Source organism: Chloracidobacterium sp. (assembly GCA_025057975.1).
GTDB lineage: Bacteria > Acidobacteriota > Blastocatellia > Chloracidobacteriales > Chloracidobacteriaceae > Chloracidobacterium.
Genome location: JANWUV010000004.1, coordinates 1 through 57204 on the forward strand (window position 1 = coordinate 1; position 57204 = coordinate 57204).

Here is a 57204-nt window from a genome sequence, read left to right on the forward strand (position 1 = left end):
AGGATCAAGCTTACCCGCCCGACGCCTGCTACCGCATCGGGCAGGGAACAGGCAGGATAGACAGACAGCACACACCTCTCGCGTGGAGCTATGGTTCAGTTTGTCCGTTCGTGATGTGTCTTGAGACGAAGCGCAGCGTCGAGCGTCCGCAGGTTGTCTTTGATCGCTACGCCGGAAAAACCTGCGCTACACACAGGCTGGAAAAGGAAAGTGGGAAGCGGCGACGCTCTTCTGTTCTTTTTACTGTAGGGCGGAGTTTGTTCGGTACTCGGTTGCACAACACCCCGTGTAGCGCTTGAACGCCCGCGAAAAATAATCGCTGTCCGCAAAACCCACCCGCAACGCTATCTCCTTGACCGTACTCGTGTTGGATGCCATCAACAACTGCTTCGCCGCCTCCAGCCGCGTCTGCTGCAACAACTGCCGAAACCGTACCCCCGCATGCCGATTCAACAACCGCGACAACTGCCCCGCCGACAAGTTCAGCCGCGCCGCCACCGCCCGCAAGTTCAGCTTCGGATCGGCATAGTGCGCCGCCACCACCTTCATCACCCGATCCATCAAAAACGCCTCCGCCGGCGGCTCTAACTCCGCCGTCAGCGGCAACGGAAACAGCTTCCGCAATCCCTGCGCCGCCACCCACACCTCATCAGGCGACGATGCGCTCAGCATAAAGTCCGCCGACACGGTATTTCGCACTTCCAACGGCGCTCCGCCGCCCCCAAACTCGTGCGCCCGCCGCAGGAACACCAGACACGCCGCCGGTGCCACCCGCCGCAACTCGTTCACAATCCGCCGCCGAATCGGGAACAGCGACACGCCGACAATGATGATCTGATACTTGCCCAACTCGGAAAGTCGCATGCCGGCTTCCTCAAGCGTATACGTCGCCGTCACCGGCAGCCCATACTTCTCCACCGCTTTCGCCGCGTGGTTGAGTTCATCAATGACGGCGACACGGTATGCCGGCATTTGCCCATTCGTATAGGTCGTCATAACCCCCCTAAGGTGCTGCGCCTACTTCTGAGATCCCGATCCTTTCCTCAGCGGGAAGCCGGTTCACCGGTAAGCTGGAAAAACCCAACGACACTGGTGATGGTACTCGATTCCAGTCGCCGGAGCAAGAAATTTCTGTGCCAAAGAACGAAATCAATTTTCGGGTGTCGTCTTCCGGTTGAACGACTCGCCCACGCGCTCACCGCGCAAAAGCCCGGTAGCGTCCCAGCGCCATCAACGGGAAATAGTGCCGGTAGAAGTGGTAGTTCATGTAGAAGTGATTTGGAAAACCCGTCCCGGTAAACTGCGGTTCCGTCCAGCCACCGTCATCATTCTGGTGGGTGACAAGGTACTCGACGCCGCGTCGGACACAGTCGGATTTACCTTCGCCGCCGGCCATGAGCCCCATTAGCGCCCAAGCGGTCTGCGACGGCGTACTCTCACCGACGCCCATCAGCTTCCGGTCACCGTAGCTGGCGCAGGTCTCGCCCCACCCGCCGTCTTCATTCTGGCAAGAGTTGAGCCACTGCGTGCCGCGCATGATGAACGCTTCGCGCGGGTTCAAACCTAGCGCCGTTAGGCCGCAGATGACCATGTGCGTGCCGTAGATGTAATTGACGCCCCACCGTCCCCACCAGCAGCCTTCCGGCTCTTGCTTGCTCTTGATGAAGGCGACCGCACGCTCAATCTTCTCACGCGGTGCGGCGTAGCCAGTCACGCCAAGCATCTCCAGGATGTGTCCCGTCAAATCCGCCGTCGGCGGGTCAATCATGGCCTTGAGGTCGCCGTAAGGGATTTCGTTGAGAATCTCCAGATCATTGTCCACATCGAACGCGCCCCACCCGCCGTTTTTGCTCTGCATGGAGAGCGTCCACTCAATCGCTAGCTCGATGCGCCGCCGCTTTTCAGCTTCGTCCGGCAGCTTCAGCCGATGAAGCGCCATCGTCACCACAGCCGTGTCGTCTACATCGGGAAAGAAATCGTTCCAGAACTCAAACGCCCAACCGCCGGCTGGGCCGGTCTTGTTTTTGAAGCGCCAGTCACCGTCGCGCAGGATTTGCTTGGAAAGCAGCCATTCCCCGGCTTTGACCAACGCCGGGTGGTCGTTCGGGAGGCCCGAATCCAGCAACGCCAAAATGGTCAGGCCCGTATCCCAGACGGGCGATACGCAGGGCTGTGTGTGAAATTCGTCCTCGGTCTCAATACAGAACCGTTCGACTGCCTCAATACCCTTCCGCATCACTGGGTGGTCGGGCGCGTAGCCACGACAGTACAGCCCCAGCAGTGAGTTGAGCATCGCTGGGATAATGCCGCCCCAGTCGCCGCTTTCGTCCTGATGCTCAAGCGTCCAGCGTTCAGCCAGCGCCAGCGCTTCGGCTTTGCGCGGTGAAAAATCCAAGCGCTCCATCAGCTTGAGAACTTTGTCCAGACCGATGAACACACCACCGAGCGACCACATCCCGTCGGGATTAGGTAGCGCAAGGTCAGCGGCAGCGCGACCTTCGACGTACAACTCGTCCACGTCCCCGCCGGGAACCGTCGTGACCGGCTTTTTGTCGTAGACCAGTAGGAGCGGCACGGTAGAGCTGCGCGCCCAGCTGGCCAGTTCATAGATGGTGAACGGAAACCAGTCCGGCAGCAGCATGATCCATGGCGGGAGCGCCGGGCAGCCCTCCCACGGAAACGCGCCAAACAGCGCCAAATGAATCTTGGTGAAGACGCGCGCTTTTGTAACGCCGCCGCGCGCCAGAATAAACGCCCGCGCCCGCACCATATGCGGCGCGTCAGGCGGGTCGCCCAGCAATTTGAGCGCGAAATAGGCTTCAATGCTGGTGGAAAGCTCGCCGCCGTCGCCGTAGTAGAGTTCCCAGCCGCCGTGGTCGCGCTGCTGACGACGCAAATACGTTCGGATTTTCGCCAACTGCCGCGTGCGGGTCTTGTCCGTGCCGAGGATTTTGTGAAGAAAGACGTATTCCGCTGTCAGCGTCACATTCGCTTCAAGCTCCGCCCACCAGTAACCTTCAGGGTACTGTTTCGAGAGCAAGTAGTCTTGGGCGCGGGCGATGGCAGCGTTGACGGCGGCGGCTGAGGCCGGAGCCGCTGGACGAACGGTGCGCAGCGCAGGCGCGATGGGCGATTCGACAACGGGTTGAACAAAGCGAGGCGCAAATCCGGTCATGTGGACGTTTTCCTTTAGGTTTTAGGCAAAGCTGATGGATTTTTGAGCGACGGTGAACCGTCGTTGCGAAGCCGCGAACTCTACACGAAAAACGGCGACTGCGCCTACCACACAAGGCTTGGCGAGGCCGTCCCAAGGAACGCATGGGCTTGGCGCGAAACAACGGCGCAGTGTAAGCTCGCGGTAAGGTCGTTGGTTTCACTTTTCCCGGATTAGGTGCTTCTCAATGGCGACGGCAAATGACGCAGCGACGGGGACCGCGCTCCGACAACATCCTTCCCGCAGTGGTTTTGGTTTGCGCGCCGAAGTTCACGACAACATCAAAAACGACTTCGACAGCCCGCTGGTGCAACGCATCAAGGCCGCCGGCGGGACACATCGCGTTGGACGGCTGACCTTTCGGCTCGCTCAGGAGTTTGGTTTTTGCTACGGCGTGGATCACGCGCTGGACTTGGCTTATGAAACGCACGTTCGGTTTCCCAACCGGCGCATCTATCTGACGGGCGAAATTATTCACAACCCGACGGTCAACGAGCAGTTGGCCAAGATGGGCTATTGTTTCCTGCAGCCGGGCGATGAAGTCACCGCCGACGACATTGTGTTGATTCCGGCTTTCGGCGCGCCGACCCACGAACTGGAACGCCTCAAAAACATCGGCTGTTTACTGGTGGATACGACGTGTGGCTCAGTCGTCCACGTCTGGAAACGGGTGGAAAAATACGCCCGCGAAGGTTTTACGGCGATCATTCACGGCAAGTACGATCACGAGGAAACCAAGGCGACGCGCTCCCGAACGACGCTGTACGAAGGCGGGAAGTTTTTGGTCATCCGTGATCGTGCTCAGGCGCAGGATGTGTGTGACTACATTGAAGGGCGCGGCGATCGCGCGGCGTTTTTGGCGAAGTACGCGCCGGTGGCGACGCCGGGGTTTGACCCCGACCGCGACTTGGAGCGCGTCGGTCTGGCCAATCAGACGACGATGCTTTCGAGCGAGTCGCTGGAAATCGCCGAGATGATTCGGCAGGCGATGCTGCGGCGTTACGGAGCCGAAGAACTCAAAGCCCGCTTCCGGTCGTTCGACACGATATGCAGCGCCACACAGGAGCGTCAGGACGCCATTCTCAAGCTGATTGAGGAGCCGCTGGATTTGGTCATCGTCGTCGGCGGCTACAACAGCAGCAATACGGAGCACCTGTGCGAAATCGCCTCGGAACGCTGGCCGACCTATCACATCAACGCGCCGGAGTGTTTGGTTTCATCCCGTGAGATTCGGCACAAGCCCGCTTTCAGCAAGCACGAGACGACTTCGTGGGATTGGCTGCCGGCCGGCGAAGTCACCATCGGCATTACCGCCGGTGCGTCAACGCCGAACAAAGTGGTCGGCGACTGCATCGAGCGCATTGCCCGTTTGGCGGGCGCGGCGTAGTGAGGGACGGTGCTATGCTCGGCGGCGTCGGACAACAGGGCGAGGAATTTCGGCAGACGGTTAAGCATCCGCTGCTGTCGCCGGCGGTCGTCAAGCGGCTCTCTGTACTGTCGCCGTGGCGGGCGACAGCTTCGTTGGCGCTGGATTGGGGCGTCATTCTCGGTCTGGTCACGACGACGCTGTGGGTCAATCATCCCGCTCTGTGGTGCCTCGCGCCCTTTGGGATCGCCGCCGCGCAGCATGGTTTGGCGATTCTGGCGCACCAAGCGGCGCACTACCGCATGTTCCAGACGCGGTGGCTCAACGACGCGGTTGGGATGCTCTGCGCCGCGCCGCTGGGCGTTTCGATGCACACCTACCGCATCCTGCACCGCATCCACCACAACCACCTCTACACGCCGGCCGACCCGGACATGGCGCTGATGGCCGGTTATCCGCGTGGACGGTGGAAACTGGCGAAAAAGTTCATCAAAGACCTGTTGGGTGTCACGGCTGTCAAGAACTACCTGTACTTCTTCGGCAAGCCGCTGCGGAAAGCGACGCCGGACGGACCAGCTGTGCATATGTCCATGGTGGACGATACTTCGGAGGCGCTGCGGCGGGCGGCGCGCGCCGACCAGCGCCTTGTTGTCATTCTGCACATAGTTCTGCTTGGCGCGGCGGTCGCCACTGGTTGGTGGCCGACGTACTTCGTCCTGTGGCTACTACCGCTGGTGACGTTGCTTCAGTTTGTGCTGCGGCTGCGGGCGCTATGCGAGCATGGAGCGGTGACGGACACCTCGACGCCGCTGCGCGCGGCGCGGACGAATCTCGTGCCGTGGTACGTTCGCGTCTGGCTCTTCCCACACCAAATGCACTACCACATTGAGCATCACCTGTATCCGAGCATCCCGCACTATCGGCTGCCGGAATGCCATGCGGCGCTGCGTGACATCGGCGCGCTTGACGACGCTGAAGTATCGGCGTCGCTGCGCGCAACGTGGCGCAAGTTTTTTGCCCCTGCTGCGCCGACGGCGACCAAGACGATGGCATAGTCATAACTCACGGCTTTGCCCCCTAGCGCGCAGCGGTATCCGGTCGGAAACGGCGTCAAGTGTTTAGCGTGCGGCGGCGTTCCCTTCGGAGACATCACGCCCACGCCATCGTCCGACGTTTTCACCAGTCTTCAGAGAGACCGCCCAAGTTCACTTCCTGCCTCCGGTTGACTTTCGAAAACCGCCGGCGAGAAACGCGGCGGCGACCTCGCGCGGCGTCCGCTTTTCGCCGTCCACGGCGTCGTTCAAACGCCGCATCGTGTCCGTGTCAATCACGCCGTCCAGCGCGCGAACGGCCTCCGCCAATTCCGGCGTCGCCTCCCACGCCGCCCGCCGAACAACGTACACCGCTTGGTAGGGCGGGAAATACCGACGGTCGTCTTCCAACGCGACCAAATCGAGCGCAGCGATCAAACCGTCGGTGGCGTTGCCGGCGATGATGTCGAGTTCACCCGCCGCCAGCGCCCGGTACGTCAGCGACAACTCCATTTCACGCGGCGTCTCGAAACGAAAACCATAGGCCGCACAAAATCCGGCGTAGCCGTCCGCCCGCGACATGAAATCCTGTCCAAAACCGGCTCGCCACCGGAGCGGCGCACGCGCCGCGTCGGAAATCGTCCGCAGGCTGTACTGCATCGCCGTTTGCCGCCGAACCAGAATGGCGAAGTCGTTCCGAAAACCAAGCGGCGGCCCGACGACCAAACCAAAGCGCGCTGCGTAGTCGCGCCGCACGCCTGCGTACACCGCCTGCGGATCGGTCAGCGGGCGTTCCCCCAGAATGGCCGTCCACGCCGTTCCAGTGTATTCGGGATACACGTCAATCGCGCCGGCCAACAACGACTCATGCGCCAAGTGGCCGCCCAACTCGAAGCGCCGCTCAACGGCGACGCCCTGCGCTTCAAGCCGCTGCGCCAAAATCTCCGCCAGAATGACCGACTCGGTGAAATCCTTCGACCCAACCACAACTGGGCGACGACTAACTTTGGCGACCGGTGAAGCGGCGCGGTAGCTCCACGCGACCGGTAAAAAAATCAACGCCAGTCCCGCTGCGGCTGCCAAACGTCTTGACGTTTGCGGCGCCGCCGGTGGCGGCGGTCGCCGCTCGAACGCGGCAAAGACGGCGTCCGCCAAAAGCGCCAGCAGCGCCGCCAAAACGCCGCCGGTGACAAGCAGCCGATTGTCGTTCTGTCGCAACCCGCGAAAGATGAACGCGCCGAGACCGCCCGCACCGACGGCGGCCGCAATCGTCGCCGTTCCGACGGCGAGCGTGACGGCTGTTCGTACGCCGGCCAAGATGACGTTCGCCGCCAACGGCAACTCAACGTAGCGCAACCGTTGCCAACCGGTCAGTCCCAGCGCCTCGGCCGCCTCCCGCACGCTCGGCTCCACACCCAAGATACCGGTCGCCGTGTTGCGTACGATGGGCAGCAGCGCGTAGAGCGTCAGCGCCACGATCGCCGTTCGCGCGCCGATGCCGCCCAGCCACGGCAGCGGCAACAGCAGTCCGAACAGCGCCAGACTCGGCACGGTCTGCACAATGTTGACGACCATGAACACCGCGTTGCGCAGCTGCGGCCGCCGCGCCGCCGCAATCCCCAGCGGGACGCCGATCATGACCGCCAACACCGTCGCCGCAACGACCAACCACACGTGCTCACGCCACGCGACAAGCAGGCCTGTTCGGTTGTCAACGATGAAATCCCACCACGTCATCACCGGCCGGCCGCCCGTACGTACGCCTGCACTTCCGGTACGTCAAGCTGCGGGAAATCGCCCGGCGTCGCGTCGGCGACAAGTTTTCCTTCCGCCAACAGGCAAATCCGCGTTCCGATCCGCAAGGCTTCCTGGAGGTCATGCGTCACAAACAGGACGGTTTTGTTCAACGTGCGCGCTAAGTCCGCAAACTCCTGTTGCAACCGCGCCCGCACGACCGGATCAAGCGCGCCGAACGGTTCATCCAGCAGCAATAGCTCCGGATCAAGCGCCAACGCCCGCGCCACACCGACGCGCTGCCGTTCACCGCCTGATAGTTCCGCCGGGAAACGCTGCGCGTAGGCCGCCGGGTCAAGTCCGACCAATTCCAGCAACGCCGCCACCCGCGCTTGGCGCTCCGCCGCCGGACGCCCTTCCAATTCGAGCAGCAGGCCGACGTTGCGCGCGACGGTGCAATGCGGAAACAAGCCGGCGTCCTGCATTACGTAGCCAATGCGTCGCCGCAGCTGAATCAGATCCCATGCGGCCGTTGGCCGACCTGCAACCCACACTTCCCCAGCCGTTGGTTCAAGGAGGCGGTTGACAAGCTTGAGCAGTGAAGTTTTCCCACTCCCCGACGCGCCTAGCAACATGACGATTTCACCCCGGCTAATCGTGAGACTCACGCCTCTAAGAACGCTGGTTTGTCCGCGCGTTAGGTGAACCTGGCGCATTTCGACCGGGGCTGGTTCAATCTCCGGCATCGCGGCGCGCGTGTTCTTGTTGGTGCTTGGCGCTTGGTGCGCCACCGGTCCGTCATCTCACGGCGGCTTCGAAAGGCGCTATTCAGTCGAAGCGACGCCCTTGTTTTCCAGCGCGTTGCGCAGCGCGTGCCACGGCAGGCTAGCGCACTTGACGCGCACCGGGTAGTGACTGACGTTCTCAAACATTGTCAGCTTGCCAAGATGGTGTTCCTCGCGCGCTGGGTCGAGTTCACCCTTGACCAGCCGGTGAAACTCGTCGAAGAGCTGCTCTGCCTCAGCGCGTTTCTTGCCCTTCACGCTGGTGGTCATCATCGAGGCCGACGCCATGCAAATCGCGCACCCGCTCCCCTGAAACGCCACATCCTCCAACGTTTCGTCGTCGCCGACCTTCACGTACACCGTCACCCGGTCGCCGCAGAGCGGGTTCGCGCCCTCACACTTGTAGTCGGCGTTTTCAATCGGCCGAAAGTTCTTCGGGTGCTTGCTGAGGTAAATAATCTGTTCGCCGTAAAGACTCTTGTTGCTCATGGCTGGTTGACGCCTACACGGCAAAGACGGCGATGGCTTTCTCAATCGCCGCACCGAGGGCTTCAATCTCCGACGGCAGGTTGTAGAACGCAAACGACGCGCGCGCCGTCGCCGGCACGCCGTAGCGCGCCATCACCGGCTGGGCGCAGTGATGGCCGGCGCGGATGGCGACGCCCTCCTGATCGAGCAGCGTTCCAATGTCGTGCGGATGAATCCCGTCAACCACAAACGACACAATCGCCGCCTTCCGCCGCGCCGTTCCAATAATCCTAACGCCGGGGATGGCGGACAGTCGCGCCGTCGCTTGCTCCAGCAGTTCGTGCTCGTAGGCGGCGATAGCTTCCAACCCGATGTTGCGCAGATACTCAAGCGCCGTCCCAAGCCCAATGACTTCGGCGATGGGCGGCGTCCCGGCTTCAAACTTGTGTGGAATCGGCGCGTACGTCGTCTTCTCGAACGTGACGCTTTCGATCATGTCGCCGCCGCCGAGAAAAGGATTCATCCGCTCAAGCCATGCCGCCTTGCCGTAGAGGACGCCGACGCCCGTCGGGCCGCAGGCCTTATGGCCGGAAAACACGTAGAAATCACAGTCCAGCGCCTGTACGTCCACCGGCATGTGCGGGGCCGCCTGTGCGCCATCCACCAGCACCGGTACGCCGTGGGCGTGCGCCAGTCGGATGATCTCCTCGACCGGGTGAATCGTCCCCAGCGCGTTGGAAACATGCCCGACCGCCACCAGTTTCGTCCGGTCGGTGAGCAGCTTTTCGTAGGCTTCCAGAATCAACTCGCCCCGGTCGTCCACGGGGATGACGCGCAGCCGTGCGCCCTTTTCTTCGCACAACATCTGCCACGGCACGATGTTGGCATGGTGTTCGGTCGCCGAGATGATGATCTCGTCGCCTTCGCCGACAAATTTCCGCCCATAGCCGTGCGCCACCAAGTTGATGCCCTCGGTTGTGCCCTTTGTGAAAATGATTTGGCGCGTCTCCGGCGCGTTGAGGAGTTGCGCCGCCGTCCGCCGCGTCGCCTCGTACGCCCGCGTCGCCTCGGCGGACAGCAGGTGAATGCTGCGCCGAACGGTCGAGTACTCCTCCGTATAGAACCGATGCATCCGGTCAATGACGACCTGCGGCTTCTGGCTAGTCGCCGCGTTGTCGAGATACACCAGCGGACGACCGTTGATCGTGCGCCGAAGCGTTGGAAAATCCGCCCGCAGCGCCACGGCGTCGAGAGTCGCAGCCGTCGCCGGTACCGCCTGAGCCGTCATATCGCAGTTTCTCCGTGAGACGATGAGGATGATTCGACGCGGGCCGCCAACGCGCCGTCGAGTCGAACCCGAAGTGAGGGGACAGGGAGTTTTTCGCTGACTTCCCGCGCAAAGCCGAATGTCAGCAGCCGCCGCGCCTCGGCGGCCGGCAAACCACGGCTGCGCAGGTAGAAAATCTCGTCTTGGTCAAGTTGCCCGACCGTCGCGCCGTGGCCGCATTTGACATCGTCGGCGAAAATCTCCAGTTGCGGTTTCGTGTCGGCACGCGCCGTCCTTGAAAGCAACAAATTTTTGTTGGTTGTGATGGCATTGGTGCGCTGTGCGCCGTGTCGGACAAGTACGCGCCCGTCGAAGACGCCATGCGCCTGACCGTCAAACACGCCCTTGTAGAGAACCTCACTCGTGCAGTCCGGTACGGCGTGATCCACCACGACATGCGTATCGGCCAGTTGACGGCCGGCAATGGCCTGCAACCCGTACAGTCGGCACTCGCCACCTTCGTCTGTAAACCGGGCATGGATCTCCTGTCGTGAAAGCAGCCCGCCCAAAGCATGGGCGTGGTTTGTGAAGGATGCGCCGCGTCCGACAACCGCCCGCAAGTCGGCGATGTGATAGGCGTGCGCGCCCTCGGTCTGAATCTTGATGTGCGTCAGATGCGCGCCCTGTCCAAGCTGAACGTCCGTTACGGCGTTGGTCAAATACGGGTGCGCGCCAAAACGTCCCTCTTCGTCGCACAGCACGGTGTGAATTTCAGCCACCGTCGCAATCGCGGCCGCATCCAGTTCAATCACGACGCGCGGATGCGTCATCGTGAAGTCGAGCGTCGGCGCAGTGACAAAAAACACGCCGATGGGCGGCGCAACGGCCTTGCCGCGCGGGACACGAATCACCAGTGCCTCCTGCACAAACGCCGTGTTGAGCGCCCGAAACGGCGTGTCCCCCACCGTCGCCGGTTGGAAATCGTCGTTCAACCGTCCGACTTCAACACCCGCCGGTAAGCCGCTCAGGTCGGAAAGCGACGCCTGAAACACGCCGTTGACAAACACTAGGCGCGTCGTCGCAGACTCGTCGAAGAACGGAATGCCCTGCCGTAGCAGGGCGGGGTCTAGACCATCCGCCGTCGCCAGCTGGAAGGGCTGCTTGGTCAGTGGGGCTAGGTTGGTATAGCGCCACGCCTCTTCCTTAACCGTGGGAATGCCCATCCGCTCAAAAGCAGCGAAAGCCGCACTACGCCAATCCGCCGCCGGCGTGCCGGCAAGCGACGTGGTGGACAACGCCGCGAAAGCGGCGGCGAATGGATTGAACGCTCTAGCGGTTTCCGCTTTCATCGCCGTCATGCCCCCACGCCCGCCGCCTTGGATTCAACTTCCTCTCGAACCCAGTCATAGCCGCGTCGCTCAAGTTCAAGCGCCAGCTCCTTGCCGCCTGACTTGACAATGCGCCCGTTGAGCAGCACGTGGACAAAATCCGGCTGGATGTACTCCAACAGCCGCTGGTAGTGGGTGACGAGGATGATGGCATTGTCGTCAGTATGCAGCCGGTTGACCCCGTTGGCTACAATCCGCAGCGCGTCAATGTCCAAGCCCGAGTCGGTTTCGTCCAACACCGCCAGCTTCGGCTCCAAAATTGCCATCTGCAAAATCTCGTTGCGCTTCTTCTCGCCGCCCGAAAAGCCTTCGTTGACGGAACGCTCAATGAACGACTTGTCCATCTCAACGATCTTGATTTTCTCCTGAAGCAGATCGTCGAATTCCAACGGGTCAAGCTCTTCCTCGCCACGATGCTTACGTAGCTGGTTGTAGGCGGCACGCAGGAACGTCGCGTTGCTAACACCGGGAATCTCAACCGGGTACTGAAAAGCAAGAAAAACACCTTCGCGGGCGCGCTCGTCAGGTTCAAGTTCGAGCAGATTTTTGCCGAAATAGAGAACTTCACCTGCCGTCACTGTGTAGTCAGGATGGCCTGCCAAAACCTTGGACAGCGTGCTTTTGCCCGACCCGTTCGGACCCATAATGGCGTGAATTTCGCCAGCTTTAACCGTCAGGTTCACGCCGCGCAGAATAGGGCGACCTTCGATGGACACGTGGAGATTTTTGATTTCAAGCATGGCATACCCCTTAGTCTTTCGTCTCTTGCCGAGCTGTTGAGCCTCACACTGAGCGACGCTGCTACCCGACTGAGTTTTCTAACTTCAGGCCAAGCAACCGCTGCGCCTCGACGGCGAACTCCATCGGCAGCTCGCGGATGACTTCCTTGCAGAAGCCGCTGATGATCATCGAGATGGCGTCTTCCTGTGGAATGCCGCGCTGCATGAAGTAGAAAATCTGCTCCTCGCTGATTTTTGAGGTCGTGGCTTCGTGCTCGACCTTGGCGGTGTTGTTCTGAACCTCGATATATGGGAAAGTGTTTGCCCCGCAGTCATGACCGATGAGCATTGAGTCGCACTGCGTGTAGTTCCGGGCGTTGTCAGCGCTAGGCAGAATCTTGACCAGCCCACGGTAGCTGTTGTTCGACTTGCCGGCCGAGATGCCCTTCGACACGATCCGCGACCGCGTGTTTTTGCCGATGTGGATCATCTTCGTGCCGGTGTCAGCCTGCTGCCGGTGGTTGGTCAGCGCCACCGAGTAGAACTCGCCCACTGAGTTGTCACCGATCAGGATGCAGCTTGGGTACTTCCACGTAATCGCCGAGCCGGTTTCAACCTGCGTCCACGAAATCTTCGAGTTGCGCCCCAAGCATTTGCCGCGCTTGGTGACGAAGTTGTAGATGCCGCCGCGCCCTTCCGCGTCACCGGCATACCAGTTTTGAACCGTCGAGTACTTGATTTCGGCGTCATCGAGCGCAATCAGCTCAACCACGGCGGCATGGAGCTGGTTCTTGTCGTACTTCGGCGCAGTGCAGCCTTCCAGATACGACACCGACGCGCCTTCCTCGCAGATGATGAGCGTCCGCTCGAACTGTCCCGACTCTGCGTTGTTGATGCGGAAATAGCTCGACAACTCCATCGGGCACTGCACGCCCTTCGGCACAAAGACAAACGACCCGTCGCTAAACACGGCCGAGTTAAGCGCCGCAAAGTAGTTGTCGTTGATGGGCACAACCGTCCCAAGGTACTTCCGGACAAGCTCCGGGTGCTCCTTCACCGCTTCGGAGAACGAGCAAAAAATGACCCCGTGTTCGCGGAGCTTTTCTTTGTAAGTGGTCGCTACTGAAACACTGTCGAAGATGGCGTCCACGGCGACGTTCGCCAGCAGCTTTTGCTCATGGAGCGGAATGCCGAGCTTTTCAAAGGTTTCGAGCAGTTCCGGATCCACCTCGTCGAGGCTGTTGAGCTTCTTCTTCGGCTTCGGCGCGGAATAGTAAATGATGTCCTGATAGTCAATCGGCGGGTAGGTGACGTTCTGCCAGGTTGGCTCCGTCATCTTTAGCCACTGCCGATAGGCCTTGAGCCGGAACTCCAGCATAAAGGCCGGCTCTTCCTTCTTGGCGGAAATGAGCCGAATGATGTCTTCGTTGAGGCCGCGCGGGACGACATCTGACTCGATGTCAGTTGTAAAGCCGTACTTGTATTCCTGCGCAGCCAAAGTCGCAGCAAGGGCGCTCATTGTTAGGTTCCTTCCTCAGTCCTTCCCAAAAGAATCTTCAGCGAACGTCACAGGTTTCGCCAGCCCACCGTCGGCGTCACACCGAGATTGCCCCGGTCGGCATCGCCCCACTCGGCGCGGCGCGCTGCAACTGAAACAACCGCCGACTCACTTCGCCTTCGTGATGGACGAGCTGGGCGAGAGTGATTTGGCTGAGCACCTGCTTGACAGTTTCGTTTAGAATTTGCAGCACAGGACGAATACCGCAATCGGCGTTGTGGACGCACACTTCCTGAATACCGGAAAAGTTCTTGCAATGCTCTTCCAGGTCGGCGTGTTCAAACACGCTGATAATCTCACTGACGGTAATCTGGGTGGCCGGGCGCGCCAGCATGTAGCCGCCCTTGATCCCGCGCGCGGACTTCACGATGCCGGCATTGCTCAGCAACCAGAGAATTTTTCCCGCGTTGGCCGTTGAAATCCCTTCCCGCTCGCCGATCTGCTTGAGGGTCAGCCCCTGCCCTTCCGGCTGGCGGGCGAGTTGAATGAGGCAGCGGAGTCCGTATTCTTCTTGCGCCGTGATTCGCATCGGTGTGAAACTCGACTGTCGCCAAGGCGGTTCGAACCTTGGTGGGTTCTTGTGCTTTCCACCTTACTGAATACTTTACTTTTTCGTCAACAATCTCCGCCCGGCTCTTGCCGAACGGCGGAGGCAGGTTGGGTGGCGGACGGTGAAACCAAAGGCGAAGACGACTGAATCAGAAGCGCTTGAGTTGAAGCGGCGGGTGGGTGAGAACTTAGAGCTGCTGCGCCGCCAACGTGGGCTAAGCCTTGAACGACTTGCTGCGCGGGCCGGGGTGAGCCGGGCAATGCTAGGCCAGATTGAGGCTGGCGAAAGCGCCCCAACTATCGCCGTATTATGGAAGATTGCGCGTGGATTGGGTGTCCGGTTCGCCGACCTGCTGGGCGATGAGCCGGAGCAGGCGGTCGTCATCCTACCGCAGGCGTCGTCCAAGGTGCTGCGGTCGCAGGATGGACGCTTTGAAAGCCGCGCCTTGTTTCCCTTTGACCGGGAGCGACGAGCGGAGTTTTACGAACTGCGGTTGAAAGTAGGCTGCGTCGAACAGGCAGAGCCGCACCCCGAAGGTACGTACGAAAATCTGGTCGTGCAGCAGGGCTGCTTGGAACTGACGATTGGCGACCGTCCTCCGGTGAGACTTCCCGCCGGCGACGCCGTGTACTTCCGCGCCGACGTGCCGCACGTGTATGCCAATCCGGGCGAAGAGGAAGTGCTGGCGTATCTTGTCATGACGTACGCCGGCTCGCGTCTGTAGCGCCGAGGCGACGCGCCCGTGCGGCTCCGCAGCGCCGCTCCGCTGGCTGCGCCGGAAAAGATGGAACTCTTCGTGCGCGATGCCCGCGCCGACAACGTCCTTGAAGCTACGGTTGCAGGTGATAGGTGCGCAGGCGAGGTATACTCGTTTGAGCCTACTTTCAGCATCAACCGCATTTTTGGGATTTGTCGCCTAGCACGGCTGGAGCAGGCGTAGCCGCGCCCGGCGCTTTTGCATACTTACTTTGCATACTTGCTTGGTGCACGCGATTAGTCGGTCTCCGGCAACAATAGAGGGCTTCAGCGCGCCTGGAGAACTGGCGTCTGCTAGAGCAATATGAGACCTGCTCCGCCAAGCGGTCAAAAATCACCGTTCGGGCAACGCCATTCAAAACCGCCTGATTCGAACGTCGGAGAAGGCGCTTGCTTTACCCCGACCTTGCCGCTCACCGCAACCGAGGCTCAGACAACGCCCAGCTGGGGCACGGACGCCCCGCCGTCATAACCGGGCGTCCAAAGCCGCCGCTTCTGGGTTTTCGCTCATCCCCGACATTGGTATAGTCGTCGGTTGAGTCAGGCGTGTCCACGCCGTGCGTCGGCGGATCAGTCGTCGCCGGAAACCGCCGCTTGCGGGGAAAAATCGCGGCAATCTTGCAGGGGTGACGTGATTGATGGTGGGCGCTTACATTGTTCTATGCGCTTGGTTGTGGTCGCCGGTCGCCTCTCCGGCGCCGAACGCGGCCGCCGCCTCCAGTGCTCAGTCTCTGCAACAACCGACCCGGCCGCCGGAGACGGACGAGCCGGATGCGGCGGAGGACCCGCGCGACTTCGGCACACGCGATCCGCTGTTGGAGAAACGCGCGCGGAAAAACATTGAAGTTGCTGAGTTTTACGCCCGACAGAAAAACTTCCGGGCCTCGATCAACCGCCTGACGGAAATTTACGAGGTGTATCCGCAGTTCACCCGTTTTGACAAAATTCTCTTCCTGCTTGGCAAATACCATCTCGGCCAACGCCGGCTGTTGGAAGAAGAGGCGAAACGCCTGTCCAAGCAACGGCAGCTGCAGGAAGCGCAGCGCAAAACTGAAGAGGCGAATGCCAACCAAGCGGAGGCCCGGCGCTACTTTGTCGAACTCATCGAGCGGTTTCCCGAAAGCGATCTGGTCAAAGACGCCCGGAAGGAGCTGGATCGGTTGGCCGCGCCGACCGGTCAGCGCTCGCCGTCATGACCAAGCCAGTCCCTTTAGTTCCAACGCCAGACCATGCTTGAAATTCTTCAGCTTCGGCCGCAGGCCGGCGTGCCGGGCGGCCTAATCGTCATTGATTGCCGTGGATTTGACGCGACGGACTATGCGGCCTGTGATGTATTGTTCGGCGAGACGCCGGCCCGCATCGTCAGCGCCTCACCGGATCGGGTTCTGGTGACGGTTCCCAGCGAACTGAGCGAACGGGACCGACTGGCCGGTATACAACTGCTGTCGGCCGGCAAAGTCAGCGCCCGCGTACCGTTTCTGGTCGCCGAACTTCTGGCGGACAATCTCCATCCAGTCGCCAACCCTGCCTATGATCCTGAAACTGGGACAATTTTCACCACGATTTCCGGGTCGCGCGGCAAGAAGGTCGAGGTCTCCGTCTGGCGGATTGGGCCGGACGGTAAGGCGACGCCGTTTCTGGACAACATCATGAACCCGACCGGCCTCGCTTTCGACCGTGATGGGACGCTTTATATCACGAGCCGTCACAACGGTGTCTTGTACCGGGTGTCGTCCTTCGGCGAGGTCGTCCCCTTTGCTGAGAATCTAGGAATTGCGACGGGGCTGGCAATTGACCGCACCGGCAACCTCTTTGTCGGCGATCGGCAGGGAACAATCTACCGGGTGACGCCATTGGGTGACGTGACGCCCTACGCGCGACTAGAGCCGAGCATGGCGGCCTACCACTTGGCTTTCTCGCCGGACGGCAACCTCTATGTCACCGCCCCGACTGCAGCCGGGACGCGCGAGGCGGTCTATCGTGTGACGCCGACTGGCAAAGTCGAGCCGTGGTTTGTGGGTTTAGGCCGCCCGCAAGGGCTGGCCTTCGACCAAGCCGGCAACGCTTACGTCTGCGCCAGCATGGACGGACTGCGAGGCGTAATCAAAATCGCGCCGGACGCGCAGGACGCCGAGTTGTTCATCGCCGGTATGCGCCTCGTTGGCTTGGCGTTTGACGACCGGGGCGCGGCGATTTTGGCGTCCAATCACGAAATCTATCGCGTTTCGGTTGGGGTCATTGGCTATAACCCTACCCGAGCCTGACCCTGACGTTTTCAGAGAGGCCGCATGCGGGACATCCACCTTGGCAATATCGTCCTTGGCTTTGTCGCGTTTCTTTTTTCGCTTTGCGTCCATGAATTCGCCCACGCTTGGACAAGCGAACGCTTCGGCGACGATACAGGACGCTACCAGGGCCGCGTCACGCTCGACCCACGAGCGCACATTGATCCCATCGGTTCGATTTTGTTCCCGTTAATCGGCTTGCTTACTGGCGGGTTCATTTTCGGCTGGGCAAAGCCGGTCGAAGTCAATCCTAGTCGCTGGAAGAACAAGGTCGTAGCGAACATCACCGTTTCGGCCGCCGGTCCCATCAGCAACCTGTTATTGGCGCTGGGCGCAACGCTGACGGTCAAACTGCTACTGGTCGGCGTCGGCATGAGTCGAGAAGACGTATTTGGCTTTTTCATGGGCGCGGATTTGTCCGACGCCGGGGCGTTGTTTGGGTTCGCCGAACCTGTGCTGACCTTTTTGTGGATGATGATCGTCATCAACCTGCTGCTCGCCGTCTTCAATATGATCCCCATTCCGCCCCTGGACGGCAGTCATATTCTGTCGAGTCTGCTGAGCGTGGTGAGTGTTCCGCTGATGGAGGCGTACGAAAGCTTGCGCCCGTACGGCTTTCTCCTGCTGCTTATCGCGTCGTTTACGGGACTGCTGGCGCTGATCTACCGGCCTATCGTGAAGCTGTTTCTAGGGCTGCTGGTCAGTTTGTTGTGAAGCTGGGCGCGCCGTCCAGCGCCGCCGCGAAGTTGCCATGTTGTCGCCGACCACTCCGCCGGTTTCCCAAACGCTGTTCGCCGGGGCGTCACCGGACGCCGCTCCGGGCGATTACCACGTCCGGCTGGAGGTGTTTGAGGGGCCGCTAGACCTGCTGCTGCATCTCATTAAGCGGCATGAACTCGACATCACCGACATTCCTATTGCACGCATCACAGCGGAGTATCTGGCCTACATTCAGGCGCTCCGCGACTTGGATTTTGATGTCGCCGGGGAGTTTCTGGTCATGGCGGCGACGCTCATTCACATCAAGTCACGGATGCTCTTACCCGCGACGGCTGAGGCGACAACCGAAGCGGCGGCTGAAGACCCCCGGGCCGAGTTGGTGCGGCAGCTTTTGGAGCACCAGCGGTATCGGGCGGCGGCGCAGGTGTTGTGGACGCGCTATGAGGTGGAACAGGGGGTTTACACGCGGCCAGTCCAGGAGTCGCCAGCCGGTGAGGTCAGCGTCACGGTTTTTGATCTGTTGGAGACTTTCAAGCGCCTGCTCGACCGCCGCCGCCAGCGGCTCGAACTGGCGATTGCGCACGAGACGATGACGCAGGCGCGCAAGTTGGCGGAGTTGCGCGCCCTGCTGGAGACGCAGCCGCGCCTCAACGCCACCCGACTCTTTGAAGCCGCTCGCAGCAAACGGGAAATGGTTTGCCTGTTTTTGGCCATCTTGGAACTGCTCCGCGAAGGGGTGGTGCGCTTTATTCAGACGGAAACGTTTGGCGACATCCACCTTGAGCGCCTGTCGCCTCCCGTGGAGACGCCCGTCGCACTATGACGCTCGATACGCTGAAAGCCATTTTGGAGACCTTGATCTTCGTCGCTGAAGAGCCGTTGACGCGCAAGCAGATGACGGAGTTGTTGCCTGAAGTCTCGCCGGAGATGATCGAGACGGCGCTGGCGGCGCTGGTCGCCGATTATGCACACCGTGGTCTAGAACTGCGTGAGATTGCAGGCGGTTGGCAAATGGCGACGCGCCCTGAATTGAGTGAATATGTTCGGCGCTACCACCGCGCGCGGCCGGCGGCGCGCCTGTCGCTGGCCGCGCTGGAAACCTTGGCCGTCATCGCCTATAAGCAACCCATCACCGTACCTGAAATCCTTGAAATTCGCGGCGTCAGCTCGTCATCGGCCATCAAAACCCTGCTTGACCGGAAACTCATCGTTCCGAAGGGTCGCAAGGAGTGTGTGGGGCGGCCAATCTTGTACGGTACGTCGAAGGAGTTTCTCATCCAGTTCGGCCTCAAGGACTTGAGCGTGCTGCCCAATCTGGAGGATTTAGCGGAGCTGGACGCCCCGACAACATGAGCGCGTTGCGGCGTTGCCGGTGGTTGATGAACCCCGTCCCGTGCGCGGGTGACATTAGAGGGCGATGCTGGAGCAGGAGTCCTAAAGAAGGAGTCAGCGATGTCTGAAAAACGACTGTTAATGACGGTCTTGATGTCGCCGGATATGGCGAACTTTTCCGGCCACGTCCACGGCGGCGCCATGCTGCGATTGCTCGACCAAGTCGCCTACGCCTGCGCTTCGCGGTACTCCGGCAGCTACGTTGTGACGGTTTCCGTGGATCAGGTGATCTTCCGTGAGCCAGTTCACGTTGGTGAGTTGGTCACATTTCGGGCGTCGGTCAACTATACGGGGACAACCTCCATGGAGGTTGGCATCCGGGTGGAGGCAGAAAACATCCAGAAACGCACGTCGCGGCATGTCATAACGTGCTACTTCACAATGGTGGCTGTGGACGAGCAGGGGCGGCCGCGGCGGATTCCGCCGGTGACGCTAGAAAACGATGACGACCGGCGGCGGTGGGCGGCTGCACAACTCCGGCGGCGGTATCGCAAGGAAATCGAACGACACAGCTTGGAGATCCGCCAGCATCCGCAGAAATTTATGCAGGAAATCATGGAGTCCCACGCCGGCGCCCGGCATGCCACTGAACGGCTGGGAAGCCCGGAAGAGGCGACCACGGCGGCTACAGATGCGTAACGAGCTATGCTGGAACGATTGCAGAAAATCATCGCGGCGGCCGGTTTGGCGTCGCGGCGGCAGGCGGAAACGTGGATTCGGGAAGGCCTTGTGACGGTCAACGGACAGGTCGTGAACACCTTGGGCGCGAAAGCCGACCCTGACCAGGATGCCATCAAGGTGCGCGGCAAGCTTATCAACCCTCGACTGGCGCGGCGCAAACTGGTGTATTACCTCCTCAACAAGCCGAAGGGGTATCTGTCTAGCCTCTCCGATCCACAAAACCGCCCACTGGTCACGGCGCTGTTGCCGAAGGGTGCGCCGCGCGTCCATCCGGTCGGGCGGTTGGATTTCAATACGGAGGGGTTGTTGATTCTGACCAACGACGGCGAACTGACCTATCGCGTGACCAAGGCCGGGGAGCACTGTCCGAAGGTCTATCACGTTAAGGTCAAAGGAACGCCCGGCCCTGACCAACTGGAGCGGCTGCGACGCGGCATGATGATTGACGGCGAATTCCACCGGATCGCTCACCTAACGCCGCTGGAGCAAACCGACGGCAACAACGCTTGGTTTGAACTCGTCCTACATGAGGGCAAAAACAACCAGATTCGGAAAATGTTCGACGCTATCGGCCATTCGGTGCTGAAGCTCCGGCGGGTGGCGATTGGCCACCTGACGGATGCCGGTCTGCCGGTCGGCGCAGTGCGGGAGTTGACCGCCGCCGAAGTGCGCCGCTTTTTCTCAGACCGCAAAATAGCGCCGCGCGTGACAGCGGGCACCCTTAGCAAGCCGCAGCCGACTGGTGAAGCCAAAGTACACCAGCGCCGCCGGTTGGCGGCGACCGTCGGCAACGCGGCTACTGCTGCGCCGTCGGCTCAGGCCGTCGCCAAGTCGGCCGCCGGACGCGCCCGCGCGACGCCGGCGCGCCCATCCAAGGCCGCAGCGCGCGCCGTTCGGAGACCGTCATGACGTTGCCGAAGCCTGAAGATTTGGTCATCCGGTCGTTGGGTGAATGTCGTTTCCCGTCGCCGCTGCAACTGGGCGCGGCGGTCGGCGAATACCACGGCGAGTTCATGTCGGACGCCGCTCGGATTCGCTTTCATGTCGAGCTGGACAGCCTTGACGCCCGCCCGGACGACCTGTTTTTTGAACGCGCCGGGCCGCGTGAGCGGCTGTTTTTCGACCCAACCAAGGTCAAGGCGGCGATTGTGACCTGCGGCGGTTTGTGTCCGGGTCTCAACAACGTCATTCGGTCGGTGTTTTTGACGCTCAAGTACAACTACGGCGTCCCGGAGGTGTACGGCGTTCGGTACGGCTACCGTGGCTTAAATCCGGCGTACGGCGACGGCTTCGTCCTGCTCAAGCATGAAATGATCGAAAACATCCATCTACAAGGCGGGACGTTCCTTGGTTCGTCGCGCGGGCCGCAGCCGGTGGACGTTATGCTCGACACGCTGACTGTCCGGGGGATTGACATGTTGTTTTGCGTCGGCGGCGACGGAACGCAGCGGGGCGCAGAGGCTCTTGCGCGCGCCGCCCGCGAACGCGGCCGTCCGCTGGCGGTGGTTGGCATCCCCAAAACAATTGACAACGACATCCCCTATGTCTTTCGGTCGTTCGGCTACGGAACGGCGGTTGAGAAGGCGCGGGAAGTCATTGCGGGCGCGCATGCCGAGGCGAAAGGCGCGCCAAACGGCGTGGTCATCGTCAAGCTGATGGGACGCAATGCGGGTTTCATTGCGGCGGGCGCGACAACGGCTAGTCAGGAGGTCAACTTCGCGCTGATCCCTGAACTCCCATTTGATCTCGAACCGCCGAATGGCTTTCTAGCCCATCTGGAGCGGCGCATCCTCAGCCGCGGCCATGCCGTTGTAGTCGTCGCCGAAGGCGCCGGGCAGCATCTTTTCGGTGATTTACCAGTGGAACGGGACGCTTCGGGGAACATCAAGCACCATGACATCGGCGTGTACCTGCGCGACCGCATTACGGCGTACTTTCGCGAGCGCCGGATTGAGGCCAACGTCCGGTACATTGATCCGAGCTACATCATTCGGAGCGTCCCCGCCAACTGCGATGACGCGCAGCTTAGCGACCGTTTCGCCCGCTACGCCGTACATGCCGCCATGGCCGGCAAGACGGATTTGCTCATCGGTTACTGGCATGGGACGTTCGTGCATGTGCCGATGCCGTTGGTCACCAGTCAGAGGAAGCAACTCTCGCCGAAGAGCAGTTTGTGGCTTTCGGTGCTGGCGACGACAGGGCAGCCGCCTCTGATGGTGAACACACCGCCGCCATCCTCTGCGTTATGAGCGACAACCCGTTGGCTGTTACGTTCGCTGGTTTACACTTCAAGAATCCGGTTATTCCGGCGAGCGGCACGTTTGGCTACGGGCTGGAATTTCTGCCGTTTTTCGACCTTTCGCGGTTGGGCGGCTTTTGCACGAAGGGGCTTTCGCCGCAGCCGCTCCGGGGGAATCCGCCGCCCCGCATTGTGGAAACGCCGGCGGGGATGCTCAACGCGATTGGGTTGCAGAACATTGGCGTGCGGGCGTTTGTCGCAGAAAAGCTGCCTGCGTTGCGTGCCTACGATACGCATATCATCGCCAACATCTTCGGCTTTTCCATCGAGGATTTTCTGGAGGTCGTGACGGTGCTCAACGACGCCGACGGCGTGGCGGCGTATGAACTGAACATTTCCTGCCCGAACGTCAAGGAAGGCGGGACGCAGTTCGGGAACGATCCACGTTTGGCGGCGCAGGTGACGGAAGCGGTGAAGCGCGCGGCGACGCGGCCGGTCATCGTGAAGTTGTCCCCGAACGCGCCGAGCATTGTCGAGGTGGCGCGTGCGGTTGAGCAGGCCGGCGCGGACGCCCTCTCGCTGGTCAATACGTTTGTCGGATTGGCGATAGACGTTTACACGCACCGGCCGCGACTGGCGTACACGACGGGCGGGCTTTCAGGGCCGGCGATTCGGCCGCTGGCCGTCCGCATGGTGTACGAGGTGTCGCAGGTTGTACGCATTCCGCGCATCGGGATGGGCGGGATCACGAACTGGATGGACGCCTTGGAGTTTATTCTGGCGGGCGCGACGGCGGTGCAGCTTGGGACGATTAACTACACCGAGCCGTGCGCCGCGTTGCACGTCATTGAAGGGCTGGAGACCTACTGCCGCGAGCGCGACACGACGATTGCGGCGCTGGTGGGAGCGTTCAAGCCGCAGACGTGACGCCCGGCGGGTTTGGTCGGCAGATTGATTTTATACCGGCCGGCCGGTACAGTGCGCGCCATGCGCAACCCCACCGCCAAAGCCGCCGCTGTGACGCCTTCGACGCGCGATGAACTGCTGCGCGCCGCCGTCCGCGTGGTGGCGACCGACGGCTTGCCCAAGCTGACCCTTGAAACGGTGGCTCGCGCGGCCGGCGTCAGCAAGGGCGGGTTGCTGTATCACTTTCCGACGAAGGACGCGCTCATTCAGGCGCTCATTGAAACATTCATCGCCGAATGGGATCGCGCGACGGCGCTGGAGTACGCCCGCGACCCCGAACCGAACAAACCGGGGCGGTGGCTGCGCGCGTACGTCCGGGCGTCCTTCGCCGACTTTGACCCCGACGAGATGCTGACGCTTGGCTTGGCGCAGGGTGACATGGCGGGTTTTGTCGCTGCGCTGGCGGTCAACCCGGAGCTTCTGGCGTTGATTCGCGCGGCGTACGAGCGTTGGCATCGGTTGCTGATTTCCGACGGCCTGGATGACGCGACGGCGACGGCGGTTCGGTTCGCCGCCGACGGCATTTACTTTGCGGAAGGTTTTGGTTTGGCGCCGCCGACCGGTGAGACGCGGCGGCGCGTGCGCGATTTGATCCTGCGCTGGATTGACCTTGCGGTATGCGGGGCGGACGCCTCGGCGCAGCGCGACGGCTCGGCGGGATGAGGGCGATAATGGCGCGGTTTGCGTTTCATCAGCGATGGTGGCGGGCGCTCCGTCCGGCCGTCTGGACGGTGCAGTTGGCATGCCTGACGCTCCCGTTGTGGACGGCGGCAGGGTGTCGGTCGGCGGTCAAAACCGCTGAGGCGACGGCGGCGGCTTCCGGGCCGGTTCCAGTGAAGACGGTCGCCGTCGCCGTCCGGCGTCGTCCGCAGTTCATCGCGGCGGCGGGGACGGTCACAGCGGCCCGCCGCGCCGCCGTAGCGCCGAATGCGCCGGGGCGCGTGGTGGAGACGCCGGTGACGACCGGCGCGTTTGTCGAGGCGGGGAGCGTCTTGGCGCGACTCGACGACCGCGAGGCGCACCAACGGCTGGAGCAGGCGCGGGCGGCGCTTGCCCAAGCGGAAGCCGCCGACGCCCAACTGCGGGCGCGATTCAGCCTTGAGCAAGGCGCTTTCGATCCTCAAAGGCTTCCCGAAGCGGAAGCGGCGCAAGCCGACCTCACGGCGGCTGAAGCCGACGCGCAGCTTGCAGCGGCGACCCTCAGCCGCTACGAACGCCTCGCCCGCAACGACAACATCACCCGCGCCATGCTTGATGAAGCCCGCGCCAACGCCGAAAAAACGCAGGCGGTTTTGCGCGCCGCGCGTCGTCGGTATGAAGCGACGCTCCGTGGGCTTCAGGCGGAATACATCGGCTTGCGTGCGGCCGCCGCGCGCGTGGCTGATGCGCGGGCGGCGGTCGCCTTGGCGGAAAGGGCTGTGGACGACATGACCGTTCGCGCGCCGTTCGCCGGTTATGTCGCCGAGCGGTTCGTCAATGTCGGCGAATACGCGACGCCGGATCGCCCGGCGGTCGAATTGGTCGCGCTGGATCAGCTCAAGCTGGAACTCCGGCTGCCGGAGACGGACGCCGCCAAAGTTCGTCGCGGACAAGAGGTGGAAGCCGCTACGGACGCCCATCCGGGGTTCGTGATTCGCGGGAAGGTGACAGCCATCCGCCCTCTCGTGGACGCGGCCGCCCGTCGGCTGGCGGTTGAGGTCGCCGCGCCCAACCCGGAGCGAAAATTGCGTCCGGGCATGTTTGTCACGGCGCGCTTGCTGCTGGATGAAGCGTCACTGCGCCTCCTGATTCCACGCACCGCCGTTTTCCAGCACGCCATACTAGGCACAGCGGCGGTCTATGTCGTCGAGAACAACCGTGCCTGCCTGCGCCTCGTCCAGACGGATGAAACCGTTGAAAACGAAGTGTTTGTTCGGCAGGGACTCAAAGAAGGAGAAAAGATCGTTGTCTCAAATTTGGAAAAGATACGGGACGGAGAAAATGTTATTCCAGCGGATTAGGAACGACTACGGCCTTTTCCTTCTCCTCAATCCACCGGCAAAGCCTTTTTCTTTGTCAATCAGCTCTATTTCGGTCAGTGGAGGAGCAAACGATAGATTACCTGAGTAACAGGGCAACGGTCCGTAACCACAGGTTGAGTTGACGGGTTGATGGAAAATGATGCCGTTGATGTTCACCATTTCAAAGCGACGAACCAATGAGGAAGTGTCCGGTACAATAAAAAGACTGGGGTGGTGACAATAGAACAGGCTAAAACATATGTAGTAAGTGATGAAGATGATGACTTTGCTTGCGTATGTAAGGATCAGAAGCAGATTGGTATAACGACTCCGGAATCCAATATCAAGAACGGCCAAAAGTACGAGTAAAACGAATTGCGTCAGAGCAAGTTTGGTGCTCCCATTTGTCAAGTCGGAAAATGAAGATGAGGCAATGATTGTAAGCAAGGACTGCTTGACGCCCATCTTGGATAAGGCAAAATGGACGACCATGACAAGACCTGAAAAGTAGAACAAAATAAATCGCGGTGCAGGCGCTGTTAGAAATGCGTACAGCACACCGAGGAAGGCGAACATTGTTACGGCAAACAGCGCGGAGTATGCTCTGAGAAATTTCCTCTGATGGACAACGACCGCAATAAAAAGTGTCGCTGTGAAGATGTATGTTAAGTAAAGTGCAGATTTACCTGTGTAACGCCGAAGCCAAGGTAGAATCCAGTTGGTATCCGTGCGGTATGCTGGAAGGTTTAGAGTGTCCCAGCGACCGTAATCAATAATGTGCTGAACCAATTCTTGAGAGACATCCGTGCCAATGTACCAAGGAACGGAAATATGCAGGAAGCTGGATGGGTAAAACGGACAACCGGAAGTGATGATTCCGGCTATCATTCTCGGCATAACCAGTAGGACGGAAATAAAGCCAAGCTTAAGGTAATGACCAGCCGTGTGAAAGCGGTAAGACTTAACCAGTAAGTAAACACCGAGTAGAAAAATTGGCGCTCCAGTGAGTTTCAAGCCCAGCGAGCCAATGCCAAGAAGCAGCGCCGACCAGAGAAAAGGGCAACCTGACGCCGCCTCGGTCGCAGCGGGTGTATCCTTTGACGGATTGTCGAAGTACTTCATGACACAGAAGACGGTCATCCCGATCAGGACATTGAGCGCCATCTCGACCGCCGTGACTTCGATGTGTACGTGTATGTTCGGAATGGTCAGTAAGAAGTACGAAGCTAAGCACAGCTCACTTGGATCTTCAAGTAAAACCGACAAACTCCTCAGCAACTGACAGAACGAGATGAAAACCGAAAAACCTCCTACAATCAAACTTGAGTGAATCCTAAGAAAATCTTCAAACAATGGAGGTAAAGCAAACCAAGCCGACTGATGACCTAGTTGGAGTAAGACAAATGCAAGACCCTTCACCAAACCGTAGTCGTGTAGGTACTTGGCAATTTGAACATGATAAATTGCCATATCGGAGAGATTGCTATATGGAACATTGATGACGAAAAATGAAATGACTGAAGAGATAACTATGTATTTCAGGTTTCCTAATACGGAATAAAGCAGCAGATACAGTTTATCCTTAGGAAAGAACGATCCAAAATAAACTCCGATGAATATCATAAACGCAATGATGTGATAAAATCTAAGCGGCATAAAAACTGAACATGTCAAGGCTATATCGGCTATGATGACAACCCCAAGAAAGCTGGATACGAACGGCTGTCTTTTGAAAAACTCAATAGACTCGCTTTTTGTTAGAAAAACCGAAATAGCGGCTATGCCGTACAGCGATCCAAGAATGAAAATGAAGAGCCAGACGATAAAACAGAGTAGCATATGATTCTTAAGAGTCCTGAAGATAATGCATGCAACGTTTAGCTGAAATTTGTATTCAACGCCCGGTTTTCGCCACCATGCTGATTATGGCGATTACTGTCGCCGGTTTTTTGGCTATACGACGCTGGGTGTAGACCAATTTCCCAATGTTGATTTTCCGGTAGTCACGGTTGTGGTCGCCAATCCCGGCGCTTCGGCAGCGGACATCGAGCGCGACATTACCGAAAAAGTTGAGGCGGCGGTTAAAGCCATCAGCGGCGTCAAGGAAATCCGCTCCTCGTCGGTGGAAGGCATTTCGCAGGTCAACATTCAGTTTTCGCTCAACAAAGACTTTGACGTTGCCGCGCAAGAAGTCAGGGACAAAGTCAACCTCGTCATCCCGGAGCTGCCCCGAACCATCGAGCCGCCGACCGTCCAGAAGTTTGAAACCAACGCCGCGCCGGTCATTCGGTTGGCGGTGGCATCGCCGTGCCCGCTCGTTGAAACGACGCGCATCGCGCGTCGCAGCGTCAAGGAACAACTTGAGACGCTTGACGGCGTCGGGCGAGTCTCGCTGCTGGGGGGCGCGCGGCGCGAAATCCGCGTCATGCTTGACCCGCTGCGCCTGCGGGCGTACGCGCTGACGCCGGCTGAAATCGCGTCCGCCGTCCAGCGCCGGAATCAGGACGCCCCCGCCGGAACACTGGAGCAGGGCGCGCGCGTGACCGCGCTCCGCACGCCGGGCAAGCTGAACGACGCCGCCTCACTGTACCAACTGCCAATCGCCTACCGTAACGCCGATCCTATCTACCTGAGCGACGTAGCGCAAATCGAAGACGCCGCACAGTCGCCTCGGACCATCACTGCGCTGGATGGGCGTTCGGCGGTCATCGTGCAGGTGTCAAAGCGCGCCGGCGGCAACGCCGTGGCGCTGGCGGCGCTAAAACTAGCCGACATTCGCGCGAACCTGCCGCCGGATGTAACCCTGACCGAGGTCGGCGACAAGCCAGTTTTTTGCAGAAGCGACTGTTGATGATGTCAGAACACATCCAAATTGAGGGTGGCTCGCTGGACTGCCCAGCCGTTTTGTTTTCCTGCGGCGGTTGGGTAACGCTCATGGCAGCGCTCGTCATTTCCTAACATTCGGCCATTGGCGCATTCAGTGTGGATAGCGGCGTCAGAGGAGTTTCGGTGGTGACGGTGCGTTGGCTCTGTGGTACTGTGGCCGCCCTGCGCGTCGCCAATGTGGTGTGTTTGGTCTACCGTCCCAACGTTTGAGGAGGGCTAGCGATGAAGTGTCCTGCCTGTGGTTTTGAAAACCTGCCCGGCGCAGAAATCTGCGAAGCATGCGGTTCGGACTTGACAGCCGTTGAAATCGGCGAGCCGGAGCTCCCGATTCAACAGACGCTCGCTGAAGATACGATTGAGCATTTGTTTCCCTACCCGCCAATTACGGTTGAAGTCGGTACGTCCATCGCCGCTACGCTGCGCGCCATGCAGGAGAAGCGGTTTGGATGTGCGATGGTGACGCGCAACGGAAAGCTGGTTGGCATCGTCACCGAACGGGATATGCTCTACAAGGTCGCCAATCGCATTACGGAACTGGAAGCGACGCCGGTGGACGTAATTATGACGCCCAATCCAGGCGTGGTACGACACGGGGATACGCTCGCCAAGGCCCTCAACCTGATGGCGATGCACAAGTACCGGCACATCCCGATTGTGGACGACGAAGAAAAGCCAATTGGCTTTCTCTCATCGAAGGGCATTTTCAAATACCTCTGTCAGCACGCGCTCTCATAGCGCCGATCCGAAATCAGCCAGCGGCGCGGAGAGCCAGTACCACAGCCCACACGAATCGGGCGATGGTTCTTTGCCTACTCTCCCAGCCAGCAGTGGATAGGTCTTAGGAAGCTGGCTTCCGGGGACGTAACGCCTCCATCATTGCCCGCAGTTGGTCGGGCGGCAGCAGCGTCAGGGCATTGAAGGACTGTCCCATTAGCCATTCGCCGCCGTCTATCGTGACGCACTCACCGTTGATATAACTCGCCGCATCGCTGACCAAGTACGCCGCCAGATTGGCCAACTCGGCCGGCTCGCCGAACCTCCCGGTCGGATTGCGCCGTTTTCCTTCCTCTTCCATCCCCGGCAACATCAACCGCGACCAGGCACCCTCGGTTGGAAACGGCCCTGGCGCAATGGCGTTCACCCGAATCCGCCAGCGACCCCATTCGACGGCCAGCGCCCGCGTCATCGCCAGAACGCCGGCTTTGGCGCAGACGGACGGCACGACGTAGGCCGCGCCCGTCCAAGCGTATGTGGCGACGATGTTAAGAATGCAGCCGCCGTTCCCCTGCGCAATCATGTGTTTGCCGACGGCCGACGTACAGTGAAACGTCCCGTTGAGCACAATCCCAACGACTGCATTGAAGGCGTTGGGTGACAGCGTTTCAGTCGGCGCCAAGAAGTTGCCGGCGGCGTTGTTGACCAAGACATGGACCGCGCCAAAGCGCGTCACAACCTCCTCGACGGCAGTGTTGACGCGCGCCGCATCGCGTACGTCAGCCGTCACAGCCAAGGCTTCCCCGCCGCTGCTTTCAATCGTCTGCACAACCTCCGCCAACGGCTCAGGACGCCGCCCTAAAACAGCGATGCGCGCCCCCAGTTCAGCGAACCGCAGCGCCATGGCGCGTCCCAAACCCGTGCCGCCGCCTGTCACCAAGATCACTTTGCCCGCCAAAAAGCCTTTTTCAAACATCGCAAAACCTCATCCAAACCAAAGGGACGCGCTCACAGGCGCGTCCCGGAAGCAGTCCAAAGACAACATGCGCCAGCCCGACTACCCCAGCCTGACGCAAACCGATTTGGTCTGGGTGTAGGCGTCGAGCACTGCGCCGCCCATCTCGCGGCCCCAGCCAGACTGCTTATAGCCCCCAAAAGGCAGCGCAGCGTCAAAAACGTTGTAGCAGTTGATCCATACTGTCCCGGCTTTGATTTCCGCCGCTAACGCATGAGCCTTGCTGATGTCGCGCGTCCAAATGCCGGCGCCAAGACCATAGATTGTGTTGTTGGCGCGCGCGCTAACTTCACGAATGTCCGAGAACTTCATCGCCGCGACAACCGGGCCAAAGATTTCCTCCTGACAGACCTTCATATCGTCGGTTACGTCGGTTAGCACCGTCGGCGCGACAAAGTAGCCCTTCTCGCCAATTTGCGAACCGCCGACTACAGCTTTGGCGCCGTCTTTGAGACCGGCGTCAATGTAGCCCATCACGCGCCGGAGCTGCGTTTCCGACACAAGCGGCCCCATCTGCGTCGCCGGGTCAAAGCCCTCGCCAACGCGGATTCGCTTAGCGATTTCGCTGACGCCCGCCACTACATCGTCGAAAATGTCGTCTTCGACAAAAAGCCGCGAACCGGCTACACAACACTGTCCATGGTTGAAGAATATTGCGTTGGCCGCGCCTTCAATGGCGACCGACAAATCGGCGTCTTTGAAAACAATGTTGGGCGATTTGCCGCCCAGCTCAAGCGTGACCTTTTTGAGGTTGCCCGCGGCTGCCTGCACGATGAGCTTGCCGACTTCGGTTGAGCCGGTAAACGCCACCTTGTCCACATCGGGATGCGCCGCCAGCGCCGCGCCGGCCGTTTCACCATACCCAGGTACGATGTTGACCACGCCCGGCGGGAAACCGGCCTCTAGAATCAGTTCGCCCAGCCGCAGCGCCGACAGTGGCGTTTCCTCCGCTGGCTTGAGCACCACCGTGCAACCGGTCGCCAGCGCCGGCCCCAACTTCCATGCCGCCATCAGCAACGGAAAGTTCCACGGAATGATCTGCCCAACAACGCCGACCGGTTCGCGCAGGGTGTACGCCAGATATTGCCCGCCGGGGACGGAAAGTGGGATCGTCTCGCCTTCAATCTTGGTAGCCCAACCGGCCATGTAGCGGAATAAATCCACGGCCAACGGTACGTCGGCGGCGCGTGAGACCGTCAGCGGTTTGCCGTTGTCGAGGGTCTCCAGTTGGGCGAACTCTTCCAGATGCTGTTCGACCAGATCGGCCAGCTTCCACAGCAGCCGTCCGCGCTCTGAGGGCGTCATTTTGCGCCACGGCCCTTCCTCAAACGCGCGGCGCGCGGCCTTCACCGCCAAGTCAATATCTTCGGCGTTGCCTTCGGCGACATGCGCAATAACTTCGCCGTTCGCCGGGTTATAGACCTTGAAGACTTGCCCGCGCTTGGCTTCAACCCACTGGCCGTCAATTAGCAGGCGGCGCGTTTGGGCGACGAACGACTTGACTTCGGGGGCGACTTCGTATGTCGCTGTGGCCGGTGCACTCATACACAATGCTCCTTGCTCGTTAGTTCCAGGGGGATGGATGGAGGATGGAACGACAGGGTACGAAACCTTACACTGTCCCAGCTGGCTTGCAAAGGCCCCAAACACGAGCACGGAGTCACTCATAACGCGGCGCATTGCAGCGTTACAGTTGCGTCATGGCGTCGCCGGGCGTCGGTTATCGCCACACTCCTCAATCACTTCAGTGCTGTGTTTTGAGCCCGTGAAAACGCTGAGACACGCTTGCAGGTCGGACGGGAGCGGGGAAGTGAACCGCATCGGTCGTCCCGACACCGGATGAACAAAGGCAAGCTGCGCGGCATGGAGAAACTGCCGTCCAAGGCCCATCACCGCCCGCCGCTGCGCTGCGTCACGCAGTTGCTGGTCGCGTCCCTGTCCGTATAACGGGTCGCCGATCACCGGATGCCGAATGTGCGCGCAATGCACGCGAATCTGGTGTGTCCGCCCAGTTTCAATTTGGACGTCAAGCAACGTAACCACGCCCAACCGTCGCAGGACGGTATAACGCGACCGCGCTGGTCGTCCGGCCGGGTCAACGGTCATTTTGAGACGGTTGTTGCGGTCGCGAGCAATGGGCGCGTCAATAACGCCCGCACCGACGACATCGCCGTGAACCAGCGCCACGTAACGTTTCTCCACGGTTCGCGCACGAAACTGTCCGGCCAAGTGTTCGAGCGCCGCGTCAGTTTTTGCCACAACTATGACGCCGGAAGTATCCCGGTCAAGGCGATGAACAATCCCCGGACGGAACGCCACGCCGCCCGGAAGCCGACCGCCAAAGTGAAATGCTAGCGCATTGGCGAGCGTCCCTCCGCCGACACCGGCCGCCGGGTGAACGACCTGACCGGCTGGCTTGTCAATCACGATGACAGCTTCGTCCTCAAATAAAATCGTCAGCGGCAAGTCCTCTGGCTGAAGGTCAGTCGTCACTGGCGCCGGAATGTCGGCGTCAATATCGTCGCCCGCCACAACCCGATAGCTGGCGCGCGCCAGGCGTCCATTGACTCGTACTTCGCCATCGGCGATAGCCCGCTGAATGCGGGACCGACTAACATTCAGCCGTTCGGCCAGAAACACGTCGAGCCGCAGACCGGCCGCCGCCGGCGGAACCTGGAGTGCGTCGGTGTCAAGCGCAGCGCGGTTGTCCATCGAGCAACTTACAGACTTGCGCCTGGCAGCAGGGCCGTAATCGCCTGAAACGTCTTGGTCAACCACTCGCCAAGTTGTTCCGTGGGGAGGTCGTTGCCGTACGACAGATAATAAACCGTACCGTTGGGCGTCGGCTTACACTCGCCGCCGAGGCTTTTGGTGCGTTCCTCCCGCAGTAGTGGGGATTCGGCGATTTCGTACAAATCCACCGAGGTAATCAGGTCATAGACCGGCTTGCGCCGCAAGATGATGACCACGGGGAACGTCCGCGCCATGCCCAACGAGCGAAAAGCAAGGTCATAACGGTGCATCAGGTAGTCTTCTTGATTGCTGTGTTCTTCCGTGACCTTGACCTTCCTCGGATCCAGTCCCTGCACAAACTGCTGGATGATCTTTTTGCGCTCATTGAACAGCTTGAAATACTGCACCGCCGTCAACCGTTTGACGGTCGGCGATGGCGGCGGAACGAGCGACGGCACGGCCGAGGGCGTCAGGTTGCGCCCCGGAGGATTAGACAGCGCAGGTTCATTTTTGGTCGGCGCCGGCAGGCGAGTACTGCTTTTTTCGCCCAAATCAAGAATGAACCCGACATCATCATTAGGTGCCGACGCCGGCGGCGACGGGAGACGCGGGCTAACCGCGCCAGCCGGTCCTGGTGAAACCACGGTCGCCGAAGGGTCGAAGCGTGATGTCGCCGGGGACGACACGACCGTTGTCACCGGCGACAGCCCCTCTTGGGAGGCGCCGGATGTCACCGTAGCGGGCGATGACGGGATGGAGGCGTCCACCGGCGAGGATGGAGCGACGGCTTCCGTCGCAGCCGGCGTCACCACCACCGTTGGTGGAATGAAGATGTCCGCTGGTGGAGACGCCGACGGCGCTACCACTACCGTCGGCGGAATGAAGGTGTCCAGTTCGGTGGGCGGCGGGCTGAGCGGTGCGGCGTCCGGCGCCCGCCTCAGTGATTTCAGGGTCGGTGGGTCTTCGATAGCGGGGGCTGCCCAAGCCGACGGTACCGGTTCGCTCACCGGCGCGCTTTCCACCGCCGGAAGCTGCGGCGCAAACAGTCGCGCCTGCTCCTCTTCGCTCATCTTGACGGTCAGTTCCGCGTCCACAGGCGCAGCGGCAGGCGGCGCAGCCGCCAGTTCCAGCGCTGGCGTCAGCGGCAGACCGTGGTAGGGACAAAACCGCTTGCCGTCATCCCATAGAGTTTCGCACTTTGGACAAGCCTTCATGACCAGGACCGCCTCCGCATCCAACACGCGCTATGCTGAGTGCGGGCGGAGCAGCGACGGTGAAAGGACCCCTCACTCAGCAAGCCGGTATGCGCGCCAGTGTCGCGTCAAGCGGCGGATGATTCGGCACAAAATCGCAGAGGTAACGTTCAACGACACAACCGCCGCCGTCAATCAAAAACTGCGCCGGTAAGGGAACACCCAGCGCCGCACCCGTGCCGTACCTCTTGAACACCGTCCAGTCCGGGTCGCTCAGAAACGGGTAAGGCAACGCCAAGTCTTCGGCAATCAGCTTTGACGTGGCGACATCCGTGGTGCTGACGACCACCACTTCCGCCCCCTTGGCTTGAAATTCCGCATATCGTTCACGCAACTCGACCAGTCGCGGATAGCAGAATGGTCAGATGAAGCCGCGATCCACAATGCGCGTCAGGTAAAGCAGACACCAACGCGGCGCGACTGCCGACAACGTAAACGGCTGCCCTGCAACGTCCGGCAGGGTAAAGTCAGGGGCCACAGTCCCGACTGCAACCTGCGACCGACTTGGATAGGGAATAAAGTTGCCCTTGAACGGCAATTCCAGAATCTTGGCAATGTTCATCGTTCGTCCTCAAGGCCGCGGCTTCGACCGGCGCGGCGGTTTTATCAGATTTCTTCCGGCTTAAAGCCACGGGTTTTTTTGTCTTTGTAAGCTTCGCCGTACATTTTGAGCCGTGTCCGCAGGCTTGCCAGACGCTCGCCGTAGTTGGGGTAGCGCCGGATGAGCTTTTCCAAATTGACCATGTACCACGGGCCGAACAGCTCGCGCAGCTCCGGCAAAAACGGCTCCAGTTTGGCGAAGACAGCGAAGCACTCCGTATTGGCGTCAAAAAACAGCGCCTCATCTAGCGCGCCGTGGTTGACCAACGCCGCCGCCATGTCCCAGTAAGTTGTCACCTGCCGCCAGTACGCACCGTGAACAGGATTGCGCTTGTCGAAAAGCAGGTCTTTGATGTCTTGGGCGGATTCGGGAAAGAACTTGAAGGCGACAAAATCACGCGCTTCGCGCATCACCGGCTCGCGGCGGAGTTCGTACAGCTTTAGGATGAGATGGGCGTCTTCGTGCGTGGCCATGCAACATAGCCTCTTTTCTTGTTTTGGGAATCCACCTTGCTGACTGGTCGGCACTATAGCGCAAGCACGGCGGCCGATGAAAAGGTGTCTACGGCCAGGCAAAGCGGCTCCCATGCCGGTTAGCGACGGCGGCGGCGAGGCGTCGCAGCCAATGTTCGCGGCCTGCCAAGTGGATGTTGCGCGTGAACCTTCTCGGAAACCGCTCCAACGCTTGCGAGCGACCTGCATAGGACTACTCGCGCGCACGCACCGTAATTTCCAACACCCATCCTTCCACCGCTGTCGAGACGCGCGCGCGAATCTGCGCCGCACATTCCGTCACCCGCGCCGCTGGAACAACAACCACCACGCGCTCGCCGCCGACCCGCACCGTACCGCCAAACGCGCGAGCGACGGCGGTCGCCTGCCCTATAGCACGTGCCCGATCCGCGACGACTAGCCGCAACGTCACTGGCGCAGTGTTTTCAGCCTCAGCGGACGAAGAACCTGCGCGGGCAGCGGCGGATTCATCGGGTTTCCAAGCGTGCGGCGCAGCAGGGGCGTAAGCGTCAGCCGCTTCTTCCTGGTCTTCCTTGTGAGCTTCCGGTAGCGCGCTGGATGCGCCGGCCGGCGCGGAAGCCGGCGACTTACTCTGACGGGCGAGATCACGTCCGGTGCGCAGCCGCATCCCTTCCGCCACGCCAGCCGATGACGGCGCAGCCGCTGGCGATGGAGCGGGTTCAGCTTGGCCGAGTACAGCCGGCGGACGGGATGTACGTTCCAAAGGGGCTTCGGGGGCGACCGCCGCCGGTGTCGGTTGCGCTGCATCCACTCGTGGTTTTTCGGGCGCATCCTTCCTCTTTGGAGTGTCATTCGGCGCGCGCTCAACCGGCGTACGCTCGGCTGAGGGTGGGGCGGCGGGAGCGGCAGGTGCGACCGGGCCGCCGGCCGGTTCCACCCGCGCTGGCGGTTGTGGCCGCCTTGATTGCGCCACTTCGTCGGACGCCGACGGACGAAACATCCACCACAAACTTCCACCGACAAGCAACGCCAGACAGGCCGCCGCCCCAAGCGCCCAGGCCGGCGACCGAAAGGCAAAGCGCCAACTCGCCCGCCAATCCGACCACCACCGCTTGACCGCCGAACCTGCCGCCGCCGGACGCCGGCCGGCGCGCGCCAAAATCGCCTCGGCCGACGGCCATTCCGCTGGCTCCGGCACTTCCCAGTCCGTCCCGTGCAGCCAAGCCCGCGCCGTCCGCAACTCTTCCAGCGCAGCGCGCGCAACGGCTGAACGCGCCAGCAAGTCTTCCACCTCCCGCCGACGCGCAGCAGGCAAAACACCATCGAGGTAGTCCTCAAACTCGCCGTAAAGCGGGTGGTCGAGCTTGGTTTCCTCCGGCAAAGACGGCATGACGAATCCTCTCTGCGGGCTACACTCTACAAGCCGTAGTCGTCGCCGCCCCCGAAAGGTTCCGGGGCATGATCAACCCAACATGGTTCACAAACCTTGGCGTACTCAGCCCACGGATGTTACTAAGCACGAACAATTCCACGCCCGCGTTCCAGCGGATTTCTCTTCGCCGGGTGAAGCGCGGCGGATTTATACCACGATGAACGAACTTGACGCGCTGCTTGCCGCACTCCATCGCTTCACCTCAGCCGGGCGCCGGACGGCGCTTGCCACGGTGGTGAGCGTCAGCGGTTCCGCCTACCGGCGGCCCGGCGCGCGGATGCTCATTACTGAAACCGGCGAAACGGCCGGCAACGTCAGCGGCGGCTGCCTCGAACAGGACCTGATCAAACGGGCGCAGGCGGTGATCCTGACCGAGAGGCCGCAACTGGTGACGTATGATACGCGCGATGTCGCCGCCGATGCGACGTGGGGCGTCGGCCTCGGCTGTGAAAGCGAGACGCTCATTTACGTCGAGCCGTTTCATCCCGACACCCGCCATCACCCACTTGACCTGTTGGCGCTGGCCGCCGCAACGGGCGAAGACGCTGCGCTGGCGCACGTCTTCCGCGCCGCGGGTGAGTTAGCCGGATGGTGCGGCTTCCGACTGTTGCGTATAGCCGCTACACCACAGGCGGAAGGCGGCTTGGCGGAAGAGGCCGACTGGCTGCGGCATCTGCAGGTCGAGTTGCAAACATGCTTGACCGAGCGCCGCTCGCGCCAGACAACCTTTCGGTCGGCAAGCGGCAGCCTGGAGGCGTTCATTGAATTCCTACCGCCGCCGCTTCAGTTGGTGATTTTTGGCGCAGGCGACGACGCCATCCCGCTCGCGCAAATGGCCACCCAACTCGGCTGGCGCGTCACTGTCGCCGACTGGCGACCTGCTCTTGCTGCGTCGGAACGCTTCCCCACCGCCCGGCAAGTCCTGACGCTGAAAACCCCTGATGAACTGCCGGTGAAGGCGACGGATTGCGTCGTTGTGATGACGCACCACTACCCAAGCGACAAGGCCATCGTCCGCCGTCTGGCGGCCATCCAGCCACGCTATGTCGGGCTGCTGGGACCGCGCCGCCGAACGGCGCGTATCCTCAAGGAACTGGCGGAGGAGGGCGTCGCCGTTCCTGATCAGGTTGTCGCCGACTGGCGTTTTCCGGTCGGCCTCGACTTAGGCGCAGAGACCCCAGCCGAGATTGCGACAGCCATCGTCGCGGAAATCCTAGCCGTCACGCGGCGGCGCAGCGGAATGGCTTTGCGCGACCGGCCGACGCCCATTCACGAACCGATCCCCACATCGCCATGACCCCATCCGCAACGGCGTTCCCTTGTGCAGCTGTGCTGTTGGCGGCTGGTGCAGCGCGGCGGATGGGCGGGCGGCCCAAACTCCTGCTGCCGATTGCCGGCGAATCGCTGCTGCGCCGTGCCGTACGCTTGGCGCGGCAGGTACAGGCTGACCCAATCATTGTCGTCCTCGGTTGTCACGCCGAGCCATACTGTGCGGAGTTGGCGGGTTTGACGGTCACGCTTGTCCACAACCCGGACTGGAGGGATGGGCTAGGTGGTTCCCTGCGCTGCGGCGTCGCGGCGTTGCCAACCGACTGGCCTCCCCAAGCCCTGTTTTTTGTCCTGACCCCTGATCAACCACTGGTTTCAGCCAAACAACTTTTAGCGCTACGGCGTCTGTTAGAGGCCCATCCCAGCGCCACGGCGGCCGCCTGCGCCTACGCTGGGACGGTTGGTGTTCCAGCCCTGTTCCGCTACGTTTGGCGGGCGCGATTGGCGACGGCGCACGGCGAGGTCGGCGCACGGCGCTACTTGGCGGCGTATCAGGGGGAAGTGGCGACGTTGTCCTTCCCCGACGGCGCATGCGACATTGACACCGAAGAAGATTACAGGGCGGCGCTCAACCGCCTCTCTGCGCTTTGGCATGGCCCAACCAACACCTAACCCGGCGTCTCTCCAGCCCGGACTGGTCATCGGCGGTTACCGACTCGAAGCGCCGTTGGCCGCCGACATCGGCGACGCCGCGTGGCGTGCGCAGAGTTTGGCGGATCACGTCATCGTCCGGCTGGATGTGTTTTACGCGACGCCAGCGACCAGTCCGCTGACTCGGACAGCCTTTGCGTTGGCTAAGCTGCCGCCCCATCCCCACGTCGCCCCGGTACTGGATGTCGTCTCCTTAGGTGAGCAGACCTTTCTTGTGACGCCGTACGTTCCCAGTACGCTGGCCGACCTGCCCTGCCCCCTTGAGCCGCCCGAAGTCGTTGCCTATGGACAAGCCCTGCTGGCGGCGCTCCAGTTTCTTCACGACCACCATGTTGTCCACGGCGCGCTGACGCCCCGAAGCGTCGGGTTGGAAGCAGGTCAAGTCAGCGTGCGCGGCTACGGCCTTATGACGGAGCGTCCGCGTCCGGCCGGCGCTTTGGCTTACACCTCGCCGTGGGCGCTGGAAAACCCACCGACGCCGCGCGACGACCTCTGGGCGGCGGGCGTCATCCTGTTCGAGTTGTTGAGCGGCGACCTGCCTTTTCCGCACCATGACCCGGCCGAACTGCGGCTGGCGATTCGGACGCTCTGCCCCGATCCCTTGCCGGGGACGGTTCCGGCGCGTCTGCGGCACATTGTCGCGCATGCGCTCGAACGCCATGAACGGCGGTGCTACGCCTCAGCCGAAGCCATGCGCGAAGAACTCGCCGCCTGCGCCGATGAGCTGACGCAGGACGCCGCGCGTCGGTCGTCCGGCTCATGGCGGTCACTGCCCGTAGAACCAGTCGCACTGCCGCCGCACCACACCGGACGGTGGGCGCTTGTTGGCATTGCGCTTATCAGCCTGCTCATGCTTAGCGGCGTTTGGCTGACCATTCGGCATTTTGAAGGCAAAGACCAGTGGCGCATGACGGCGCGGGAAACCGTCGTCGCGCCAAGCGGCGGTGATTTTTCCACCATCACCGCCGCTGTGAACGCCGCCCGCATCGACGCCCGTATTCTGGTGCGGCCGGGCATCTACCGTGAAACCGTCACGCTGACCAGAAACATTGAAATCGTCGCCGACGGACCACCGGACAGCGTCGTGCTGGAAAGCGACGCCGGGCCGTGCCTGCGCCAGCGGCTTGGCTCGCAGGTCGTTCGCGGGTTGACGTTGCGCAGTACAGAACATCCAGCTGTTCACCTCGATGGGGGGGCGCTGACGCTGGAAGACTGCCGAATCACCGCTGCTCAGGCCGACGGCGTCATGGTCAGCGGCCATGCGGCGCGGCTAACGCTGCGACGCAGCCGTGTCCACAGCGGCGGCGGCCACGGACTGACCGCGACTGCCGGCGCGCAGGTTGAGCTGGTCGAGTGTGACATCGCCGATCAGGCCGGCGACGGCGTACGGCTGGACAACCAAGCTCGACTCATGGCACGTGACAGCCGTTTTGTAGGCAACCGGCAAACCGGCGTCCACGCGCTGGGGAACGCCGCAGCTTGGCTGGACCGCTGCGTCTTGGAACGCAACGGCCGGGCGATGTTTGGTAATGTGCAGGTTGCGCCGTCAGTCGAACCGCGCTGAAATAGCGCTGCGCCGACGCGCTGACTTTGGATCCAAGACGGGCAGGGCCGCCCGCATACCCTATGGCTCTCAACGAAATTTCCTTAGCCGGCAAAGTCGCCATCGTTACTGGCGGCGGACGCGGCATCGGTAAATCCATTACGAAACACTTTGTCGCAGCCGGAGCAAATGTCGTCATCGCCAGCCGCAAGCTCGATGTGTTGAAGGCGACGGCGGCCGAACTCGCCGACGCGCCGGGACGCATTCACTGCGTCGCCTGCAACGTCGGGCGCAAGGAAGACATAGAAAACCTTGTGGCGGAGACGGAAAGCACGTTTGGCCCAGTGGATATCCTGGTCAACAACAGCGCCACGAACATTGGGCAAGGGCCGTCGCTCGATGTGACCGACGAGATGCTTGACAAGATGGTAGATGTCAACGTGAAGTCGGCGCTGCGGCTCATCCGACTGACTGTTCCCAAAATGATTGAGCGCGGGACGGGCGGGGCGATTATCAACGTGGTATCCATCTCTGGCATGCAACCGCAGTATCAGGGGTTGCTCTACAGTTTTACCAAGGCCGGTCTGCTGATGATGACGCGCAACTGGGCGCAGGAGTTCAGCCCGTACGGCGTGCGCGTCAATGCGCTTGCGCCGGGTCTAGTCCGCACCGACTTCAGTGAGTTTTTTTGGAAGAACGAAGCCCTCATGCAACGACTAGGGACAACGCAGCCCATTCCGCGCATCGGTGAGCCGGACGAGATTGGTTTCGCCGCATTGTTTTTGGCCTCGGACAAGGCGTCGTATATGACGGGCCAAGTACTGACGATTGACGGCGGGGCGCTGATTCAACGGGTGCTGTAGGGGTGGCGTCACCGGCGGATGTGTTCAAGGCGCGTTTTGGCTTGATAGGACGGCTCTTTTCCGCGCCGGGGCGCGTCAATCTCATCGGCGAGCATGTGGACTACAACGACGGCGTGGTCTTGCCGGTAGCCATTGACCGGCGAACGCACGTTTGGGCGAGTCCGCGCCGCGACCGGCGGTTGCATGTCATCGCCTACGACTTGGGCGAAGAAGCCGAGCTTGATTTGGACGCGCCGGTACGCCGTACCGGGACGTGGCGCGACTATATCGCCGGTACGGCTTTCCATCTTGAGCAGTCCGGTTTTCGGTTGGTAGGGGCAAACCTGCTGGTAACAAGCGACGTTCCGGTGGGCGCAGGGCTGTCGTCTTCGGCGGCGCTGGAGATCGCGGTTGGGTTTGCATTGTTGGCGACGGCCGGGCGCGAAGTTGACCGTCTGGCGCTGGCGCGCGCCGGACAGGCCGCCGAGCATGATTTTGTCGGGACCCACTGTGGGCTGATGGATCAGTTTGTCGCAGCACACGCACGCGCCGGCTGCGCCGTCCGATTAGATTGCCGGACGAACGCCGCTGACTTCGTGCCGGTGGACACGACGCAGTGCGCGGTAGTGGTGGCGGATACGGGCGTTCGTCACCGGCTGGCGGCGTCGGCGTACAACACACGGCGGCGGGAATGCGAGGCGGCGCTGACAGCGCTCCGACGCAAGCGTCCGGCGCTTGCCGCCTTGCGCGATGTGACGCCAGGCGAGCTGGACGCGACGACGGACGAACTGGATGTGGTGTTGGCGCGGCGCGTCCGGCATGTCGTCACGGAAATTGCGCGAGTGGAGGCGTTCGCACAGGCGTTGGCGGCCGGCGATTGGACGCAAGCCGGCGCGTTGCTGACGGCTTCCCATCGGTCGCTGAAGGAAGACTACGAGGTGAGCTGCCGGGAACTGGACGCGCTAGCGGCGGCGGCGCAGGCCGTTGCAGGCTGCTACGGCGCGCGGATGACGGGCGGCGGGTTCGGCGGCTGTACGGTGAACCTTGTTGCGCCCGCCGCGCTGGAGAGGTTTTTGCATGAAGTTCCGGCCGCGTATGAACGTGCGACCGGGCAGGCGGCACGAGTGTGGGTCGTTACGCCAAGCGACGGCGTTGGTGAAGGCTGGTAAGTCCGAAATCCTCACCTTGGGAGGGCCTTTTCCACAAACGAGGCAGTGACAGACGTTTTGATACCGATCCGACGCTCTATCACCGCTGTGTCTTCCCGGAGCACTTCCGAAGGGAATGGCGCCATGGCCGCGGCGTAGCGCAGTGAGCATCGCGACCTACTCCCACCTTGCGGAGCGGACGGTAGACGACAGCCCAGTGTGGAACGCCGCTGGCGCGCACCACTTGGTGCACCCCTGCAATCCACCCCCGCAGTCGGCGCAAGCAGGCGACAAACTGCCATCCCCGACGGATAGAGCCGGGGGCAGGACGGCTTTGCACCGTGTAGGGCTGTTTGCCTAACGCACGGCGGCCGCTTCTCGCCGCCTCCAGCGAGTTGACGGCTAGGCTTTCTCGGAAAAAGGATTGGGTAAAACATCGCCGCTGCGTCACTGTTTGTTTCGGCACTTCCGTGCGCTAAACGCCTAGGTAGCTTACGACCCGTTGCCGCCGCAAATGTGCTCCTGAAGCGAAACCACACCGATGCCCTACGCCCGGATCATTTGCCGCCTACTGCTCTTGATCGCTGTAGCGCTGTTCTGGACGCCTCCTGCAACGTATGCCCAAGCCGCTAGCCCCATGGCCGTGACGGTCGAGCAGGCCGTCGCCGAAACACTCCAACGTAACCTCAACTTGCTGGCTGAACGCTACGAAATCCCCCGCGCCGAAGCCGAAGTTATCGCCGCCCGCCTGCGCCCCAACCCTGTTCTCAGCCTTGGCGGCGACCACCTTGACCTGCTCGGCACAGGCTACAATGCTATCAACAACGCCGGCCCGGCCGAGTACTCCGCTCGTGTTGACTGGCCGCTGGAACGCCCCTCCAAACGCCGCGCCCGCATTAGCGCCGCCGAGTACGCCCGCGCCGCCGCCGAATACCGCCTGCAAGACGCCATGCGGCGACTGGCGCTTGAGGCCCAACTGGCCTTCGTCGAACTGCAAGCCGCCAAGGAAAGCCTTGCGCTCGCCCGCGCCAACCAGCAAACCTTTGAGGAACTCGTCGCCGTCAACGCCGCCCGCGTTCGCGCTGGCGACCTTGCGCCCATCGAACTGGTTCGCACGCGCGTCTCCGCCGTCCAACTCACACAAGCCGTCACCCAAGCCGAGACCCGGTGGCGTGTCGCACAAAACCGGCTTCAAACCCTAATGGGGCGCGCCGAGGCGCTCGATGTCTTTGAGGCCGTCGGCGACATGCGCCGCGATCCGCCGCCGCCCAGCCTGTCGCCCCTGCTCGCTAAAGCTCTTGACCAACGACCGGACCTGCGCGCGCTCCGCGCCGACCAAGCCCGGACGCTGGCCGACCTCAAACTGCAAATCGCGCAAGGCAAGATTGAGTACACCGTCGGCGTTGAGTACCGCCGGCAGCAGGGTCTCGCCGGGACGGGCAACTCGCTGGGCCTGTTTCTGTCGCTTCCGCTGACGATTTACGACCGCAACCAAGGCGGGATTGCCCGCGCCCAAGCCGAGGTTCACCAGACCGAACGCCGCATCGCCGCCCTCGAACGTGAACTGCGCGCCGAACTGGAAGCCGCCTACCTGCAATGCCGCGCCGCCGACGCAGTACTCAAGAGCTATGAGGGCGGCCTGCTTGAACAAGCGCGCGACGTGCTGGAAGTCACCGAGTACGCCTACCGACGCGGCGAGGCCAGCTTCGTCGAATTCCTTGACGCCCAGCGCACCTACAACGAAACCATGCAAGGCTACATTGACGCGCGGGCGGAGTACGCCCGCCTGCGTTTCACGCTTGACCGTCTGGCTGCGGAGGCGCTGCCATGACCAACCGCAAAGCGCTTGCACCGCTTCTCGGCCTGTTGTGCCTCATCGCCCACGGTTGCCACACATCGCCGCCCACGCCGTCGCGCGCCGCGTCGGACAAAGCCCCCGAATGGCTGCGCGAAGTGCGCGTTGAACCGGTTACGCTGTCGCCCGTTCCCCGCGACGAAGTCATTGCGCCGGGCAAAGTCGAACTTGATCCAAACCGCATCGCGCGCGTCATGCTGCCGCTGCCGGGCCGCATCACCGACGTACGAGTGCGTGTCGGCGACGCGGTACGCGCCGGACAACCGCTGGTGACGCTTGAAAGCCCAGACGTAGCCGAAGCCGTCGGCGCGCTACGCCAAGCCGAGGCCACGCTCGTGCAGGCGCGCGCCGGTCTGGCGCAGGCCGAAGCCGCCCTTGCCAAGGCTGAACAGGACGCCGAACGCGCCAAAGACCTCTATGAACATCGCGCCATTGCCCAGAAGGAAGTTCTCGCCGCCGACAACGTCGTGGTGCAGTCGCGCGCGGCGGTCGAACAGGCGCGCGCCGTCGTGGCGCAAGCTGAGGCTGGCCGCGAACAGGTGCGCCGCCGCCTCGAAACCCTTGGGCTGGACGCCGGCGGGCGCGAGCAGCGCATCACTGTGCGCGCGCCGCTCACCGGCAAGGTGCTGGAACTCGCCGTCGTGCCGGGCGAGTACCGGACGGACACCTCGGTGTCGTTGATGACCGTCGCCGACCTAAGCCGGCTGGTCGTGACGGCCAATGTCCCAGAAGCGAACCTCTATCTGGTGCAGGTTGGCGAGCGGGTGGATGTTGAGCTGACGGCGTTTCCTAACCGGCGTTTTACGGGGCGCGTCGTCCGCATCGCCGACACGATTGATCCGCAAACGCGAACAGCCCGCGTTATCGTCGAACTGACGGCAGGCGCCCAACAGCTGCGGCCAGATATGTTCGCTCGCCTGCGCCTCGCCGACGAGCCGACGCCCCTGCCTGTTGTGCCGAAATCGGCCGTCGTCGAACGCGAGGGTGTCACTGGCGTGTTCGTCGAGCGCGAACCGGGTAAGTTCGACTGGCGGCCGGTGCGCGTCGGCGTCACGACCGGCGACCGCGTCGCCATTCTCGAAGGGCTGACAGCGAATGAGCGTGTGGTCGTGGGCGGGACGATGCTGCTTTACCGAAACTGACTGCCCAACAACGAATTGCTTCTCAAGCGGAGTGAGGCGGCGGCAATGATTGAACTTCCGAATCTGGCGCTGCGCCACCGTCCGGCCGTACTGGCGATAGCGCTGTTGCTGGTCGGCGCAGGTGTCTGGGCTTTTCAAAACCTCAAAGTTGAAGCCTACCCGGACATTTCCGACACCGGCGTGGTTGTTATTACCCAGTTTCCGGGCAACGCCGCCGAAGAAGTCGAGCAACAAGTCACCATCCCCATCGAACGCGCCCTGAACAACACGCCCAAGGTCATCGGGCGGCGGTCGCGGACGATTTTTGGTCTCTCGGTTGTCGAGCTGACCTTTGAAGACGGTGTGGACGACTATTTTGCCCGGCAACTCGTACTGGAGCGACTGCGCGACGCTGAGCTTCCGGAGGGGGTCCAACCCGGACTCGGGCCGCTTACTTCCGGCATCGGCGAAATGTACCGCTACCGATTGGACGGCCCGCGGCTCTCGGAAATGAAGCTGCGCGAAATTCAGGACTGGGTGGTGTTGCCGCGCTTGCTCCAAGTGCCCGGCGTGGCGGATGTGGCCACCTTCGGCGGGTTGGTCAAGACCTATCTCGTAGAACTCGACCCGCTCAAGCTTGAAAAGTTTGCGCTCACGGCTAAGCAGGTCGCTGACGCCATCAGCGCCAACAACCGCAACGCGGGCGGCGGAGTCGTGGACAATCAGCAGCAAAGCCTCGTCGTGCGCGGCGTCGGACTGGTGCGCTCACGGCAGGACATTGAACGCATCGTTATCGGCGCGTTCAACGGCGTCCCGCTGTTTGTCCGCGATGTGGCGCAAGTCAGCGTCGCGCCGGCGCTGCAAACCGGCGTGTTCGGCTATAACGACGTATCGGGCGGCGTCGAGGGCATTGTCCTACTGCGTCGCTGGGAAAACCCAAGCGACACGCTGGCGGCCCTCAAGGAAGCCATCGCCGAACTCAACGCGCAACTGGCGCCGCAGGGCGTTCAACTCGTGACAGTGTATGACCGAGGGGAACTGGTTGCCAACACGCTGCGCACTGTATCGCGGACGCTCATCGAGGGTCTCATCATCGTTATGCTGGTGCTGTTTTTCTTTCTAGGCGACGTACGGGCGGCGCTCCTGACGGCCGTCACCATCCCGTTGTCGCTGCTCTTCGCTTTCCTGTGCCTGAAACTGGTTGGTATTCCGGCCAACCTGCTGAGTCTGGGGGCGCTCGACTTCGGCATCATCGTGGACGGAACGCTTGTCATGGTAGAGCACATTGTTCACTGGCTGGTGGGCGACGCCGACCGACGGCGGAGCGTTTTCGAGACGGTCCGCCGCGCCGCGCTCGGCATTGAGCGGCCGGTCTTTTTCTCGCTGGTAATTCTGATTTGCGCCTATTTGCCGCTGTTCACGATGGAGCGGGTGGAGTATCGGCTGTTCGGCCCAATGGCCTTCACGGTCTGTAGCGCCCTGCTGGGGGCGCTCATCCTGTCGCTGACGCTGACGCCTGTGCTGGCGAGTTACTGGTTTGCGCGCGGCGCGCGCGCATGGGAGAACCCGGCCGTCGAATGGTTGCGGCGCGGCTACGCCGCTGCCTTGAAGGCGACACTGGCGCGGCCACGCCTGACGTTAGCGGTTGCGGCGGCGGTTGTGGCGGCTGGTCTTGGGATTGGTATGCGACTTGGGACGGAATTTCTGCCGCAACTCGATGAGGGGGTGATCTGGATTCGCGCCAACCTGCCGCCCGGCATTTCGCTGACGGAATCGGCCCGGACAGCAAGCCGCATGCGCGATATTATTCGGGAATTTCCTGAAGTGTCGCTGGTCATTTCCCAAAGCGGTCGCAACGACGACGGGACGGACCCCTTCGGCCCAAACCGCAACGAACTGTTGGTCAACTTACATCCGTATGAAACGTGGCGGTCCGGGCGCACCAAGGCACAGTTGGTGGCCGAGATGTCGCAGCGGCTGGAGGCCGCCATTCCCGGCGCGACGTTCAACTTCACGCAGCCGATCATTGACACCTCCACCGAGATGGCGACCGGCTCCAGCGCCGATTTGGCCGTCATCATTCGCGGTCCCGACCTCAAGCAACTGCGCGCGCTGGCCAAGGACGCGCTGGACGTGATTCGGCGAGTTCCGGGCGCGGCGGACAGTTCCATCGAACAGGAAGCCGATCAGCCGCAACTGCGCCTGCGCATCAATCGGGAGGAAGTGGCGCGGTATGGCGTCAACGTCGCCGACGTACAGGACTTGATTGAACTTGCCATCGGCGGGCGGACAGTCGGCGCGGTGTTTGAGGGCGAGCGACGGTTCGACATCGTGGCGCGCTATCTGCCCGATGCCCGCGCGAACGCAGCGACCATCGGCAAGCTGCTGGTCCCGACGGCTGACGGGGGGCGTGTGCCGCTGGCGCAACTGGCGGAAATCGCCGTGGTTGACGGCGCGAGCATCATCGCTCGACGTGAAAATCAACGGCAAATCACGGTACGGACGAATATCCGCGGGCGTGATCAGGGCGGGTTCGTCGCCGAGGCGCAAAAGGCTTTCGCCAAAAGCATTGCCTTGCCGGAAGGCTACACGGTCGAGTGGGGTGGACAGTTTGAGAACCTGACACGGGCGCGGGCGCGGTTGACCATCGTCTTGCCGGTGACGCTGGCGATCATCTTCGGCCTACTGTTTCTGACGTTCGGCCGGGCGCGCGACGCGCTCATCGTGCTGGCGAGCGTTCCTTTCGCGCTGGTCGGCGGGCTGGTTGCGCTATGGCTGCGCAACATCAACCTAAGCGTTTCGGCGGCGGTGGGTTTTATTTCGCTTTTCGGCGTAGCGGTTATGAGCGGCGTCTTGGTCGTGTCGGAAATCAACCGCCTGCGTGAAGCCGAAGGCTTGGCGATGGATGACGCCGTCTTCACCGGCGCATGCAATCAGATGCGGCCTGTGCTGATGATGCTCATTGTGGCGCTGCTGGGGATGATTCCCGCTGCGCGAGCCGTCGGGATTGGATCGGATGTGCAGCGCCCATTAGCGACGGTCGTTGTCGGCGGTCTGTTTTCGGCGCTGGTGCTGACGTTGCTGGCGCTGCCGAGCCTTTACGTCGTTGTCGCCGGCAAGCGGCGGACAGCTCCATCGCCGCTAGAGGCAACAACGCCGCCAGTATAACGACTGGAACGAGTCGCCGCGTAGTTGAGCCATGCCCTGTGAAGCGCGTCAATGGCTTGGCGCGCGGGATGACCCAGCGGCTGAAGAAGCCTTACCGACTAACGACCATCGTGCGTGTCTGGAAAGTAAGTCAGTTGCTGGGTAACACGACGAGCGTTGGGCAACGCGCCAGCCATTCAACCGCCAGCGTCGCTCCCATCGCCAGTAGTACAGTGACGGCGATGAGACCGTCCATCGCCGCCCACTGCGCGCCGACGCCGCCCAGCGCGGCTCCAATCACTGCGCCGACGCCTAACAGCACCGAATAGACGCCCATCGTCGCACCGCGCCCAGCCTGCTCTCCGACCGCCTCCGCCAAAAGCGCCAGCGCCGTTGGCGTAAAACCGCTTTCGACCATGATGGCCAGCGCCGTGCCGCCGCCGATGAGCCACCGAACAGCCGGTGGTTGATCGCCAGCGTGATTGAGCGCGTAAAAGCCAAGACAAGCGAGGAAAAGTCCGCCCAGCGCCATACGCAGTACTGTGACGCGCCGAAACCGGTGCAGGACGAAGCTCCAGCCGGCGACGCCCGTTCCAAAAACCAGCGCGTAACCAAACAGCGCCCATCCGACGCCGTCGGGATTGTCGGAGAAGACGCCAGTAAGAAACTGTCCGCGTCGCTCCGGCAGCGTCAGCAAAAACGGTAGCGTTGACCCCAACCAAACGCCGACCATCGCGTTGACGCAGACCCAAGCCGGCGCGAGGCGACGCAACATAGGCGAAGCTAATGCGCCACGTAACCCCGCCCAGGCGTTTGTCGGCCGTCCTCGTCCCTGTGCGCCATAAAGGAACAAGCCCGCCGCAACAATGTACAACCCAGCGACCGCTGAAAATCCCCAGACGCCAACGGTGCGCCACAGAAAACCAGCGAAGACGCCGCCAAAGGCAAGGCCGCCCAGCAGGGAAATCTCAAAGAAGCTCATGGTCTTGCCACGTCGAACATCATCCGTCGCCGTCGCTTCCGTCAGAAACGCCAGAACGGAAGGCGTCGTCGCCGCGACAGACAAGCCCTCTAAGGCGCGCGCGAGAAAAAACACGGCGACCAGTCCGCTCAACCCAAACAACTGGACAGCGAACGCGCCGAGTAGCGCACCGAATGTCATCATCGTACGTGGCGTCCGAGCGTCGGCTAGCATTCCCATCGGGAGCGCACCGACCAGTTCCGCGCCAAAAGCGACCGCTGTCAGCGCCCCGACGATTCCAGCGTTGTAGGCGGATCCCTGAGCGACAAGCGCCGCCAAGTACAAACCAATCAAGACGCCTCCGGTCGCGCCGGCGATGCGCATCAGGGCGTTCCCAAGCAAGACGGCAGCCAGGGCGGAGGCAGGCGGTTTCGTCATGCCGGCGCACTTAGTCCCGTGCGAATGAAGCCAAGGTGCATGTCCGTGTGCCGGACGTACAACGCAAAGATTTCAGCGACGGTCGCCGTTCCCCACGGGACGGGGATCGGCAGGGCGAGTTGATCATCGGTAAGCCGTTCAAGCAGGGCGAGGGTCTGAGCGCGTACGGCGCGGGCCATCGCCGCCAGTTCTTCAAAGGTTTTGTCGCGTTGTTTCAGAATCCACTGATCGTTGAGCGCGTGAACCGCCGCCATTGCTTCTTCACGTGAACGGTTTGGAGCGGCGGTCAGCGGCGGCGTAGCGACGGGTGGTTCGGCCAAAGCTTGTTCAATCGTTTGGTTGAAATACTGCTCGACGCCGATCAGGTGTGCAAAGTGATCACAGGGCGTCCAGCGGATGTCGGGATTGGCGCGACTGGGTTTGAGTGGACGGAGACGCTGGTCGGTGGGGAGTGCCGTGAGTTCAGCAAGGGCGGTTTCCAGACTTTGCTTCAGCGAGGCAGTCAGGGCGGCGCGCGACAAGTCAGACAGAGGTGTACCCATAAGTGTCAGGTTTCCGGCATCGTGGAGTTCGGAGACGGCGACGCCATCGTAGTGGGTGCCCGCCAGTTTGTGGAGGGCGTTCGCGCTTGCGGTGATTTAGGACTTTGGCGCGGCTTTGCGTTGCGGCGGGCGTCCCGGACGCGGCGGCCTGATGAGGATAAGACGCGCCCCGTGCGGAGGGACAAGCGCCGCAAACATTTGGTCGAAAACGCCAACGTCGCGCCGTTGCCAGACATCGCGGACGGCGCAGCGGCCACGTAGCCCCAAATCGCTCCATTTGGCCGTCACGGTTTGCCTCTCCTCGCTGCGATTGAACAAACCAACGGCCAACCGACCGTCCGCCAGCGGACGCGCCCAGACTTCCGTCCCGTCGGCGGCGGCATCCCGGCGCGTCGCCGCAACGCCCAACTCGTCTTGGTCAATGGCGATCACTTCGGGATTGGTCAACAGCCGGCGCGTGAATTCATTGAGCTGCGTCAGGTCGCAGCCCAGCATTAGCGGCGCGGCCAGCAGCGCCCACAGGGTCACATGCGTAATTTGCTCATCCGGTGTCAACCGCGTTGGGCGCGTCTGTTCGCCCCAGCCGACGACGCCGACCACCAGCATATCAGGATCGTTCCAACCGCCGGGACCGGCAAAGCGCGCCAGCGGCGAGTGCTGAAACCCAATCGCCGAAACGCTGGCCCACGTGTCTTCGATATCACTGGTTGTCCGCCAGAGGTTACCCCTGATTGCCGGATTGCGCGCCCATGTCCAAACTTCGCCCATGCCATATTGACAGATGGCATAAACGATGTCGCGGTCGGTTTTGTCGAGCGCCGCCCGCATCACGGCGTACGGCCGCTGCAACGCTTCCGGCGTCTTCTGACGGGCGATGCCTTCATAGGAACACCAGTCATGCTTGAGGTAATCCACACCCCACTTGGCGTAGAGCTGGGCGTCGGCCTCTTCGTGTCGCCAGCTTCCAACGTAGCGCCCACAGGTGAACGGCCCCGGTGAGGTGTAAATGCCAAACAACAAACCCTTTGCGTGCAGAAAGTCGCCCAGCGCCGCCATGTCCGGGAAACGCTCATTGGGCTGCATCGTTCCGTCCGGCGTACGTCGTCCCTGCCAGCCGTCGTCAATGCACACATAGCGGTACCCGCATGCTGCCAAGCCGGTTTGTTCAAGGGCTTCCGCCGCTGCGCGCACCTTGGCGTCGGAGACGCTCGTTCCCCAAACGTTCCACGAGTTCCAGCCCATCGGCGGCGTCAGCGCCAGTTTGTTCTTCCCGGTGACAATCCGCAGGGTCGCCCGCGCCGCGCCGTACCGGTTGCGCACCGTGACGACAACCGGCGTCGTGCCTTCCTTGGCGACCTTGCCGCGAATTATTCCAGTCGCCGCATCGAAGCTCAGGCCCTCAGGGAGATTTGTCGCCGTGTAGGTCAACGGCGCGGCACCAGTCGCCGGAATGCGGTAGATAAACTCGTGGCCGGGCGTTGTTCCAACCACGCGCGGGCCGTTGATGCGTGGCGTCGGTTCGTCGTTGGCCGCGATGTCGGGATAGCTTGGCTCCACGGCGGCTTTCACCGGTATTTCCGGCGTCGGCAGCTGCTCCACCGCCAGTAGGGCGCGTTGAGCCTTCGGCCCTGGCGTCGCCCCCAAACTCAGCAGACACAAGCCGGTGAATATACAAAGCCTTCTCACAAGCACGACCTTCCGAATGACCGGAAAAATCCTGATAGGTGCAGACTTTACCCACCCAAAGCGAGAGACGCCAATGCGCCGACCGACTTGGCGCAGGGTTGCCGGGGTTGGGCGGATGCGAAGCGGTGTGTGCAGACACCTGACCAAAGGTGGACAAGCCTGAGAAACGGGTTCAGAATACCGCCCATACTTCTCCGGCCGCCGCGCCACTGAACGGCGTCAAGATGGCGTCGCAGAAGCCGGGCGTCCTGGCGCGGAAGTTGTACGGCACATGTCGGGCGGGTACGCGCTGACGGTGGAGGCATAGGTTGGGTGCAGAGGCAGAGGAAAACGATGGAAGACTTGGCGCGATTGAAAGCAAAGCAACAGGCGCGGCCGGCGGCGACGCGCGTCGAAGCGGAACGTCGGGCGCAGCTGACCGTGGAAGCCCAAACCGAGGCGGAACGCCGAGCAAAAGAGGCGCTGATGGCGCAGTTGGCTCGACTTCGCGCCCAACTAGGATTGCCGCCGGAGGCCGACCAACACGAGTCGCCGTTGACAATCTGAATCCCGGCCACGCTAAGGCGCAGCCGGCGCTTCCGCCTCGCCTTCCAGCAGCGCCAGCAGGCCGGCTTCATCGAGGATAGGGACGCCGAGCGCCTGCGCTTTAGCGAGCTTTGAGCCGGGATTGTCGCCGACAACAACGTAATCCGTCTTTTTGCTCACGGCGCTGGTGACGCGCCCACCAGCCGCCTCGATACGCGCTGTAGCTTCCTCGCGCGTCAGCGTCGGAAGCGTCCCTGTCAGAACAAACTGTTTGCCGCTCAAACGCGCGGCGGCGGTTGGGCGGGTTGTCTCCAAGCGCGTTACGACGCCCGCCGCTTCCAGCCGCGCAAGCATTTGTTGGTGTCGCTCGTCGGCGAACCATGCGCGAATGCGCTGCGCCGTCGCCGGGCCAATGTCCCGTACGGCCATTAGGTCTTCTTCAGACGCCGCCGCCAGCGCCGCCAACGAACCAAAGTGCTGCGCCAGCAGTTGCGCCTTGCGCCGTCCGACATCGGGAATCCCCAGCGCAAACAGGAGGCGTTCGAGGCCGGCTGTTTTGCTGCGCTCGATTTGCGCCATGAGGTTTTGCGCCGATTTGTCGCCGAGTCGTTCCAGCGCGGCGACCTGTTCCGCCGTCAGGGTATAGAGGTCGGCGCAGTCGGCGACGAGGCCCTCTCGCACCAGCTTGTCCACCACGACCTCGCCCAACCCCTCAATGTCCATCGCGGTGCGCGCAGCGAAGTGCTGCAACGTCTGCCGAAGCTTGGTCGGACAGTGCATTTCCGGACAGCGCCACGCGACCTCGCCCTCCGGGCGCACCAGCCGTACCTGCCGGTCGGGACAGCCCGGACACCATTCCGGGACGACAATCGGCATCTCTGCACCGGTTCGCTCGGCCGTAACGACGCCAACGACCTGCGGGATGATGTCGCCGCTTTTCTCGACAATCACGCGATCCCCCAGCCGTACGTCAAGCCGCCGAATCTGGTCTTCGTTGTGCAACGACGCGCGCGCAACCGTCGTCCCTGCCACAAACACCGGTTCAAGTTCGGCGACGGGCGTCAGCGTGCCTAGCCGTCCAACCTGCCACGTCACACCGCGCAGGCGCGTCTGCGCCTGCATCGGCGCAAACTTGTAAGCGATAGCCCAGCGCGGCGCTTTGGCCGTCTCGCCGAGTTCCTGCTGTACACGGACTTGATTGACCTTGACCACGACACCGTCCGTGTCGTAGTCGCGCGTCGCGCGTTGGCTTTCCATCTCGGCGCAATACGCCAGAACCTCGTCTAAGGTCTTGCACCGGCGCGCATGTGGATTGACCGGAAACCCTGCCCTTTGCAGCCAGTTCAGACTTTCCCAGTGCGTCTCAAACGGCTTGACGCCGTTGGCGAACAACTCGTAACAGAACATCGCCAGCCCGCGACTTGCCACAACACGGGGGTCGAGCAGTTTCATCGTCCCGGCGGCGGCGTTACGCGGATTAACGAAGGTTTTCTCTCCCTCGGCTTCAAGCGCCGCATTGAGCTGCTGAAAGGCGGACAGCGGTAAATAAACCTCACCGCGCACCTCTACGTCCGCCGCAAGCGGGTCGGTCAACCGCAGCGGAATTTGGCGAATCGTCCGCGCATTGTCCGTCACTAGGTCGCCTGTCGTCCCGTCGCCGCGCGTGACGGCCTCCGTCAGCAGGCCGCCGGTGTAGCGCAACGACAAACTCAAGCCGTCAATTTTGAGTTCCGCCACGTAGTCAAACGCCCCGTCGTAAATCCGTCGGCAGCGGGCTTCCCATTCGCGGAGTTCTTCGGGTGAATAGACATTCTCCAGCGACATCATCCGAATCCGATGCGCGACGGACTTAAATCCTTCACTAGGGCGTCCGCCGACACGCTGCGTCGGGCTATCGGGCGTCACAAGGTCGGGAAACGCAGCTTCCAGCGTCTGAAGCCGCTTGAGGAGTTGGTCGTACTCGTAGTCCGAAATGACCGGCGCGTGTTGCTGGTAGTACAGCTCGTCGTGGCGCGCAATTTCGGCGCGCAGCGCCATGATGGCTCGTTGCGCCTCATCGCGCGTCAACGGCCAGTCATTAGAGAACGCAGGTTGTTGGTCGGGCATAGTTTTCGCCCTACTGCGGCGCTTTAGTTGTCGGCCAGCAGTTGGTCAATCGCTTGTTGGAGAGCTTCCTCGGTGAGCGACGTAACGACGAAAATTTCCTGAACGCTGCCGCTGGAGCGTGCTTGAAGCTTGAAGCCGCCGACGATTGGCACTGTTACCCGAATCGTCAGCGGCGTTGGGCGTCCCTTGGCCTGCGCCAGCCGGCCCGGTGTGACGGTCTTGACGCCGGGCACGGCGCACAGGCGTGTCAGAACCGGAATGAGACCAGGAATATGCGTTGAGTGATTCCACACCAAACGTCCCGCCGTCGTCTCTTGGGTTTTCTTCTTGGCCATAACCGCCCCTCCCCTGACCTCACGTGGGACGCTGATTGTACTACACCAGCGCCATTGGCTTAGGCTGCTTCGGATCGCTGTAGTCGTAAAAACCACGTCCGGTTTTGCGTCCCAGCCAGCCGGCCGCCACCATGCGCGTCAGCAACGGCGGCGGCGCAAAGCGCCGTTCCCGAAACGCTTCGTACATGGCGTTGGCGACGCTGAGCAGGACATCCAGCCCCACCAAATCGTTGAGCATGAGTGGTCCCATTGGATGTCCGGCACCCAACTTCATTGCCTGATCAATGTCGGTAATGGAGCCGACGCCCTCTTCCAGCGCTCGAATGGCGTCAAGCGAGTAGGGCACCAGCAGACGATTGACAATAAAGCCGGTCTTGTCGGTCGCCTGCACCGGCGTCTTGCCGATAGCCCGCGCAAAGGCCGTGACCTGCTCGACGACGGCGGCGTCCGTCAGAAACGACCGGACGACCTCCACAAGCGCCATCCGAGGGACGGGATTGAAAAAATGCAGCCCGACGAAGCGGGCCTGCCGCGCAGGTGAGACGACGCTGGCCATGTGCGTAATCGAAAGCGACGACGTGTTGCTGGCGAAAATTGTCTCCGGGCGACACAACTCGTCTAGACGGCGGAAAAGCGCCTGTTTGGTGTTGAGGTCTTCGACGACGGCCTCAATAACCAAATCGCAGTTCGCCAGCGCCGAAAGCTCCGTCGTTCCACGCAGCCGTTGCTGCGCCGCGTCTTTGTCGGCGTCGGCGATGACGCCTTTTTCAACCAACTTCGACAACGCCGAAACGATGGTCGTGAAGCCGCGTTGTAGGCGGTCATCGTCCGCCTCGACTACAACCACTTCGTAACCGGCTTGCAGAATCGTTTGTGTAATGCCGGCGCCCATCGTGCCGCAGCCGACGACGCCGATTTTGCGAAACTCCGTCATGTGGAATGATTCCTTTCGATGCAATATACCGACTGATTGCCGTAAAAGCCGCTGTCGGTTTGGTCCCCGATTGCTATGGCCAAACTCGATTCCACTGAAATGAGGTCCAAACGCTTTATGGGCGCTTATACCGATGAACACGCCAAGAAGGGACTCGACGCCCCCTTGCCGGCCATCGAGTGCTGGGCCAATCAGTTTCCGAACTACCGAATTACGATTCGCATCCCAGAGTTTACGTCCGTGTGTCCGCTTACGGAGCAGCCGGATTTTGGGACGGTGACGATTACGTACGTTCCCCGCGACCGCTGTCTGGAGCTGAAGTCACTGAAGCTTTACATCCAAGCCTACCGGCAGCTTGGGATTTTTTACGAAAACGCGATTAATCGCATTCTGCGCGATGTGGTGGCCGCCTGCGACCCCATAGAGTGCACCGTCACCGGCGATTTCAGGCCGCGCGGCGGCATCAGCTCGTTGATCGAAGTGACCTACAAGGCGACGCCAACTTCTCAGACCCAAGGAGGACCTAACCAATGACCGCCCCCGCCCCACAAAGCGTTCGGGAACGTGTCTCACCGGAAGAATGGCAGGCGCGGGTTGACTTGGCGGCGATGTACCGCCTGACCGCGCTCTTCGGCTGGGACGACCTCGTGTTTACGCACATTTCCATGCGCGTACCGGGCGAAGACCATCACTTCCTCATCAACCCCTACGGCCTGTTGTTTGAGGAGGTGACGGCTTCCAACTTAGTCAAGATTGATCTAGACGGGCGCATCGTGATGGAGACGCCTTACCGCATCAATCCGGCCGGTTTTACAATTCACGGCGCCATTCACGCGGCGCGTGAAGACGCCAAGTGCGTTTTTCACACCCATACGCCGCACGGGATCGCCGTCGCTGCTCAAGCCGACGGCCTGCTGCCTATTTCCCAGCAGTCGTTGTTCGCCCTTGCCACGATTGGGTATCACGACTACGAGGGCGTGGCGCTCAACGAAGACGAAAAGCCGCGTCTCGTCGCCGACCTGGGTGACAAGCAAATTCTCATCCTGCGCAATCACGGTCTGCTGACGGTCGGCCGGACGGCTGCTGAAGCCTTCCTGCTGATGTACATTGTGGAGAGCGCTTGCCGCATCCAGATTCTTGCGCAGTCCGGCAGCAAGTCGCTGGTGACAATCCCCGCACCAATTCTGCACGGCATTCGCGCACAGGCGGCGCAGGTGACCCATGGCTTGGGCGCGGATTTGGTCTGGCCAGGCTTGCTGCGCAAGCTTGATCGGTTGGACGACTCATACCGCACATGACGCAAGGTAGAGGACGGCGAGCTTCTCCAGAGACCCTGAAGCTTTGCGCAAAGGCTTCAACATCGGGTCGGACAAAGCAAAGTGGCTTGTGCGTGTGATTCGCTGTCATATATCAGTGCCATCATGACGCGATTTGAAGGGATCGGAACAAGGCGGCTAAAGAATAAAGCACAATGTTCCTTTCTCGCAGGCACAGTTAGTTCACTTTCCGAGAGGAGGCGCTGGTGGTTTCTATGTGTTGGCGTGTGGCAGGGCCACCGCCGCACACCAGATCACTTGACGTTGCTTCACCAACGACAGCAAATGCGTTTGAGCCTTTTAGTGAAAAACCCGGCAAGAGAGGAATGACCATGGTGGCGTCGTGGCTTATTGCACTAACCGCAGCCTATCTCATCGGCGGCGTGCCTTTTGGCTTCCTCATTGCCAAAGCCGTCACTGGGGAAGACGTGCGGGCGTCGGGGTCAGGAAGCACTGGGGCGACAAACGTTGTCCGCAAAGCAGGTTTGGCTGCTGGGCT

The 57204-nt window shown here is 61.6% G+C and carries 55 protein-coding genes (1 of these 55 only partly in view); 30 read left to right on the plus strand and 25 right to left on the minus strand.

What is annotated here, in order from left to right:
* Positions 1-240: 240 nt before the first annotated feature.
* Both NZ585_04230 and shc read right to left on the minus strand, forming a co-directional pair.
* The gene (locus tag NZ585_04230; GenBank protein MCS7079243.1) at positions 241-996 is read right to left on the minus strand and encodes a helix-turn-helix transcriptional regulator; all 756 of its coding nucleotides are present in this window, start codon (positions 994-996) and stop codon (positions 241-243) included.
* Between the two features lie 199 nt (positions 997-1195).
* Positions 1196-3175, minus strand: a complete 1980-nt coding sequence (shc, locus tag NZ585_04235; GenBank protein ID MCS7079244.1) for a squalene--hopene cyclase — start codon at positions 3173-3175, stop codon at positions 1196-1198.
* 226 nt (positions 3176-3401) lie between these two features.
* Between shc and NZ585_04240 the strand changes: the two genes are divergently transcribed.
* On the plus strand, positions 3402-4601 hold the full coding sequence (locus NZ585_04240; GenBank protein ID MCS7079245.1) for a 4-hydroxy-3-methylbut-2-enyl diphosphate reductase: 1200 nt from the start codon (positions 3402-3404) through the stop codon (positions 4599-4601).
* A 14-nt stretch (positions 4602-4615) separates the two neighbouring features.
* The gene (locus NZ585_04245; protein ID MCS7079246.1) at positions 4616-5635 is read left to right on the plus strand and encodes a fatty acid desaturase family protein; all 1020 of its coding nucleotides are present in this window, start codon (positions 4616-4618) and stop codon (positions 5633-5635) included.
* Positions 5636-5785: 150 nt separating this feature from the next.
* Here NZ585_04245 and NZ585_04250 read toward each other — a convergent pair whose 3' ends face one another.
* From NZ585_04250 to NZ585_04285, 8 genes are all read right to left on the minus strand, one after another.
* Positions 5786-7348, minus strand: a complete 1563-nt coding sequence (locus tag NZ585_04250; GenBank protein ID MCS7079247.1) for an ABC transporter permease subunit — start codon at positions 7346-7348, stop codon at positions 5786-5788.
* Positions 7348-8091: an ATP-binding cassette domain-containing protein gene (locus NZ585_04255; GenBank protein ID MCS7079248.1), complete on the minus strand. Its 744-nt coding sequence runs from the start codon at positions 8089-8091 to the stop codon at positions 7348-7350. Before NZ585_04255 ends, NZ585_04250 begins: the two co-directional genes overlap by 1 nt.
* A gap of 78 nt (positions 8092-8169) precedes the next feature.
* Positions 8170-8619, minus strand: a complete 450-nt coding sequence (locus NZ585_04260; protein ID MCS7079249.1) for an SUF system NifU family Fe-S cluster assembly protein — start codon at positions 8617-8619, stop codon at positions 8170-8172.
* Positions 8620-8632: 13 nt separating this feature from the next.
* Complete coding sequence (locus NZ585_04265) at positions 8633-9886, minus strand: cysteine desulfurase (GenBank protein MCS7079250.1); 1254 nt, start codon at positions 9884-9886, stop codon at positions 8633-8635.
* On the minus strand, positions 9883-11223 hold the full coding sequence (sufD, locus tag NZ585_04270; protein ID MCS7079251.1) for a Fe-S cluster assembly protein SufD: 1341 nt from the start codon (positions 11221-11223) through the stop codon (positions 9883-9885). The genes NZ585_04265 and sufD overlap by 4 nt, the downstream gene beginning before the upstream one ends.
* Positions 11220-11993: a Fe-S cluster assembly ATPase SufC gene (gene sufC, locus NZ585_04275; GenBank protein MCS7079252.1), complete on the minus strand. Its 774-nt coding sequence runs from the start codon at positions 11991-11993 to the stop codon at positions 11220-11222. The genes sufD and sufC overlap by 4 nt, the downstream gene beginning before the upstream one ends.
* A 61-nt stretch (positions 11994-12054) precedes the next feature.
* Positions 12055-13491, minus strand: coding sequence for a Fe-S cluster assembly protein SufB (gene sufB, locus NZ585_04280; GenBank protein MCS7079253.1), 1437 nt, complete (start codon positions 13489-13491; stop codon positions 12055-12057).
* Positions 13492-13567: 76 nt separating this feature from the next.
* Positions 13568-14059 (minus strand): Rrf2 family transcriptional regulator, encoded by a 492-nt coding sequence (locus NZ585_04285; protein ID MCS7079254.1) that lies wholly within the window; start codon positions 14057-14059, stop codon positions 13568-13570.
* Between the two features lie 142 nt (positions 14060-14201).
* Here NZ585_04285 and NZ585_04290 point away from each other — a divergent pair, with 142 nt between their 5' ends.
* From NZ585_04290 to NZ585_04350, 13 genes are all read left to right on the plus strand, one after another.
* Positions 14202-14804: an XRE family transcriptional regulator gene (locus NZ585_04290; protein ID MCS7079255.1), complete on the plus strand. Its 603-nt coding sequence runs from the start codon at positions 14202-14204 to the stop codon at positions 14802-14804.
* An 18-nt stretch (positions 14805-14822) separates the two neighbouring features.
* On the plus strand, positions 14823-15020 hold the full coding sequence (locus NZ585_04295; GenBank protein ID MCS7079256.1) for a hypothetical protein: 198 nt from the start codon (positions 14823-14825) through the stop codon (positions 15018-15020).
* Positions 15021-15474: 454 nt separating this feature from the next.
* Complete coding sequence (locus tag NZ585_04300) at positions 15475-16032, plus strand: hypothetical protein (GenBank protein MCS7079257.1); 558 nt, start codon at positions 15475-15477, stop codon at positions 16030-16032.
* Positions 16033-16065: 33 nt separating this feature from the next.
* Entirely contained in the window at positions 16066-17100 is a 1035-nt protein-coding gene (locus NZ585_04305) for a gluconolaconase (GenBank protein MCS7079258.1), read from the plus strand.
* 24 nt (positions 17101-17124) lie between these two features.
* The gene (locus NZ585_04310; protein MCS7079259.1) at positions 17125-17835 is read left to right on the plus strand and encodes a site-2 protease family protein; all 711 of its coding nucleotides are present in this window, start codon (positions 17125-17127) and stop codon (positions 17833-17835) included.
* Positions 17836-17872: 37 nt separating this feature from the next.
* Positions 17873-18664, plus strand: coding sequence for a segregation/condensation protein A (locus NZ585_04315; protein ID MCS7079260.1), 792 nt, complete (start codon positions 17873-17875; stop codon positions 18662-18664).
* Positions 18661-19194, plus strand: coding sequence for an SMC-Scp complex subunit ScpB (gene scpB / locus NZ585_04320; protein ID MCS7079261.1), 534 nt, complete (start codon positions 18661-18663; stop codon positions 19192-19194). The genes NZ585_04315 and scpB overlap by 4 nt, the downstream gene beginning before the upstream one ends.
* 99 nt (positions 19195-19293) lie before the next feature.
* Entirely contained in the window at positions 19294-19872 is a 579-nt protein-coding gene (locus NZ585_04325; protein MCS7079262.1) for an acyl-CoA thioesterase, read from the plus strand.
* 6 nt (positions 19873-19878) lie between these two features.
* A complete protein-coding gene (locus tag NZ585_04330) occupies positions 19879-20823 on the plus strand; it encodes an rRNA pseudouridine synthase (GenBank protein MCS7079263.1) in 945 nt (314 codons plus the stop codon).
* On the plus strand, positions 20820-22163 hold the full coding sequence (locus NZ585_04335; protein MCS7079264.1) for an ATP-dependent 6-phosphofructokinase: 1344 nt from the start codon (positions 20820-20822) through the stop codon (positions 22161-22163). The genes NZ585_04330 and NZ585_04335 overlap by 4 nt, the downstream gene beginning before the upstream one ends.
* Entirely contained in the window at positions 22160-23080 is a 921-nt protein-coding gene (locus NZ585_04340; GenBank protein MCS7079265.1) for a dihydroorotate dehydrogenase, read from the plus strand. Before NZ585_04335 ends, NZ585_04340 begins: the two co-directional genes overlap by 4 nt.
* A 60-nt stretch (positions 23081-23140) precedes the next feature.
* Entirely contained in the window at positions 23141-23782 is a 642-nt protein-coding gene (locus NZ585_04345) for a TetR/AcrR family transcriptional regulator (GenBank protein ID MCS7079266.1), read from the plus strand.
* An 8-nt stretch (positions 23783-23790) separates the two neighbouring features.
* The gene (locus tag NZ585_04350) at positions 23791-25119 is read left to right on the plus strand and encodes an efflux RND transporter periplasmic adaptor subunit (protein MCS7079267.1); all 1329 of its coding nucleotides are present in this window, start codon (positions 23791-23793) and stop codon (positions 25117-25119) included.
* A 6-nt stretch (positions 25120-25125) separates the two neighbouring features.
* Here NZ585_04350 and NZ585_04355 read toward each other — a convergent pair whose 3' ends face one another.
* Positions 25126-26958: a hypothetical protein gene (locus tag NZ585_04355; protein ID MCS7079268.1), complete on the minus strand. Its 1833-nt coding sequence runs from the start codon at positions 26956-26958 to the stop codon at positions 25126-25128.
* 49 nt (positions 26959-27007) lie between these two features.
* Here NZ585_04355 and NZ585_04360 point away from each other — a divergent pair, with 49 nt between their 5' ends.
* Positions 27008-27970 (plus strand): efflux RND transporter permease subunit, encoded by a 963-nt coding sequence (locus tag NZ585_04360; GenBank protein MCS7079269.1) that lies wholly within the window; start codon positions 27008-27010, stop codon positions 27968-27970.
* Between the two features lie 257 nt (positions 27971-28227).
* Positions 28228-28740, plus strand: a complete 513-nt coding sequence (locus tag NZ585_04365) for a CBS domain-containing protein (protein MCS7079270.1) — start codon at positions 28228-28230, stop codon at positions 28738-28740.
* Positions 28741-28843: 103 nt separating this feature from the next.
* On the opposite strand, the gene NZ585_04370 is transcribed toward NZ585_04365, so the two are convergent.
* From NZ585_04370 to NZ585_04405, 8 genes are all read right to left on the minus strand, one after another.
* Positions 28844-29695 (minus strand): SDR family oxidoreductase, encoded by an 852-nt coding sequence (locus NZ585_04370; protein ID MCS7079271.1) that lies wholly within the window; start codon positions 29693-29695, stop codon positions 28844-28846.
* Positions 29696-29776: 81 nt separating this feature from the next.
* The gene (locus NZ585_04375) at positions 29777-31279 is read right to left on the minus strand and encodes an aldehyde dehydrogenase family protein (GenBank protein ID MCS7079272.1); all 1503 of its coding nucleotides are present in this window, start codon (positions 31277-31279) and stop codon (positions 29777-29779) included.
* Positions 31280-31432: 153 nt separating this feature from the next.
* The gene (locus NZ585_04380; protein ID MCS7079273.1) at positions 31433-32446 is read right to left on the minus strand and encodes an RluA family pseudouridine synthase; all 1014 of its coding nucleotides are present in this window, start codon (positions 32444-32446) and stop codon (positions 31433-31435) included.
* Between the two features lie 8 nt (positions 32447-32454).
* The gene (locus tag NZ585_04385; protein ID MCS7079274.1) at positions 32455-33681 is read right to left on the minus strand and encodes a hypothetical protein; all 1227 of its coding nucleotides are present in this window, start codon (positions 33679-33681) and stop codon (positions 32455-32457) included.
* Positions 33682-33757: 76 nt separating this feature from the next.
* Positions 33758-34063 carry a peroxiredoxin family protein gene (locus NZ585_04390; GenBank protein MCS7079275.1) on the minus strand — a complete coding sequence of 102 codons (306 nt, stop codon included), beginning with the start codon at positions 34061-34063 and terminating at the stop codon, positions 33758-33760.
* 18 nt (positions 34064-34081) lie between these two features.
* A complete protein-coding gene (locus tag NZ585_04395; protein MCS7079276.1) occupies positions 34082-34282 on the minus strand; it encodes a peroxiredoxin family protein in 201 nt (66 codons plus the stop codon).
* Between the two features lie 44 nt (positions 34283-34326).
* Positions 34327-34794: a hypothetical protein gene (locus tag NZ585_04400; protein ID MCS7079277.1), complete on the minus strand. Its 468-nt coding sequence runs from the start codon at positions 34792-34794 to the stop codon at positions 34327-34329.
* 232 nt (positions 34795-35026) lie between these two features.
* Positions 35027-36184, minus strand: coding sequence for a hypothetical protein (locus tag NZ585_04405; GenBank protein MCS7079278.1), 1158 nt, complete (start codon positions 36182-36184; stop codon positions 35027-35029).
* Positions 36185-36266: 82 nt separating this feature from the next.
* On the opposite strand from NZ585_04405, the gene NZ585_04410 reads away from it, so the two are divergent.
* The 9 genes from NZ585_04410 to NZ585_04450 all read left to right on the plus strand — a co-directional run bounded on the left by NZ585_04410 (position 36267) and on the right by NZ585_04450 (position 47883).
* Positions 36267-37523: an XdhC family protein gene (locus NZ585_04410; GenBank protein MCS7079279.1), complete on the plus strand. Its 1257-nt coding sequence runs from the start codon at positions 36267-36269 to the stop codon at positions 37521-37523.
* A complete protein-coding gene (locus NZ585_04415) occupies positions 37520-38167 on the plus strand; it encodes a nucleotidyltransferase family protein (protein ID MCS7079280.1) in 648 nt (215 codons plus the stop codon). The genes NZ585_04410 and NZ585_04415 overlap by 4 nt, the downstream gene beginning before the upstream one ends.
* Complete coding sequence (locus tag NZ585_04420; protein MCS7079281.1) at positions 38148-39770, plus strand: right-handed parallel beta-helix repeat-containing protein; 1623 nt, start codon at positions 38148-38150, stop codon at positions 39768-39770. The genes NZ585_04415 and NZ585_04420 overlap by 20 nt, the downstream gene beginning before the upstream one ends.
* 62 nt (positions 39771-39832) lie before the next feature.
* Complete coding sequence (locus NZ585_04425; protein ID MCS7079282.1) at positions 39833-40612, plus strand: SDR family oxidoreductase; 780 nt, start codon at positions 39833-39835, stop codon at positions 40610-40612.
* Between the two features lie 2 nt (positions 40613-40614).
* Positions 40615-41760: a galactokinase gene (galK, locus tag NZ585_04430; protein MCS7079283.1), complete on the plus strand. Its 1146-nt coding sequence runs from the start codon at positions 40615-40617 to the stop codon at positions 41758-41760.
* A gap of 142 nt (positions 41761-41902) precedes the next feature.
* Complete coding sequence (locus NZ585_04435; protein MCS7079284.1) at positions 41903-42100, plus strand: hypothetical protein; 198 nt, start codon at positions 41903-41905, stop codon at positions 42098-42100.
* 180 nt (positions 42101-42280) lie between these two features.
* Complete coding sequence (locus NZ585_04440) at positions 42281-43570, plus strand: TolC family protein (protein ID MCS7079285.1); 1290 nt, start codon at positions 42281-42283, stop codon at positions 43568-43570.
* On the plus strand, positions 43567-44736 hold the full coding sequence (locus tag NZ585_04445; protein ID MCS7079286.1) for an efflux RND transporter periplasmic adaptor subunit: 1170 nt from the start codon (positions 43567-43569) through the stop codon (positions 44734-44736). The genes NZ585_04440 and NZ585_04445 overlap by 4 nt, the downstream gene beginning before the upstream one ends.
* 45 nt (positions 44737-44781) lie before the next feature.
* Entirely contained in the window at positions 44782-47883 is a 3102-nt protein-coding gene (locus NZ585_04450; GenBank protein ID MCS7079287.1) for a CusA/CzcA family heavy metal efflux RND transporter, read from the plus strand.
* Positions 47884-48013: 130 nt separating this feature from the next.
* Here NZ585_04450 and NZ585_04455 read toward each other — a convergent pair whose 3' ends face one another.
* From NZ585_04455 to NZ585_04465, 3 genes are all read right to left on the minus strand, one after another.
* Positions 48014-49261, minus strand: coding sequence for an MFS transporter (locus tag NZ585_04455; GenBank protein MCS7079288.1), 1248 nt, complete (start codon positions 49259-49261; stop codon positions 48014-48016).
* On the minus strand, positions 49258-49803 hold the full coding sequence (locus NZ585_04460; GenBank protein MCS7079289.1) for a DinB family protein: 546 nt from the start codon (positions 49801-49803) through the stop codon (positions 49258-49260). The genes NZ585_04455 and NZ585_04460 overlap by 4 nt, the downstream gene beginning before the upstream one ends.
* A 96-nt stretch (positions 49804-49899) precedes the next feature.
* Positions 49900-51489 (minus strand): putative Ig domain-containing protein, encoded by a 1590-nt coding sequence (locus NZ585_04465; GenBank protein MCS7079290.1) that lies wholly within the window; start codon positions 51487-51489, stop codon positions 49900-49902.
* 333 nt (positions 51490-51822) lie between these two features.
* On the opposite strand from NZ585_04465, the gene NZ585_04470 reads away from it, so the two are divergent.
* A complete protein-coding gene (locus tag NZ585_04470) occupies positions 51823-52035 on the plus strand; it encodes a hypothetical protein (protein ID MCS7079291.1) in 213 nt (70 codons plus the stop codon).
* Between the two features lie 12 nt (positions 52036-52047).
* Here NZ585_04470 and ligA read toward each other — a convergent pair whose 3' ends face one another.
* The 3 genes from ligA to NZ585_04485 are packed head-to-tail and all read right to left on the minus strand — an operon-like array spanning position 52048 to position 55389.
* A complete protein-coding gene (ligA, locus tag NZ585_04475) occupies positions 52048-54120 on the minus strand; it encodes an NAD-dependent DNA ligase LigA (GenBank protein MCS7079292.1) in 2073 nt (690 codons plus the stop codon).
* Positions 54121-54143: 23 nt separating this feature from the next.
* Positions 54144-54455, minus strand: a complete 312-nt coding sequence (locus tag NZ585_04480) for a DUF2103 domain-containing protein (GenBank protein ID MCS7079293.1) — start codon at positions 54453-54455, stop codon at positions 54144-54146.
* A 40-nt stretch (positions 54456-54495) separates the two neighbouring features.
* Positions 54496-55389, minus strand: coding sequence for a 3-hydroxybutyryl-CoA dehydrogenase (locus NZ585_04485; protein MCS7079294.1), 894 nt, complete (start codon positions 55387-55389; stop codon positions 54496-54498).
* A 75-nt stretch (positions 55390-55464) separates the two neighbouring features.
* Here NZ585_04485 and queF point away from each other — a divergent pair, with 75 nt between their 5' ends.
* The 3 genes from queF to plsY form a co-directional block, all read left to right on the plus strand.
* Positions 55465-55923 carry a preQ(1) synthase gene (gene queF, locus NZ585_04490; GenBank protein MCS7079295.1) on the plus strand — a complete coding sequence of 153 codons (459 nt, stop codon included), beginning with the start codon at positions 55465-55467 and terminating at the stop codon, positions 55921-55923.
* Positions 55920-56687 carry a class II aldolase/adducin family protein gene (locus tag NZ585_04495; protein ID MCS7079296.1) on the plus strand — a complete coding sequence of 256 codons (768 nt, stop codon included), beginning with the start codon at positions 55920-55922 and terminating at the stop codon, positions 56685-56687. Before queF ends, NZ585_04495 begins: the two co-directional genes overlap by 4 nt.
* Positions 56688-57040: 353 nt before the next feature.
* Positions 57041-57204, plus strand: the 5' portion of a protein-coding gene (gene plsY / locus NZ585_04500) for a glycerol-3-phosphate 1-O-acyltransferase PlsY (protein ID MCS7079297.1). Its footprint extends 490 nt past the window's final position; only the first 164 of its 654 coding nucleotides appear in the window; it begins with the start codon at positions 57041-57043; the stop codon falls past the right edge of the window.

Excerpts from the sequence above, each read along its gene's own strand:
- NZ585_04230 (MCS7079243.1), bottom strand. The coding sequence starts at position 996 with ATGACGACCTATACGAATGGGCAAATGCCGGCATACCGTGTCGCCGTC.
- shc (MCS7079244.1), bottom strand. The coding sequence starts at position 3,175 with ATGACCGGATTTGCGCCTCGCTTTGTTCAACCCGTTGTCGAATCGCCC.
- NZ585_04240 (MCS7079245.1), top strand. The coding sequence starts at position 3,402 with ATGGCGACGGCAAATGACGCAGCGACGGGGACCGCGCTCCGACAACAT.
- NZ585_04245 (MCS7079246.1), top strand. The coding sequence starts at position 4,616 with ATGCTCGGCGGCGTCGGACAACAGGGCGAGGAATTTCGGCAGACGGTT.
- NZ585_04250 (MCS7079247.1), bottom strand. The coding sequence starts at position 7,348 with ATGACGTGGTGGGATTTCATCGTTGACAACCGAACAGGCCTGCTTGTC.
- NZ585_04255 (MCS7079248.1), bottom strand. The coding sequence starts at position 8,091 with ATGCCGGAGATTGAACCAGCCCCGGTCGAAATGCGCCAGGTTCACCTA.
- NZ585_04260 (MCS7079249.1), bottom strand. The coding sequence starts at position 8,619 with ATGAGCAACAAGAGTCTTTACGGCGAACAGATTATTTACCTCAGCAAG.
- NZ585_04265 (MCS7079250.1), bottom strand. The coding sequence starts at position 9,886 with ATGACGGCTCAGGCGGTACCGGCGACGGCTGCGACTCTCGACGCCGTG.
- sufD (MCS7079251.1), bottom strand. The coding sequence starts at position 11,223 with ATGACGGCGATGAAAGCGGAAACCGCTAGAGCGTTCAATCCATTCGCC.
- sufC (MCS7079252.1), bottom strand. The coding sequence starts at position 11,993 with ATGCTTGAAATCAAAAATCTCCACGTGTCCATCGAAGGTCGCCCTATT.
- sufB (MCS7079253.1), bottom strand. The coding sequence starts at position 13,491 with ATGAGCGCCCTTGCTGCGACTTTGGCTGCGCAGGAATACAAGTACGGC.
- NZ585_04285 (MCS7079254.1), bottom strand. The coding sequence starts at position 14,059 with ATGCGAATCACGGCGCAAGAAGAATACGGACTCCGCTGCCTCATTCAA.
- NZ585_04300 (MCS7079257.1), top strand. The coding sequence starts at position 15,475 with ATGGTGGGCGCTTACATTGTTCTATGCGCTTGGTTGTGGTCGCCGGTC.
- NZ585_04305 (MCS7079258.1), top strand. The coding sequence starts at position 16,066 with ATGCTTGAAATTCTTCAGCTTCGGCCGCAGGCCGGCGTGCCGGGCGGC.
- NZ585_04310 (MCS7079259.1), top strand. The coding sequence starts at position 17,125 with ATGCGGGACATCCACCTTGGCAATATCGTCCTTGGCTTTGTCGCGTTT.
- NZ585_04315 (MCS7079260.1), top strand. The coding sequence starts at position 17,873 with ATGTTGTCGCCGACCACTCCGCCGGTTTCCCAAACGCTGTTCGCCGGG.
- scpB (MCS7079261.1), top strand. The coding sequence starts at position 18,661 with ATGACGCTCGATACGCTGAAAGCCATTTTGGAGACCTTGATCTTCGTC.
- NZ585_04325 (MCS7079262.1), top strand. The coding sequence starts at position 19,294 with ATGTCTGAAAAACGACTGTTAATGACGGTCTTGATGTCGCCGGATATG.
- NZ585_04330 (MCS7079263.1), top strand. The coding sequence starts at position 19,879 with ATGCTGGAACGATTGCAGAAAATCATCGCGGCGGCCGGTTTGGCGTCG.
- NZ585_04335 (MCS7079264.1), top strand. The coding sequence starts at position 20,820 with ATGACGTTGCCGAAGCCTGAAGATTTGGTCATCCGGTCGTTGGGTGAA.
- NZ585_04340 (MCS7079265.1), top strand. The coding sequence starts at position 22,160 with ATGAGCGACAACCCGTTGGCTGTTACGTTCGCTGGTTTACACTTCAAG.
- NZ585_04345 (MCS7079266.1), top strand. The coding sequence starts at position 23,141 with ATGCGCAACCCCACCGCCAAAGCCGCCGCTGTGACGCCTTCGACGCGC.
- NZ585_04350 (MCS7079267.1), top strand. The coding sequence starts at position 23,791 with ATGGCGCGGTTTGCGTTTCATCAGCGATGGTGGCGGGCGCTCCGTCCG.
- NZ585_04355 (MCS7079268.1), bottom strand. The coding sequence starts at position 26,958 with ATGCTACTCTGTTTTATCGTCTGGCTCTTCATTTTCATTCTTGGATCG.
- NZ585_04365 (MCS7079270.1), top strand. The coding sequence starts at position 28,228 with ATGAAGTGTCCTGCCTGTGGTTTTGAAAACCTGCCCGGCGCAGAAATC.
- NZ585_04370 (MCS7079271.1), bottom strand. The coding sequence starts at position 29,695 with ATGTTTGAAAAAGGCTTTTTGGCGGGCAAAGTGATCTTGGTGACAGGC.
- NZ585_04375 (MCS7079272.1), bottom strand. The coding sequence starts at position 31,279 with ATGAGTGCACCGGCCACAGCGACATACGAAGTCGCCCCCGAAGTCAAG.
- NZ585_04380 (MCS7079273.1), bottom strand. The coding sequence starts at position 32,446 with ATGGACAACCGCGCTGCGCTTGACACCGACGCACTCCAGGTTCCGCCG.
- NZ585_04385 (MCS7079274.1), bottom strand. The coding sequence starts at position 33,681 with ATGAAGGCTTGTCCAAAGTGCGAAACTCTATGGGATGACGGCAAGCGG.
- NZ585_04395 (MCS7079276.1), bottom strand. The coding sequence starts at position 34,282 with ATGAACATTGCCAAGATTCTGGAATTGCCGTTCAAGGGCAACTTTATT.
- NZ585_04400 (MCS7079277.1), bottom strand. The coding sequence starts at position 34,794 with ATGGCCACGCACGAAGACGCCCATCTCATCCTAAAGCTGTACGAACTC.
- NZ585_04405 (MCS7079278.1), bottom strand. The coding sequence starts at position 36,184 with ATGCCGTCTTTGCCGGAGGAAACCAAGCTCGACCACCCGCTTTACGGC.
- NZ585_04410 (MCS7079279.1), top strand. The coding sequence starts at position 36,267 with ATGGTTCACAAACCTTGGCGTACTCAGCCCACGGATGTTACTAAGCAC.
- NZ585_04415 (MCS7079280.1), top strand. The coding sequence starts at position 37,520 with ATGACCCCATCCGCAACGGCGTTCCCTTGTGCAGCTGTGCTGTTGGCG.
- NZ585_04420 (MCS7079281.1), top strand. The coding sequence starts at position 38,148 with ATGGCCCAACCAACACCTAACCCGGCGTCTCTCCAGCCCGGACTGGTC.
- NZ585_04425 (MCS7079282.1), top strand. The coding sequence starts at position 39,833 with ATGGCTCTCAACGAAATTTCCTTAGCCGGCAAAGTCGCCATCGTTACT.
- NZ585_04440 (MCS7079285.1), top strand. The coding sequence starts at position 42,281 with ATGCCCTACGCCCGGATCATTTGCCGCCTACTGCTCTTGATCGCTGTA.
- NZ585_04445 (MCS7079286.1), top strand. The coding sequence starts at position 43,567 with ATGACCAACCGCAAAGCGCTTGCACCGCTTCTCGGCCTGTTGTGCCTC.
- NZ585_04450 (MCS7079287.1), top strand. The coding sequence starts at position 44,782 with ATGATTGAACTTCCGAATCTGGCGCTGCGCCACCGTCCGGCCGTACTG.
- NZ585_04455 (MCS7079288.1), bottom strand. The coding sequence starts at position 49,261 with ATGACGAAACCGCCTGCCTCCGCCCTGGCTGCCGTCTTGCTTGGGAAC.
- NZ585_04460 (MCS7079289.1), bottom strand. The coding sequence starts at position 49,803 with ATGGGTACACCTCTGTCTGACTTGTCGCGCGCCGCCCTGACTGCCTCG.
- NZ585_04470 (MCS7079291.1), top strand. The coding sequence starts at position 51,823 with ATGGAAGACTTGGCGCGATTGAAAGCAAAGCAACAGGCGCGGCCGGCG.
- ligA (MCS7079292.1), bottom strand. The coding sequence starts at position 54,120 with ATGCCCGACCAACAACCTGCGTTCTCTAATGACTGGCCGTTGACGCGC.
- NZ585_04480 (MCS7079293.1), bottom strand. The coding sequence starts at position 54,455 with ATGGCCAAGAAGAAAACCCAAGAGACGACGGCGGGACGTTTGGTGTGG.
- NZ585_04485 (MCS7079294.1), bottom strand. The coding sequence starts at position 55,389 with ATGACGGAGTTTCGCAAAATCGGCGTCGTCGGCTGCGGCACGATGGGC.
- queF (MCS7079295.1), top strand. The coding sequence starts at position 55,465 with ATGGCCAAACTCGATTCCACTGAAATGAGGTCCAAACGCTTTATGGGC.
- NZ585_04495 (MCS7079296.1), top strand. The coding sequence starts at position 55,920 with ATGACCGCCCCCGCCCCACAAAGCGTTCGGGAACGTGTCTCACCGGAA.